Consider the following 57,671-nt stretch of genomic DNA (forward strand, 5'->3'; position numbering starts at 1 on the left):
CGTCGCGGTGGGCGGCGTGCGCTTAACACCAACTCTTCAAGAGTTGCGGCGATCTTGGGGCGCGACCAGGCACGGTCAGGCGCGACCGGACACGACCAGTCGCGACCGCGGACTGAAGAGCGACGGTGTCAGCCGGAGACCGTGAGGGAGCCGGCATGCGGGATGAGCAGGGATGGAGTGCCGGTGCCGTCGGCCGGGACCGACCACACCCCGCCGCCCCGGGCGTAGGCGACAGCGGTGTTGGAGAGCCAGAGGGCCTGGTCGTCGACGCTCGCGGTCTCGGCGAGCGCCGTCTCCCGCATCGTCGCGAGCTCCAGGACGTGCAGCCGCCACGTCGTCGGCGAGCTGCGCTTCTTGAAGGCGAGCCGGGTCCCGTCCGGCGAGAGTGACGGGCACTCCACGTCGGCCCGCAGTACCCGGGCCTCCCACCGCGCGTAATCGCCCTGGACGAGATAGGTACGCCCGCGGGTGGCGACGGTCGCGTAGAAGAGGTTGTCGTCGGCGCCGAAGGTGACGCCCCAGTAGTTGACATCCGCCGCGTGATAGCGCTTCCCGTCCAGGTAGAGCTGGATGTTCTCCATGTTGATGATCGGGTACCCGGTGCGGGTGTCCAGGATCCCGGTCCAGGTGGAGAAGCCGCCGACGTTGTAGGAGTCGCCGGTCACGAAGACCGTCCAGCTCACCATCCGGCCGCTCGCCGACACCCGGGCCCGGCTCGGGATGCCCGCGAGCTGGATCCGCCGGGTCTCGTGCAGATCATGGTCGAGGATGAGGGCGCTCGTCGCGGGCAGGCCCGACCGCACCTCGCTGATCAGGCAGACCGCTGTGCCGGCGGCGGCGTGAAAGCGCTGGCAGGAGGTGTCGCTGACCTGTCGCGGCCCGCCCGGATCGGTCGCCGCGACCGAGGCGACCCGGCCGGACTCGTCGCGGAACAGCAGCCGTCCCGGGCGGGCGGTGTCGAGCGCGGTGCCGGGCCCGGCCGGGTCGGCGGCGGCGGCGAGCACGGAGTAGGCGATCGCGATCGCGGCGAGGGTCACGGTCGCGGTGGCGAGGATCAGGGCACGTTTCATCGGGTGGTTCTCCAAGCGGTGAGCAGGGCGAGGACGAGGCCGCCGGCCATCGTGAGCAGTCCGGTCCGCGCGTCCCAGGCGGTCCAGAGCGCGCCGAAGGCGATGGACGAGCAGAGCCGGGCCGCCGCCTGCGCCGTCTGGAGCACGGCCATTCCGCTGGTACGCACACCGCCCGCCAGCATCGCCCCCGCCACGGACATGAGAACCCCGTCCGTGGCGGCGTAGAAACCGCCGTGCAGCACGAGGACGGCGACGAGGACGAGGGCGCCGGTGGGCGTACCCATCAGCAGGAGATAGGCGCCGAGCAGCGCGACGTGGCCGCCGAGGAAGACCACGACGCGACCTCGCCGATCGGCCAGGCGGCCGAGCGGGACGGCGAGCAGGAGGTAGGCGGCGGCCGTGCCGAGCGGCAGCAGCGGGAAGAGATGGGGAGCGATGTCGAGCCGCTTCTGCAGCAGCAGGTAGACGAAGAAGTCGCTGACCGTGACCAGCCCCAGCAGCGCGGCGGCACCGCAGAGCCGCCGGAACGCCCGATCCCGCAGGACCGACACGAGCGCGAGCGGCTCGGCGGCCACCGATTCGCGCCGATCGCGGACATAGAGCACGAGCAGCACCACGCCGAGCGCCGCGACGCAGAAGCTGACGAGGAAGACCGCGTCGTAGGCCCCGCCGGTCGCCGCGAGCACGCCGAACGCGGCGAGCGGCCCGAGCAGCGCGCCGAGGGTGTCCATGGTCCGGTGCACCCCGAACGCCTGCCCGAGCCGCTCCGGCGGAGTCGAGAGCGAGATGAGGGCGTCCCGGGGCGCCGTGCGCAAACCCTTGCCGGTGCGGTCGGCGGCGATCACCGCACCGAGCGCGCCGACCGAGGCACCTGCGGCGAGCAGGCCGAGCTTGGCGAATGCGGAGAGGGCGTAACCGGCGGCGGCGACGAGCTTGCGCCGCTGCCGCCGGTCGGCGACGTGGCCGCCGGCGAGCCGGACCAGCGTGGTGACCCCGGCATAGATGCCGTCGAGCACGCCGAGCTGCAGCGGATTGAGGCCGAGGACGAGGACCAGGTAGAGCGGCAGGACCGCCGTCACCATCTCCGAGGAGACATCGGTGACGAGGCTGACCAGGCCGAGCGCGAGGACGTTCGCCGGGACGGAGCGCAGCAGCGCCCGCCCCGGCAACCGGTGGGTGGAGACATACATCAGTGGCAGGTGTATGTCGGGCTGGTGTCCTTGACCGCGCTGTCGGTCCCGATCAGCTGCCAGCCGAACGTGGTGTTCGTGAAGGTCAGCTTGACCACGCCGTAGACGCCGGTGAGGCGCTTGAGGCTGTTGGGCTGCGGGTTGACGATCTCGTAGGGCGGCGCGCCGCCCATGCCGCCGAGCAGCTCCACCATGCCCGCCGGGTCGGCCGCCGCGGTGGGATTCTGCGGCCCGAAGCGCTCGTAGTGGTGGTCGTGTCCATTGAGGATCAGATCCGCGTGCGCGTCGTAGAGGATCTGCCAGACCGGCTTGCTGACCGGGTCGTTGCCGTGCTCCCCGGAGCTGAAGAGCGGGTGGTGCCAGTAGGCCGCGATGCAGCCCTTGGCGGTGGCGGCGAGGTCGCTGCGCAGCCAGGTGATCTGTGCCGCCTGGTCGAAGGTGTTGGAGTCGAGCACGATGAAGTGCCAGTTGCCCTGGTCGTAGCTGTAGTAGCTCTTGCCCTGCGGATAGGCGATCGCACCGAAGTAGGACCTGTAGCCCACCATCGACCCCGCCGGGTCGTAGGTCTCGTGGTTGCCCGGGGCCGGGTGCGTCTTCGCCTTGAAGGCACCCCAGCTCTTGTCGTAGTAGTTCTGGAAATCGGAGAGCCGGGCGTCGTCGTACTGGTTGTCGCCCATCGTGATCACGAACGCCGGGTTCATCGCGGTCACCAGCGCGGCGGTCTTCGGGTGCTGGCAGGAGCTGGAGCTCGCGGTGCACTGGTCGGCGATGTCACCGGCGGCGGCGACGACGAAGGTGCCGTTGCCGCTGCTGCTCGGTGATGGTGACGGCGTTCCTGCTCCGCCCAGGGTGAGCTTGTCGACGTTGGGGCCGCCGTTGGCGGTGGTGGCGGTGGCCCGGATCGTGTTGGCGCCCGCCGTCAACGTGGCGGTGATCGTCACATCGGCCCAGGTGTCCCAGGTGGCGGTGCTGGTGAAGGCGAGCCCGGTCGCGACCGCCGAGCCGTTGACCGTGATCGTCATCGGGCGCCCGACGGTGGTTCCGTTGGAGTAGCGCAGGGTGATCGAGCGCGGGCCCGCCGCCGAAGCGGTGACGCTCCACTCCACGTAGCCGCCGACCACGTTGGTGTAGTCGACGAAACCGGTCCCCGTGTAGCCGGTGTGGTTGGTGACGACGGCCGCCTGCGACAGCGTCGCGTTCTCGGCCTGGAACTCCGTGCCGCCCGGGTCCGGCGGCACGCTGCCCGGCCCGTAGACCTCCAGCTCCCAGAGCGAGTAGCCGTAGGCGGTGCCCCGGGCGGTGCCGTAGACGCGCAGATAGCGGCCGGTCGCGGTGAGGCCGGTGTGGTCGTCGGTGCCGCCGTTCTCGCCGGTCACGGTCTTCACCGTGGTCCAGCCGGTCCCGTCCGTCGAGGTTTCCAGTCGGTACGCCGACCCGTACGCCTCCTCCCAGACCAGCTTCACCCGGTTGACGGCGACGACGGCGCCGAGATCGACCCGGATCCACTGTGGATCGGATCCTTCGGCGCTGGCCCAGCGGGTCGTGCCGCTCCCGTCCACGGCCCGGTCCGGGCCGAAGGTGCTGATCTCGCTGGACGAGGCGGTGGCGGGCCTGCCGCGGGAGAGGAGCACGTCGGCGGCGTCGGCCCGCTCGACGATGACGATCAGGGCCCCGGCCAGCAGCAGGGTGCTGGCAGCGGCGAGAGTGGGCAGTTTTCTCTTCCAGTACACGGTGTCTCCTTGGGGCATGGGGAGTTACACCGGCCGGGGCAGTTGTTCACTGAGCACGTCACGTCCGCCGAGGGGTCGACGGAGCCGCGCCAAGCCGCTTGGCAAGAAGGGTCCAATCTCCGACGGTCGATGTCAAGAGATTAGGAAGACTGTTTTACTTTTGTTGGTGGACCTGATGTCTCAGCAGGGGAAGGGAACCTCGTGCGACCGGCTCGCCGACTCGACGACGCGTCCGTCGGCCATGGTGACCCGGGCGAACCAGGCGGCGTCGCCGTTGACGAAGTGCGCGGGCCGCGTCGGCAGCACTCGGGTATAGGTCGAGCCGTTGCCGCTCATCGGCTCGACACCCGACAGGGCCTCGTCGCCGTCCGACTCGTAGACCGCCTCGACCTTCGCGACACCGCGGCTCGTCGAGAGCATGACCTGCGCCTTGACCTCCCAGTGGCCCAGGCCCAGCGCGACGCACTTCGCGGCGCTGCGGACGGTCACCGTGGGCAGCGGCCCGGGTGCGGCGGATCTCGACGGTGACGGCTCGGGGCTGGTGAGAACGGCGATGGTGGTCGGGGTCGAGCTCGGTGTGGAGCGGGCCGACACCGAGGGCTTCACCGCACCGGTCGCCACCGAACCACCGGCCGGAGTGCTCGCCGAGGCGACCTGGTGCTCGCTGGGGTGACCAGCGACCAGCACCTCGACCCCGGTGAACCGGTCCTGCGGATCAGGGGCGGTCGCCCGCCCGGCCCACCAGCCGAGGCTGGCGACGACGACACACGTGGCGAGCGCGGCGATCACGAGATTCGTCGATGCGGTGCGGGGGCGCTCGGGTAGCGCGGGGACGGAATATTCCATAGTGGACCGGGCGACGCGCATCGTAGGCATCGATATCGGTATCAGGGCGCCGCAGCCTGGCCGGGGACAGTAGGTCGCGCTACCGACATCCGGCTCACCGCACACCGTGCAGATCACCCACTTGACAATAGGACAATGTAGATAGGTTGGGTATCCCTTGAGCCACCGCTTTAGCATCGATTTACGCACGGTCACGCCGCCATGTCATGCATCTCGCACCATGCATCCTGCACCACTGCGGCCCGACCCACCCGTGCCCCGGTGCGCGGTGAGCGCACCGCTCCGGGCCACCTCAAGATCGCCGCAACTCTTCAATAGTCGGTCCTATCCGTGCGGGGCCGGTGCGGCGGCGGGGATGGACTAGGCTGGAGCGATGTTGTCCGAGGTCACCGCTGTGCGCTACGTGACGCCGCTGCGCGAGGGCGGCTCCCTTCCCGGTGTCGTCGAGGCCGACAACCTCGGCACCTATGTCGCGAAGTTCCGGGGGGCCGGCCAGGGGCCGAAGGCGCTCATCGCCGACGTGATCGGCGGTGAGCTCGCCCGCCGGCTCGGCCTGCCCACGCCCGAGCTCGTCGTGCTCGTCATCGATCCGGTGATCGGCCGTGCCGAGCCCGATGAGGAGGTCCAGGACCTGCTGAAGGCGAGCGGCGGTGCCAACCTCGGCGTCGACTTCCTCTCCGGCGCGCTCGCCTTCGACCCGGCCGTGCACCCCGTCGACGAGCAGCTCGCCTCCCGGGTGCTCTGGCTCGACGCCTTCATCGAGAACGTCGACCGCAGCTGGCGCAACCCCAACCTGCTCATGTGGCGCGGGACGGTCTGGCTCATCGACCACGGTGCGTCGCTCTACTTCCACCACAACTGGCCCCGGGCCGCCGATCACGTGCTCCGGCCGTTCAAGGCCGACGATCATGTGCTGGCGAAGTTCGCGACCGCCGTCGGACAGGCCGATGCCGACCTGCGCCCGCTCGTCACCGACGAGCTGCTCCGCGATGTGCTCGCCCAGGTGCCCGACGAGTGGCTCGTCGACTCGGGCTTCGACGACGCCGAGGCGGGGCGGGAGGCGTACCGGTCGCATCTGCGCGACCGGGCAGCGCGCAGCGAGGCCTGGCTGCCGTGAGAATCCCCTTCGAGTACGCCGTCATCCGCATCATGCCCCGCATCGAACGCGGCGAGCTGCTCAACGTCGGCGTGATCCTGTACTGCCAGCAGCGCGACTACCTCTCGGTGCTGACCCGGCTCGACCCCGACCGGCTGCTCGCCCTCGACCCGGCCGCCGACCTCGGCGCGCTGCGGGTCGCGCTGCACGGCTGGGAGACGACCTGTGACGGCGACACCGACGCGGCGGTGGCGCGGATGAAGCACGGGGAACGTTTCCGCTGGATGGTCGCCCCGCGCAGCACCATCATCCAGCCCGGTGCGGTCCACATGGGACTGACCGAGGAGCCGGCTGCGGAGCACCGCCGCCTCCTCGCCGCCCTGGTCGCGTAGCCAAGCCGACTCCACTCCCACGATCCCCGCCTGTTCCCGCAGCCCTCGTCCCGCTCTGTCCCGCTCCGTCCCGTCGTGCTCTGCGCCCAGCTCGCGGGTGCCCGCGGTGATCGCGTTGTTTTCCGGAAGTAAGCCCTTCAGGCGCACGGTGAGGGGCTTACTTCCGGGAATTAGCGCGATCAAGGTGCGCTGAGGGGGTTACTTCCCGGAAGCAGCGTGATCATGGGTGAGGATGCGGCGGTGCGGGGCTGCTTTGCTCGGATCGGCCCGCCTTCGGCCCGCCTTCGGCGCGGGTTCGGAGCCCTTCGCGACGCTGGCCGCTCCGCCGTGGCGAGCGTTGGTTCCGTCACGCTCGCGTGATCGTGCCATTTCCCGGAAGTAGGCCGATCGGCGCGTGGTGATCGTGCTATTCCCCGGAAGTAAGCCCATTGGCGCGTGGTGATCGTGCTAGTTCCCGGAAGTTAGCCGATCGGCGTGTGGTGATCGTGCTAGTTCCCGGAAGTTAGCCCTTCGGCCCTCCGTGATCGCGCTATTTCCCGGAAGTAAGCCCTTCACCGTGCCTTGGTAGGGCATGTTTCCCGGAAATAGCACGATCACCGTGCGCCGATGGGCTGTTTCCCGAGGCAGCGCGATCATGAGTGGGATGCGGCGGGCTGAGGCTGCCTCGCTCGGATCGGTCCGCACGACCAGCCTCCCTGCCGAGCCCTTGATCGTGCAGCTTCCCGGAAATAAGCCCTTCACCGCGCCCCCGAGGGGACTCTTTCCCGGAAACTGCGTGATCATGGCGCCGAGCGTGGGGTTACTTGCCCGCCGCCCGCCGCCCGCCGCCCGCCGCCCGCCGCCCGCCGCCCGCGCTGCCCGCCCGCTTGGGCTGCCCGCCCGCCTGGTCTGCCCGCCCGCGCTGCCCGCCCACCTGCCTGAGCTGCCTGGGCTGCCCGCCCACCTGCCTGGGCTGCCCGCCCGCCTGCCGGCGTGCCAGCCAGCGTGCGTCTGCTGCCAGACTGCCTGCTTGCCTGTCTGCCAGCCTGACTGCACCTACCTGCGGGCGTTGGGCGGCGCGTGCGCTGGTTGGCGGTGCGTGCGCTGATGGGCGGTGCGTGCGCGGCGGGCCGGGTGCCAGGCTGGGCCGGGCGCGGGCTGTGCGCGGGCTGGGCTGGGCTGTGCGCGGGCTGGGCTGGGCTGTGCGCGCGCTGGGGTGGGCCGGGCTGAGATGTGCGCGGGCTGGGGTGGGATGTGCGCGGGTTGGGGTGGGGTGTGCGCGGGCTGGGGTGGGGTGTGTGACGGGTCAGGGGAGGTAGTAGGTGAGGATGTCCGCGCTCACCGGAGGGAAGAGCGTCGACATCAGCTCGGTCTGCGGTCCCGGGTAGGCATCCGGGTGGCGCCGGGCCAGTCCCGCCAGCCCGTCCGGCCCGAAGAGCAGCGCCGCGACCAGATCCGGCGCCACCGCCGCCCCGCCCTGTGACCCCGGCGCCTGCATCACTCCACCGTTGCGTACCGGCCCGACGACCCCGGCCCGATAGGGCAGCCGCACATGCGACCGGAAGAACGACACGATCGCCTCCCCCTCCGCATCCGCGAACGCCGACGCGGCGAGCCGGGCTCCGAGAACCGGCCGGAGCCGTTCCAGCAGCGCAATGGTGTCCGGTACCCGCAGGTAGTAGAGCTCCGGCCGCTGCGGCGGCGGTCCCAGGTAGTCGGCGAGCGCGGCTGCTGCGAAGGCGCGTGGGCTCGCCTCGACGGTGGATTCGCCCCCGGCCAGCACCGCGTACCGCAGCAGCGCCCGGGCGGCGGCCGGGTCCACGGCGGCGACCTGGCCCAGGTGCACGCCCTCGTCGGGCGGTGTGATCCGTCCCGTCGCCACGGCTGATCCGTTCCGCTCGACGAGCAGCTGGCTGCTGCCGTCGCGCTCGACGAGCCAGCGCCAGCAGGCGGCGGAGTGCGGCATCCGCAGGTCGGCGTCGGCCTGGGCGGCGTCCTGCAGGGCGGCCATCGCGGGGATGTCGGCGGCTCCGGCGACCCTGACGGTATGCGCGCCGTCGTCGTCGGGCAGGCCGGTGACGGGGCGGGTGGGGACGATGGGGACGGCGTACGCGTAGCCGAACTGTCGATAGAAGTAGGGAATTCCGATCATGATCTGGACCAGGTCACCCCGGGCGGCGGAGCGCTCGTGTGCCCAGTTCATCAGGGCTCGCACCAACCCGCGCCCCTCGTAGGCCCGGTCCGTCGCGACGAGGTCGACCTGTCCCGCCGGCAGCGCCACCTCGCCGAGGTGGAGCGTCTCGTCGAGGAGGGTGGCGGTGGAGACGACACGGTCACCATCGACGACGACGGCACAGGACTCCAGCCCGAGGTCGCGCAGCATGAGCCGGAAGTCGACCGCGTCGGCGGGTTCGCCGCGGTCGACGAGGAGTTCGGCGATCTGGGGGAGGTCGCCGGGGGTGGCGGTACGCAGGACGAGCCCGTGGGGGAGCGGGGTCATGGTTCGCAGTCTGCCGCCGCCCGTGCCGGACCACCACCGAGTTTCCTGGCGCGCCCTGCGGGGCTCCCTCGCTGCTCTCGGTCACTCCTCGTGCCAGCGCTGTTCCCGGCGCGCCCTGCGGGGCTCCCTCGCTGCGCTCGGTCACTCCTCGTGCCAGCGCTGTTCCCGGCGCGCCCTGCGGGGCTCCCTCGCTGCGCTCGGTCACTCCTCGTGCCAGCGCTGTTCCCGGCGCGCCCTGCGGGGCTCAGTCGCTCCGCTCCTTCACTCCTCGTGCAGCGCGGTTTTCCGGCGCAGGACGCGCCCAACAGCCGGACACACCCTAGGCTCAGGAGCATGGAGATCGCCGACCACATCGCCGCACTGCGCCGGGACGGGCTGCTCCTCGCCGACGCGGCAGCGATGCACACCCTCGACGAGGCCGTCCCCACGACTCCCGGCTGGACCGTCGGCGACCTGCTGCGCCACATCGGCGAGGTGCACCGCTGGGCGATGAGCCACGTCGCGCAGCAGCGCCTGACGAAGATGCCGACCGAGGAGGAGCAGGAGCTCACCCGCAACTGGCCCGAGGGAGACGACGAACTGCTGGAGTGGTTCTCGTCCGGTCACGAGGCGCTCGTCTTCAGCCTGGAGACCGCCGATCCGGGTCTGCGTTGCTGGACGTTCCTGCCCGCGCCGTCGCCGCTGGCGTTCTGGGCCCGCCGCCAGGCACACGAGACGGCGATCCACCGCGTCGACGCCGAGAGCGTCACCGGCGAGATCACGCCGATCGGTGCCGAGTTCGCCGCCGACGGGGTGGATGAGCTGCTCACCTGCTTCTTCGGGCGGCCGGGACGGTTGCGCGGCGATCCGGCGTACACCCTGGGATTGGTGGCGACCGACCTGCCGCGCGCGTGGCGCGTGAGCGTGGGGCCCACGGTCGTCGTCACCGACGGCGGTGAGGCCGCCGACTGCGTGGTGACCGGGACGGCCGAGGAGCTCTACCTGCTGCTGTGGAACCGGCGCGACCCGGCCGGGCTGGACGTCGTCGGCGACGAAGCGGTGCTCACCCGATGGCGGGACTCCGCGGTCGTGTCGTGGAGCTGATGGCGGTAAAGGTCGCGGCCCGCCCATGCGTTTGCCTGACGTGGACGATTTCAGCGATTTCTATGCGGCGCGCAAGGACACCGTCTTCCGCACCGTAGCGGTCGCCCTCGGCGATCGGGTCGCGGCCGAGGATGCGGTCTCGGAGGCGTTCACCCGAGCATGTGCGGGGTGGTCGCGAGTGAAGGAACATCCGAACCCCACCGCCTGGGTGCTGCGGGTGGCGCTCAACGCGCAACGGTCCTGGTGGCGGCGGGGTCGCCGGGAGGTTCCGGGTGAGGTACCGGAGACGCCGACGGCCGAGGCGGGTAGCGCCGCCCTGCCTGTCGATCTGCGCGCGGCGGTCGCCCGGCTGCCGCAGCGGCAGCGGGAGGTGGTGGCGCTGCGCGTGCTCGCCGACCTCTCGGCCGATGAGGCGGGCGCGCTGCTCGGCATCGCTCCCGCGACGGTCCATGTGCATCTGCACCGCGCGCTCGAAACCCTGCGGCGCGAGCTCAGCGCGAGCGATTACGCCGGGGACCGGTTCCAGGTCGCCGAGTCGGCGGTACGCCGCCAAGCCCGCACCCTCACCGTCCGCCGCCGGGCGATGGCGGCGGCTGCCGTGGTCCTCGTGCTCGCCGCGACGGTGTCGGGGCTGGCGCTGTGGCGCGGCGGTGGCCCGGGGCAGTCGGCGGACCGGCCGGGCCCGACACCGGAGTTCTCCTTCGGCAAGCCGCCCCGCCCGTCGACCTCGGCGACGACCGACGACGGGCGGTGCCGGGAGATCGCGATGCAGCTCGATCCGCAGCTGATGGAGCTGCCCCCGCTGCGGTTCGAACGGGTCGCGGGCCCGTTGCGGCTGCGGCTCTATGGCGGCCTGACCGCGACGGTGGTGTGCTGGGCGACGGATGAGCGGATCGACATCGGCGGCCCGGCGATGAACCTCGATCCCGCGACGCCGGACCTCGGCCTGACCTATGCGTCGATGGGGCAGGGGACGGGACCGGCGGCCGTCGCGTTCGGGCAGCTCCCGCCCGGTGCCACCCGAGTGGAGTTGTCCCGCGCCACGGGCGGCCCGCTCGTCGCGGAGCTGCACGACGGGTGGTGGATCTATTTCGTACCGGACGCGACGACCGGCATCGACCTCGCCGAGGTCACGCGGGTCACCGCCGCCACCCCCACCGGCGACCACGCCCTGACCATCACCCACGGCTGACCCAGGTCGCCACAGCAAGATCGTCGCAACTCTTCAAGAGTTGGTGCTTCAGGCCGCCAGGCCTTAACACCAACTCTTGAAGAGTTGCGACGATCTTGCGCGGGCTAGGCGCGGTGGCCGGCCAAACCCTTGAGGGTGGTGAGGCCCGGGACGGCGATGCGGCCCTGCTCGGCACCGGTCGCCGGGTCGTGCCAGCTCACCGCTCCGGTCTGTCCGACATAGACGCGCTTGGCGTCCGGGCTCAGGACGAGGCCGGTGATCTCCTCGTCGACCGGCCACTCGGCGGCCACCGCCCACCGGGTGAGGTCGACGACGCGGACCGACTTCCCGGCACCGAGCAGCAACCGGCTGCCGTCGGTGGCGGCGGCGCCGGTGCCGGTCGCCTTGCCGAGGGCGGCGGTCCGGCCCACGGTCTGGTTCTCGGTGTAGATCTCCGCGAGGCCGCCGGAGGCCGCGTCGGCGACGTAGAGCTTGGCGCCGTTGGGGGTGATCGCCATCGAGTGCCCGCTCGGCGCGCCCTCGCCGAACGGGTGCGGCAGGTCGATGCAGAACGCCCAGCGCGCGACGAGGTTCAGCGTGTGCACGAAGGCGTGCGCGTTACCCGGCCGACCGCTGAGCAGGTCCCGGGTGTGCGCGTGCCCCGGCTGGTGGGTGTAGAGCGTGTAGAGCGTCATCCGGTCGGGTGCCAGCACGGCCTGGCGGCCCTCGCCGCGCATCTCCTCCTCGGCGCCGGCCGGGACCGGGACCTTGTCCCGGGTGAGCAGCGGTCCCGGCTGCTTGCTGGCGAGGTCGACGAGGCGTACGCGGTAGTGGTCCGGCGCCGCGGCGGGCAGCCATTCGAGCACGAAGAGCCCGGTGAGGTCCTCGGTGAACGTCTCGGGTACGAAGTTGCCCCGCAGCTGCAACTCCGTCCGGACCCCGTCGAGGTCGGCGATGAGGACCGGCGTCGTCTCCCGGCCGGCCGGGAGCTTGCCCGTCACATCGACGGCGACCTGGGTGAGCGCGACCCGGGAACCCTCACCGGAGACCGCCTGCGGCACCCACCGGCCCGGTAGCTGGATCGGGGCGGAGGTCTTGCCGGTGGCGGTGTCGACCCGCCAGAAGGCGGTGTCGTCGCCCGCCGGGGAGGTGGCATAGATCGCGAGCCCGTCATGGGTGACCGCAGACCGGGGGATGACCTGCCGGTCGGCGCCGCGCAGGATGCCGGTTCCGTCCTCGACCTCGACGAGCAGCGCGTCCGGGAGGCTCGTCGCGCCGGCGGCCGGGTTGCCCGATGGATCGCAGCCGACCAGCGCGGCGGCGCCGGTGCCTGCCAGAAGCGTGAGCAGGGTACGCCGGGAGAGTGCCGGCGCGCCGGGAGTGTTTGCCATCATGTCCGGGTGACACCGCCCGGCCCGGGAAGGTTCCATCCGAGCGGAGTGGAACCTGATCGGCGCGAGCGGTGTCATGAGGGTGTTCTCAACGGAGGTTCCCCTGGACGACGACGAGATCGTCAACCGAGCACGGGCAGGTGACCTGGCAGCCTATGAGCTGCTGGTCGCCCGGCACACCGCGTCCGCGTACCGGACGGCGGTGCTGCTCGGCGCGGGCTCCGACGCGGAGGACGTCATCCAGGAGGCGTTTGTGAAGGCGTACCGCAAGCTCGCCAAATACCGCGGCGAGTCCACCTTCCGCTCCTGGCTGCTCGCGATCGTCGCCAACGAGACCCGCAATCTCCACCGTTCGCGGGGACGCCGGGACGGGCTCGTGCTCCGGGCCGCGGCGGCCGATCCGATGTCGGAGATCGCCGAGGACGCCGCGGTGGGCTCCGCGCTCGCCGGTGAGCGCCGATCCGCGCTGGTGGGGGCCCTGCGACTGCTGCCGGAGAAGGACCGAGAGGTGATCGTCTGCCGGTTCCTGCTCGATCTCAGCGAGGAGGAGACGGTGACGATGCTGGGCTGGCCGCGCGGCACGGTCAAGTCCCGCACGTCCCGCGCCCTGGTGAAGCTGCGCGGCCTGCTCGACAGCGGTCTCGCGGAGAGCGGGGAGGTGCGGCATGGATGACCTCGAGAAGGAGCTCCGCGACCTCTCCAGCTGGCTGACCACCCCCGACGCGCCCGATGTGACGGCTGCGGTGCGCAACCGGCTGACGGCGAAGCCGAAGCCGCGCCGCCGGTGGCGCTACTACCTCGCCGCCGTCGTGGTGGCGCTGCTCGTCGGGCTGCTGCCACCGGGGCGGGCCGCGCTCGCCGACGCGGTGACCAGCCTGCTGCGCTTCGCCGGAATCACCGTCGACACCTCGTCCGGACCGGTGCCGCACAGCGCCAGCCCGTCGCCGCTGCCCTCGCAGCGCTCGGCCGCGCTGGTCGAGGCCGAGCAGAAGGTACGCTTCCCGATCCGCGTCCCGGCGTTGCTCGGCCAGCCGGAGCAGGTGCTCATCGCCGACCCCGACGCCTCGGGCACGTACCGCGTCGTGACGCTGGTCTATCGCGGCGGGGCACTGCGGCTCGACGCCTTCGACGGCAGCCTGGACCCGATGTTCACCAAGCAGAGCGGTGGCCAGGACATCACCTGGACCCAGGTCGGCGGCGACTTCGCGCTGTGGATCGGCGGGCCGCACGATGTCGCCTATGTGGACCGCGCGGGCCAGGTGCGGATCGAGACCGCCCGGCTCGCCGCGTCGACCCTGATCTGGCAGGAAGCGGGTGTCAGCTATCGGCTGGAGGGCGACCTCAACCAGTTCCAGGCGCTGGAGATCGCGGAATCCCTGGGCTGACCTGCTACGCCGCGCGGGTGAATGTGATGGGATTGGTCACACCTGGGCACAGCTGGTCACGTTAGTGGGTGTATGGTTCGATGCAGCGCTCCGGGGACTCAGGTGATCATGTGGGCGCGCGATTCCGATGAGATGCCGCTACGAAAAAGCCGGCGCCGTCGCATCGTGGCGCTGAGCGCAGCCTGAATCCTTCCCCGGCCGTTTCAGCTTTCACCAATTCTGCTCAACCGTTTCTTAGTCAACTCCGGCCCCGCCGGTGGATGCTGCCCGCACGTGTGCGGCCACCCATCGCCGGCGCCGGTGGAGGAGTCTGCATGACCGTCACCCAGTCCGCACCGAACCGCCGCCCTCGTCGCCGCCCCGCGCAGTCCGTGGTTGCGCACCCCCTCGTCGAGCACGCCGTCCGCGTTGCTCCCGAGCGAGCGGTCACCGAGCCCGGGCAGCCCATCGCCGCCGCGCCAGTGACCGGCGGTTTCGCCAACCTCGGGCTGCCCGCACCGCTGCTGGCGGTGCTGGCGAAGCAGGGGCTCACCACGCCCTTCCCGATCCAGGCCGCGACGATCCCGGACGCACTGGCGGGCCGCGACGTGCTCGGGCGCGGTCAGACCGGATCGGGCAAGACGCTCGCCTTCGGCCTGCCGCTGCTCGCCCGCATCGCCGGTCGGCGCGCCCAGCCCGGCCGCCCGCTGGCGCTGGTGCTGGTGCCCACCCGTGAGCTCGCCGCGCAGGTCACCGCCTCGCTGGCACCCTATGCCGCCGCGATGCGCCTGAAGTCCGCCACCGTCGTCGGCGGCCTCTCGATCGGCGCGCAGGCCAACGCCCTGCGCAACGGCGTCGAGCTGCTCGTCGCCACGCCGGGCCGCCTCACCGACCTCGTCAACCGGGGCGACTGCCGCCTCGACCAGATCGCGATCGCGGTCGTCGACGAGGCCGACCAGATGGCCGACATCGGCTTCCTGCCGCAGGTCACCCGACTGCTGAAGGACGTGCCGGCCGGTGGCCAGCGCATGCTCTTCTCGGCCACCCTCGACCGGGGCGTGGATCGGCTGGTGCAGCGCTTCCTCGCCAACCCGGTGACCCACTCCGTCAACCCGCCCAAGGCGGCGACGGTTTCGACGATGACCCACCACCTGCTCCAGGTCGACCTCGCCGACAAGCAGCCCGCCGTCGCGGAGATCGCGGCCCGGGACGGTCGCGTGATCATGTTCGTCGATACCAAGCACGGTGCCGAGCGCCTCGCCAAGCACCTGCTCAGCAGGGGTGTGCACGCCGCGGCGCTGCACGGTGGCAAGTCGCAGGGGCAGCGTACGCGTGCCCTGGAAGGCTTCCGGACCGGTGCCGTGACGGCGCTGGTCGCGACGAACGTCGCAGCTCGCGGCATTCACATCGACGATCTCGACCTCGTCGTCAACGTCGACCCGCCCGCGGACGGCAAGGACTACCTGCACCGTGGGGGCAGGACCGCCCGGGCCGGGCAGTCGGGCACCGTGGTGACCCTGGTCCTGCCGCACCAGCGGCGCGAGGTCTCCCGGCTGATGTCGGCCGCGGGCATCCGGGCGGAGTGCGTCACCGTCCACGCCGGACACCCGGAGCTGGCCCGCGTCACCGGTGCCCGCACGCCCACCGACATCGCGGTCGCCCCGGTGACCGCGATCTCGCAGCGCCGCGTCGGCGAGTCCGGCGCCCGTCCGGCCTCCGCGACGCGGGCCCGCCGCCGAGGCCCCCGCCACGCCTGACCGACCGCCACCGGTCACGCTTTGCAGCAAAACGTGGCCTCCCAGCGCGAAATGACCACGCTTTGCTGCAAAACGTGACGCACGAAGCGCGACGCACGAAGCGCGACGCACGAAGCGTGACCGCGCGGACCGCGTGACGCACGCAAGATCGCCGCAACTCTTCAAGAGTTGCGGCGATCTTCACGTGCGGGGAGGTCCGCGGCCTACTCGTCCGTGGGGGACTGCTTGCGCAGCTCCTCCTCGCGGCGGCGCAGGTCGGCCTCCCACTTGCGCATCAACTCCCGATCAGCCTCGGTGCTCTCGCGCTGCCGATCCGCGATTGACTGCAGGAACGCGGGATCGTCGTCGGGCGCGAGCTGCCGGGGAGCGCTCTGCGGGGCCCGGCCCGGTCCGGGTCGGCGACGGATCCGTGGCTGCCTGCCGTAGGCGAACCACAGGATCGGTCCGAGCAGCGGCAGGAAGACGATGGCGAGCATCCAGATCAACTTGGGGAAGACGGCGAACTCTTCGTCCTCGGTGGTGCTGCACACGATGAGTGCCGCGATCGTCAGCACGAGATCCAGCAGGAAGAGGAGGAACCAGACGCGAATCACGTGTCGAGGGTAGCGTTCCGGAGGTGCCGCGGTGTGGCTCCGAACGGCTAGCATCGGGCCGCATCCACCCATCGGGGAGACCGGCATGAGCCTGCAGGACAGTCTGGCGCAGGCCGCGTCGTACCACCGGATCGAGGGAGCGGTCGCGGCGGTCACCCACGGCGGCCGCCGTCGAGCCGCGGCGACCGGCGCCTACGCCTCGCCGGATGCACTCGTCCGCACAGCCTCGGTGCAGAAGCCCATGGTGGCGATGGCCGCGCTGCTGGCGGTCGGCACAGACGGGCTCGACGCACCGGTCGTCGACGACCTGCCGGAGCTCGCCGACCGCTGGAGGATCGATCGCGGGATCACCCTGCGGCACCTGCTCAGCCACACCGCGGGCGTGCACTCGGACCTGACCAAGGAAGCCGCCTTCGGCCTCGGCGTCGGCGACGACGCGCTCGCCGCCGCCGTCGCGCACGTGGCCGAGCGGGGTCAGCGGTTCCCGCTCGGGGCGGCCTGGGAATACTGCAACGCCGGGTTCTACCTGGCCGCGCACGTGCTGGCGACCCGGGCGGGCACGAGCTTCGAGCAGTTCCTCGCCGACATGCTCTTCACCCCGCTCGGCATGGCGAGCACCACCTTCGAGCACGAGACGGAGTCCTATCCGCGCGCTCGCCGCGCCGCGGGCGGGCTCTGGTCGACCGGCCGCGACGTGCTCACCTTCGCCGAGTTCGCGCTCACCGATCCGCGTGGACGGGCAGCGCTCGACGTGATGAGCGAGCCGGTCGCGGAGACCTACCTCGGCACGCCCTATGGCCTGGGGCTGCAGGTCGGCGGGTCGGTGCTGTGGCAGAGCGGGTCGTTCGCGCCGTTCGGCACGCGGCTCACCCTCGTCCCCGAGCAGGGCTACGCAGCCTTCGTCGCCGCCCGAGGCGTCAAGCGTGATCCGGTCGTCGAGGAGGTGATGCGCGACGAACTGCGCGACCTCGGTGTCTCCGGTCCGGCCGCCGCACAGCGCGCCGCCGTCTCGGTCCGCGCCTGGGTCCGGCTGCGCCGCTCCCTCCTCAAGGAGTAGCCGCTCCCTCAAGGAGCAGCCGCTCCCTCATCAAGGAGTGAGGGCGGTCAGCCGAGGTCGGCGTCGGCGAGCGCCTTCTTGCGCTGCTTGGTGGTGAGGCGGTCGACGTAGACCTTGCCGTCGAGGTGGTCGCACTCGTGCTGCAGGCAGCGCGCCATCCGCCCGGTGCCGTCGACCCGGATCGGCTCGCCGGTCTTGTCGAACCCGGTGACATAGGCGAGCGCCGTCCGCGCCAGCTCCGCCTGGGCACCGGGGACGGAGAGGCAGCCCTCGCGGTCCTCGATGAGCTCGCGCGGCGGCGGGGGCAGGTGCAGCACCGGGTTGACGACGTGGCCGACCTGCCGGACCTGTTGCGCGTCGGGGCAGTCGTAGACGAAGATCCGCAGCCCGACACCGATCTGGTTGGCCGCGAGCCCGACGCCGCGAGCCTCGTACATGCTGGCGAACATGTCGTCGATGAGCGTGGACAGCTCCTCGTCGAAGGTCGTGACCTCCGCGCACGGCTGATGCAGGACGGGTGTGCCGTATTTCGTGATCGGACGAGCGGTCCCGGTCTCTGCTGGCATGGTGACTGATTCTAGACAGCGCCCCGAGGCGATGAAATCCGGCAAGCCCGACAGCCGGAAACCTCCTCTTTACATAGACAGAACCATGATGGAAACTTGCAGAACTTCCACCCCACTTGCGCAACCTCTTTCATAAGGGAGCAAGCTCGTGAGGTTCCGTCCCACTGCACGTCCCACTGCACGCAGACGTTGGGCCGTGGCGGTTCTCGCCGCCACAGCCCTGACGGCAGCCCTCCTGCCCGCGATCGCCAGTGCGGCGCAGACCGTCACCGTCTACTATCAACCGGCCGCAGGCTGGACCGCGACGAACATTCACTACCAGCCCAACGGCGGCTCCTGGACGACTCCGCCCGGCGTCGCCATGCAGGCCGCCTGCACCGGCTGGGTGGCCAAGACGATCGACCTGGGGTCGGCGAACGGCCTGCAAGTCGCTTTCAACAACGGCTCCGGCACCTGGGACAGCAGGAACGGCGCCAACTACACCCTCGGCACCGGCGAGGTGACCGTCTCCGGCGGCGTCATCGGCGCGGGCAACCCGTGCGTACCGCACCCGGTGACGGTCTTCTACAAGCCGCCGACCGGCTGGACCACGACCAACATCCACTACCAGCCCAACGGCGGTGCGTGGACCACCTCACCCGGGGTGCCGATGGCCGCCGCCTGCACCGGGTGGGTGAAGAAGACCATCGAGCTGGGTACGGCGACCGGGCTCACCGCCGTCTTCAACAACGGCGCCGGGACCTGGGACAACAAGGGGGGCGCCAACTACGCCCTCGGCACCGGCAACGTCACGGTCGCCAACGGGGTGATCGGATCCGGCGACCCCTGCGGCACCGGCCCGTCCCCGAGCCCGAGCACGTCCCCGAGCCCGAGCACGTCCCCGAGCCCGAGCACGTCCCCGAGCCCGAGCACGTCCCCGAGCCCCAGCCCGAGTCCGAGCTCCAGCCCGAGCACGCCGCCGACGAACAACGCCGAGGTCTACTACTACGTCAAGACCCGGGCGTGGACCGCTGCCAACGTGCACTACCAGCCCACGGGTGGTGCGTGGACCGCGGTTCCGGGCGTCGCGATGACCCTCGTCTGCACCGACTGGATGCGCCGCTCGATCGACCTGGGCACCGCGACCGGGCTCGCCGCCGCCTTCAACAACGGCACCGGGACCTGGGACAACAACAACGGCAACAACTACGCCCTCGGCCGGGGACGCACGACCGTCAAGGACGGCGTCGTCACCGCCAACGCCACCGATCCGTGCGGCACGGTCGTCCCCGACACGACGCCGCCGACGGTGCCGACCGGGGTCACCGCCTCGGCGAGCGGCCTGATCATCACGCTCGGCTGGACGGCGTCGACGGATGCCGTGGGGGTCACCGGATACGAGGTCACGCGCACTGGTGGCCTGCTCGGCACTGTCGTCCGCACGACGGGGAGCGTCGGGTTCGTCGACGGTCCGCTGACGGCTCGGACGGCGTACACCTATTCGGTGAAAGCCTTTGACCTGGCCGGGAACAAGAGTGCCGCGAGTGTCTCGGTGAGCGCGACCACCGGGGACGCGCCGCCGCCACCGGCGGGCGGCACGCCGCTGGGCGGCGATCCGCGCGAGGATTCGATCTATTTCGTGATGACGGCCCGCTTCGCCGACGGCGTCACCGCCAACAACCGGGGCGGCAGCCAGCACGTGAAGTCGGGCAACGCCGCCAACAACGACCCGATGTTCCGGGGCGACTTCCAGGGCCTGATCAACCGGCTCGACTACATCAAGGGCCTGGGCTTCTCCGCGATCTGGATCACGCCGGTGGTGCTCAACCGGTCGGACTACGACTTCCACGGCTACCACGGCTGGGACTTCTACCGCGTCGACCCGCGGTTGGAGACTCCCGGCGCGAGCTATCAAGATCTGATCAACACCGCGCACGGCAAGGGCATGAAGATCTACCAGGACGTGGTCTACAACCACAGCTCGCGCTGGGGGGCCAAGGGCCTCTACCAGACCACCACCTTCGGGGTACGCGACGCGCAGTGGTCCTGGTACTACGACCAGCCGGTCGCGGGCTTCGAGTACGACGGCCTGACGATCGACCCCAACACCGGCAAGAGCTGGTATAACGGTGATCTCTGGTCCAACACCGCACCGGCCGGCAACACCTGCATCGACTGGGGTAAACCCACGCAGTGGACGAGCCCCGAGGGCTACCGGATCTACACCTGCCAGTGGCCGAGCCCGACGGCGAAGATGTTCCCCGCCAACCTCTATCACCAGTGCTGGATCGGCAACTGGGAGGGCGAGGACGCGCGGAGCTGCTGGCTGCACGAGGACCTCGCCGACTTCAACACCGAGAACCCGATCGTCCAGCAATATCTGATCAACGCCTACAACCGCTACATCGACATGGGCGTCGACGGCTTCCGGATCGACACGGCCGTGCACATTCCGCGCGTCACCTGGAACAGGCGATTCCTGCCCGCGATCCAGCAGCACGCGGTGGAGAAGTTCGGCGCCAAGGGCAACGACTTCTACGTCTTCGGCGAGGTCGCGGCATTCGTCAACGACAAGTGGAACCGCGGCTCGGTCAACCACTCCGCCCAGTTCTTCACCTGGAAGGAGCGGGGCACCTTCAGCGCCGACGACGAGACCGCGGCGATAGAGCAGTTCAACTACGAGAACAATCTGGGTACGGGGAACCAGCCCACCAGCACCAACGCGTTCCTGTCGGGCAATGATTACCACACGCCGGACCACTCGAAGTTCTCCGGCATGAACATCATCGACATGCGCATGCACATGAACTTCGGCGACGCACCGAATGCCTTCTGGAACGGCAAGGACACCGACGACTCGACCAACGACGCCACCTATAACGTCGTCTATGTCGACTCGCACGACTTCGGCCCCAACAAGTCGAGCGTGCGATACAACGGCGGCACCGACGCGTGGGCCGAGAACATGAGTCTGATGTGGACGTTCCGGGGTGTCCCGACGCTCTACTACGGCTCGGAGATCGAATTCCAGGCGGGCAAGCCGATCGACTGCGGGCCGACCTGCCCGCTGGCGACGACGGGCCGGGCCTACTTCGGCGACCAGATCGAGGGCACGGTCGTCGCGCCCGACTTCGGCGTCGTCAGCAGCGCGACCGGTCCGGTGGCGACGACGCTGGCCAAGCCACTCGCCAAGCACCTGCAGCGGCTCAACCAGATCCGCCGAGCGGTGCCCGCGCTGCAGAAGGGGCAGTACTCGACGGCCGGGGTGAGCGGCGCGTCGATGGCGTTCAAGCGGCGGTTCACCCAGGGCTCGGTGGACAGCTTCGCGCTGGTCGCGATCTCCGGCGCGGCCACCTTCACCGGGATCCCCAACGGGGTCTACACCGATGTGATCACCGGTGACGTCAAGACGGTCGTCAACGGTACGCTCGCGACGGCGGCGATCGGCAAGGGCAACCTCCGCGTCTACGTGCTGAGCCTGCCCGGCAACCCCGCTCCCGGCAAGATCGGCTCCGACGGCCCCTACCTGCACGCCTAACCCGTCAGCAGACCCAAGATCGCTCAAGGTCGCTTAAGATCGCCAAGATCGCCGCAACTCTTGAAGAGTTGGTCCTAACGGGTTTATGGGACCAACTCTTCAAGAGTTGCGGCGATCTTGCACGACGCCCCCGGGATGCGGCGGAATCGGTTAGTCTCCGCTCCTAGCACGGCGAGGTCGGGACGGGGAGAAGGCATGGGTACGCAGATCGCACGATGGCTGGCCGGGCCGCGCAAATGGGTCGCGGCCGCAGTGGCGGTGGTCCTGATCGGGCTGGTCACCTGGCTGGTCTGGCCGTCGCCGGAGCCGCCGAGGGCCCGTAAGTTCCTGGAGATCACGGCCTGCCTGCTCACCGACGACAAGGGGATCACCGGGCCGCAGGCGGCGCAGATCTGGGCCGGCATGGGCGACGCCTCCGCCGAGAACCACGTGCAGACCGAGTACCTCGCCGTCACCGGTGACCAGACGGCGGAGAACGCCCTCGCCTACCTCAACGGCCTCGCCATGGGCCACTGTGACCTGCTCTTCGCCACCGGCGATGCCCAGGTGGCGGCCGTGCGCACCGGTGCTGCCCGATTCCCCGCGGTGCTCTTCCGGCCGGTCGGGCAGGTGCCGTCGGCGGCGAACGTCGAGTCCGTGCAGGGTGACGACCTGCGCTCGGCCGCTCGCGACATCGTCAAGGGAAGTCTCGCCACCGACTCCTGATCCGTCCAGAAAGGACGGTCGGGGCGAGGTTGATGGTTTGCCGTCAACCTGAGATCTTCCTGTTTCCTGGCAACTCCCTGAGGATTTCGGTCACCAGATCGATTTCTTCACGGGGAGCTCGGCGATGCTGGATAGGTCTGCTCTTGGCGTACCAACCGTTGGACGGCGCAAGCCGCGGCGCAGCGGGCGGCGGATAGCCTTCGTCACCACGGTGGCGATGCTCGTCGCCCTGGCCGCACCGGCCGGGACGGCGCCCGCGGCGGGTGAGTTCCCGCTGGCCGGGCTCTGGAGCTGGCTGCAGGTCCAGCGCGCCAGCGCTGCCCGGGTGCTCGGTGTGCTGCCGCCGCAGAAGACCGGCTCCGCCGACGGGCGCGCGCACTACAGCAACGCGACCGACGTGGGGCGCGGCGCCGGGCGCAAGCAGCTGCGGGCCAAGGGCGGCGTGCCGGCCGAGTCCGACCAGGCCGTCGGTAAGGGCGGCAAGAGCGGGCGGGTGCTCGGCGACTTCGACAAGAGCAAGGCCGTCAAGGAGAAGGCCGGCTCCAACGCCACCTCCGACGTCTACCGCAACCCGGACGGCACCTACACCCGGATCGCGACGAAGGAGCCCGTGAACTACCGGGCCAAGGACGGGTCGTGGCAGCCGATCGACCGCACGCTCGTCGCCGACAAGGCGAAGGGCGGCCGGCTGCGCCAGAAGGCCAACTCCACCGAGATCACCCTCGCCTCGAAGGGCGCCGACGAGAAGCTCGCCGAGCTCACCGTGGACCCCGACCGCTCCATCGGGTACGGCCTGATCGACGCCGCCGACGTGACGCCGGTCGTCGAGGGCAACACCGCCCGCTACCCCGAGATCCGGCCCGGTGTCGACCTCCTGCTGGAGGTGACGGGTGAGGAGATCAAGGAGTCGCTGATCCTCAAGTCGGCCGCGGCCGGATCGGTCTTCGACTTCCCGCTGCACCTCAAGGGCCTGACCGTGGCGCAGGAGAGCGACGGCACGATCATCGCCAAGGACGCCGACGGCAAGATCCACGCGCGGGTGCCGAGCGGCTTCATGTTCGACTCGCTCTTCGACCGCAACACCGGTGACTTCACCCGCTCCGACGACGTGCGCTATGAGCTGATCACCGTCGAGGGCGAGCAGCGGCTGCGGGTCGTCCTCGACCGGAAGTGGCTCAACGACCCGGCCCGGGTGTGGCCGGTGACGGCTGACCCGACGCTCTACGGCACGCTCAACACCAACAGCGACACCTACGTCTACTCCACCGACACCGCCGACCACTCCACCGAGAACAACCTGGCGGTGGGTACGTTCGACAGCGGCACCCACAAGGCCCGCGCGCTGCTCAACTTCTCCGGCCTCTCGGCCAACTACAACGGCAACACCATCTCCAAGGCGCGGCTGCACATCTTCCTCACCTGGACCTGGGACTGCACTCCGCGCCGGTTCGACGTCTACGCCTCGACCGCCGCGATCCACGTCACGACGGACGACTGGCCCGGTCCGACAGCCGGTGCGCTGATCGGCAACGCCACACCCGCACCGGGTAGCGCCTGCACCAACACCGGCGGCAACCGCAGCACCGGCACCTGGGTGGACGTGGACCTCAACCTCACGACCGTGCAGCAGTGGGTCCAGGGCGTCGGCAACTACGGCATCATCATCAAGGCGAACTCGGAGACGACGAGCAACCAGTGGAAGCGGTTCACCGCCGGCAACTACTCTAGCGGCGCCAAGCAGGCCCAGCTGCAGCTCTGGTACGCCGGTAACGTCAAGCCGCAGGTCGACTCGATGTACCCGGTCGCGGGCTACAACTCGCAGACGCTGACCCCGACCCTGATCGCGCACGCGCACGACCCGGACAACACGTCGGGCAAGTTCACCTACGAGTTCATCGTCAAGAAGAAGAACGGCGACGAAGAGACCCAGATCTGGACCTCCGGCAAGATCTCGGCCTCTCAGATCACCGTGCCGCCCAACCTGCTGAGCTGGGGGCAGAGCTACGTCTGGACGGTGAAGGCCAACGACAGCATCGCCGACAGCACGACGATCAACTACCCGCTCTCCACCCCGGTGCCGCAGCCGGTCGTCACCTCGACGCTGTCGCAGAACGGCGGCAAGGGCTTCGCCGCGAGCATCGGCAACTACACGACCGGCGCCACCGACGCCTCCGTCGCCACGGTCGGGCCGCCGCTGACGATCCAGCGCAGCTACAACAGCCTCGACAACCGGGCGGCGCTCGCCCTGGGCCAGGGCTGGTCCAGCCTGATCGACACCAAGCTCACCGAGTCGCTGGGCTCGCCGATCGCGCCGCCGACCGTGATCATCACCTACCCGGGCGGCAACGAACTCGCCTTCGGCAAGAACGCCGACGGCACCTTCTCGCCGCCCGCCGGCCGCTACGCGACGCTCACCACGGTCACCGGCGGATACCGCCTGGTCGACAAGGAGGGCACCACCTTCCTCTTCACGACGGGGTTCAGCGGCACTGCCGGAACCGACCGGATCTACGGCATCACGTCGATCACCGATGTCAACAGCCGCGCCGAGACCTTCACCTACGACGTCTCCAACCGGATCACCGACATCACGTCGGCGTCGGGACGCGCGCTGCACCTGGCCTGGGCCACTCCCGCCGGAGCCGCCTTCGCACACGTCTCCACCATCAAGACCGACCAGCTCACGCCCGGTGACGATGCCAGCCGCTCGGTCTGGACCTACAACTACACCGGCGACAAGCTCACCTCGGTCTGCACGCCCGCCGCGACGGGCTGCGCGAGCTACACCTACGCCGCGACGGCCGGTTCGCCCTACCGCAACACGATGATGAACCTCGGCCCGAGCGGATACTGGCGAGTCGGCAACGGCGGCACCGGCATCGTGGCCGACGAGGCGAGCACCGGCAACGCCAACCTGCTCAGCAGCGTCAGCAGCGTGAGCGGCCCGCTCGCGGCGTCAGGTGCGCAGGGCGGCGCCTTCAACGGCACCTCCACCGCGATCTCGCTGCCGTCGAACCTGCCCGCCGACGCCGCGCAGCGCTCGATCAGCATGTGGTTCCAGATGCCGAACAACGCGACCACCGGCGGCATCCTCGCCGGCCAGTCCCGCGAGGACATCAGCGCCGCGGCCACCACGAAGCTCGGCTACAACCCGACGCTCTACGTCGACGCTACCGGCTACCTGCACGGGCAGTTCCCGACCATCCCGACCGTGCCCAGCGGTCAGACCAGCGTCCAGATGCAGTCGCTGATGGGCGGCAAGTCGGGCATGTGCCTCGACATCCCCAGCGGCGCCTCCACGCCCGGTCTCGACGTGCAGCTCTCCAACTGCAACGACGGTGTCGCGCAGGAGTGGACGCTGACCAGCACCAACCAGATCAAGGCAGCTTCTCTCACCGGCGGGGCGCGGTGCCTCGAGGTCGACAGCGGGACTCTCACCAACGGTGCCCGGGTCCAGATCAACACCTGCACCTCGTCGCTCTCGCAGCAGTGGTACATGCTGGGCAACGGCACGATCATCGGTGCCGCTTCGGGCCGCTGCCTCAGCCCGGTCGCCGCCGGCGTCACCCTGGGCACGCTGATGGAGATCCGCGACTGCGTCAACCCGACGACCGCCAACCAGGTGTGGTCGTCGACGGCGCACAGCCCGATCAAGTTCGGCACCAAGGTCAACGACGGCAACTGGCACCACGCGGTTCTCAGCGCGGGCTGGTCGTCCAGCAGCCAGACGCTCGTCCAGACGCTCTACGTCGACGGCGTCGCGGCATCGACCACGCTCACCGCGAACCCGGCCGACGAGATGGACAAGCAGATCATCGGCGCGGGCTACCTGAATGCGAGCTGGCCCAACGACGCAACGGTCAACGCCACCAACAACACCGGCACGCTGAAGTACTTCACCGGGTCGATCGCCGAGGTGGCGTACTTCGGGCGTCCGCTGACCCAGGGCAACGTCAACGACCTGCAGTCGGCCCGCGCTGCGTCCGTGAAACCGCTGACGCAGGTCAACCGGCCGACGGGCGGCATCCAGGCGAAGGCGACCTACGACGCGATCTCCGGGCTGGTCACCTCGGTCACCGACGAGAACAACGGCGTCTGGGGCATCGGCAACGGCGCTCTGACCGGCTCCCACCTGGTGCACAGCAGCACGGTGCTGGGCGCCCGCCCGTCCGACTACTGGCGGATGGGCGAGCTCACCACGGTCAACGACGCCGTCAACGAGGTCGACGGCGGCAAGGCCGTCTACAACGACGTGTTCCTCGGCCTCGACGCCGGACCCTTCGACGATCCGCAGCTCACGGTCTACGACCCGGTCCACGTCAACTACTCGGCGCGCTTCGAGAAGCTGGAGCAGTCCTACGTCGCGCTCCCCGCTGACGATGCCGTCTCGACCGGACCCGCCTCGATCAGCCTGTGGTTCAAGACCGACGCCGGTGGCAGCGGCGTGCTCTACAGCTGGCAGAACCAGGCGATCGGCACGACGCCGACCACCTACGTGCCCGCTCTCTACATCGGCACGGACCACAAGCTGCACGGCAAGTGGTGCTGGTGCGGCGGCTCGGCGCCGATGGTGACGACGGAGAGCGTCGACGACGGCAAGTGGCACCACGTGGTGCTCACCACCTCGACCACCAATCAGATCCTCTACCTCGACGGCGTGCAGAAGAAGACCTACGCCCACTCGCCCAACGACTCCGCCACCTACGGCTACGTCAGTGTCGGCGCCGGCTACAACAACGCCGCCGGCTGGACCGGGCTGCCGGTGGGCGGGGTCACCTACTTCGACGGCAACATCGGCGAGGTCTCCTACTACAAGACGGAGCTCACCGCCAACCAGGTGGGTGCCGAGTGGGGCACCCGGGACGCGGCCACCGGCCCCGCCCTGGCCCGCAAGTACGTCGTCACGGACCCGTCCACGGGCAGCCTGACGAGCGAGACCTACGGCGTCGCCTCCGGGCAGCGGCTGGCGCAGACCGACGCGCTGGGCAAGCAGACGCAGTACGGCTACGACGAGAAGGGCTTCCTGCTCAGCACGGTCGATCCACTGGGCCACGCGACGATCACCTTCCACGACGCCCGGGGCAACACGATCCAGCGGATCACGTGCCAGGACCAGTCGGCGGAGCTGTGCTCATCGGCCTACTACGAGTTCTTCCCGGACAAGACGACCGCGATCCTGCAGCCGAACGGCTCGGGCGTCTTCGACCCGCGCAACGACAAGCTGGTCAAGGCATGGGGTCAGGGCACCAAGCCGGATGACCCGGTCAACAAGGACAAGTTCCTGACGACCTACACCTACAACCCGGCCACCGGCGACGAGGTCGCGGTGCTCGACCCGCTCGGCCGGGCCGCGACGATCACCTACACCGACGGCACGACGGTGCTCGCCTACAACAGCACCACGCAGTACCCGCCGGCCGGCCTGCCCTACGTGGTGACCACCTCGGACGCGACGACGAAGACGATCCTCTACTACCCCAACGGCGACCTGGCTCAGGAGATCGAGCCGACGGGGAAGACCACCACCTACACCTACGACCTGCTCGGCCGGGTCGCCACGCAGAAGGTCGTCACCGACTCCTTCCCGAGCGGCCTGACCACGACCTACACCTATGACAAGGCCTCGCGGGTCAAGACGCAGACCGACCCGGGCGTGCTCAACCGGGTGACCGGGTCCGGCGGCACCCACACCGCGAAGGTGACCTGGACCTACAACGACGACGGCCTGCGGACCACGCAGCTCGTCCAGGACCTCACCGGTGGCGACGCCTCGCGCACCCTCAGCTCGGAGTACAACGGCCTGGGGCAGCTGACCGCCTCGGTCGACGGCAAGGGCAAGCGCACCGAGTACACCTACGACGCCTTCGGTCACGTCGTGACGAAGAAGGACCCCAACCTCATCACCGAGCAGTACGACTACGACGCCGCCGGCCAGGTCCTCTACGCCAAGCTGCTCAACTACACCGGGGACCCCAACGCCCCGATCGCGCCGGTGACGAAGACGATCGAATCGCGGGCCTACGACGACGCGGCCCGGCTTACCTCGATCACCAATGCCGACGGCACGACGACGAACTACGAGTACACCAACGACGGGCTCACCGCGAAGGTGACCCGGCGGGACGCGGCCGGCCGCAACCCGTTCGTGCTGGAGGAGACGTTCTACGACGATTCCGGATTCGTGGTCAAGAAGATCACGAACAACGGCGCGACGACGCGTACCTTCGTCCCGGACGTCGTGGGTCGGGCGGTCACCTCGGTCCTGGACCCGCTCGGGCCGCTCAAGCAGACCACGAACGATGTGCTCAACCCGGACGACCAGCCGCTCACCTCGACGACGCTGGACGCGCTGGGCAACGTCGTCGCCTACACCGAGTCGCTCTATGACACGGTCGGCCGGCAGGTCTCCGCCGTCACCTACAACGGCGACCCGGCGACGACGCCGGTCGGCCGCTGGAAGCTCAACGAGACGACCGGCACGAAGGCCGCCGACTCGTCGGGCAACAGCCCCGGCAAGCTCACCAACGCCACCTGGACCAACGATGTGACGCGGGGTCCGGTCGCCACCTTCAACGGCACGTCCTCCAACATCGGCACCGGTGCGCCGGTCGTCGACACGACCCGCAGCTTCTCGGCGGCGGCCTGGCTGAAGCTCGCCAGCGAGAGCACCAACCAGTACGCCGTGACGATGTCGGGCGCGATCGGCAGCACGTCGTTCAAGATGGGCTACAAGAACTCGACCGACCAGTGGGTCGTCGACGTGGCGATGAAGAAGGACGACGGCACGATCGGCTGGATCAACGGCACCACGCCGGCGGGCCTGCCGGTGGCGGGCACCTGGGCGCACGTGGCGGCCACGATGGACATCGCGACCACGCCGGGCCCGACGACCGGAACGCTGAAGATCTACGTCAACGGCACCCTCCAGGGCACCTTCACCACCACGTTCCCCTTCAACAACAAGGCGACCACGCTGCACATCGGTTCGCAGTCGTCGTCCAACTGGTTCAACGGCTCGATCTCCGACGTGCAGGTCTACCAGCGGGCACTCACCGCCGCGCAGGTCGGCAACATCTACACCAACGCCGCCCCGGCGGCGGGCGCGCACGTCATCCGCACCTCCGCCCAGTACGACACCGGCAGCGTCATCACCGCGTCGACGGACTCCCGGGGCAACAAGACCGGCTACACGATCGACGAGGCGGGGCGGCAGGTCATCACGGCGACGCCGGAGGTGCTGACCGAGGTCGGCGGCGGCACGCCGGTGCTCGCCTACAACCTCTCCTACGTCGGCTACGACACCTTCGGCGAGGCGACGGAGACGAAGGACGCCACGGGCAACCGGGTGGTCACCGAGTTCGACGCCAACGGCCGCGTCACCAAGATCAACCTCCCGAGCTACACCCAGCCGGGTACGGGGACCGTCTTCACCCCGTACGCGACGCGTACCTATGACGACGGCGGTCGCCTCCTCACCGAGACGAACCCGCTGAACCAGACGACCTCATACACCTATGACCAGCTCGGTCGCGTGGTGAAGACGACCGCACCCGGCCCGAACAGCACCACGGCGGTCTCCAAGACGGAGTACGACATCGTCGGCAACGTCGTCAAGGTGACCGCGCCGGAAGGCGGCGTCAGCGGAGCGACCTACGACCACCTCGGCCGCCAGCTCACGACGAGCCAGATCGTGACCCAGGACTCCGGCTCGCCGACCTACACGACGACCAACGTCTACGGCGCCGCCGTGGCCGGTGACAGCGCGGCCGGCTACGACCTCAACGCCTCCAAGTACGGCGACGGCGGCTGGCTGGTCAAGTCCACCTCGCCGGGCGGTGTGGTGACGAAGGCGACCTACAACTCGGTCGGCCAGCCGTTGACCACGACGGACGGCGCCAACAAGGTCACCTCCTTCGAGTACGGCCCGACCGGACTGGTGACCAAGCAGACCCGGCCGGACGCCTCCTACTCGAAGACGCTCTACGACTTCGCCGGGCGGGCGATCGCCAGCGAGAACTACCACCCCTCCCACCCGGACAACACGACGCCGCTGCTGCCGGTCGCCAAGGTCAGCAACACGCTCGACTTCGCGGGCAACGTGACCTCGGCGACCGACGCCCGCAACCACACGACGACCTTCGCCTATGACGCGACGAACCTGCTCGTCAACATGACCGAGCCGATCGACGCGAGCAACACCATCACCAGCACCTTCGGCTATGACGCGGCCGGGCACCGGACCCGCTTCACCGACGGCCGCAACAACAGCTTCATCACCACCTACAACACCTGGGGCCTGCCGGAGTCGACGATCGAGCCGGTCACCACGGCGTTCCCGAACGCCGCGGACCGGACCTACACGGTCGCCTACGACGCGGGCGGCCGGGTCGTGAAGAGCATGTCGCCCGGCGGCGTGTCCGTCACCAACACCTACGACACCGGCGGCAACCTCGAGACCCAGACCGGCACGGGTGCGGAGGCGACGACCGCCAGCCGCAGCTTCACCTGGGACAAGAACGGCCGGTTGACCGCGTTCAGCGGTGCCGGTGCCCTGACGAACACCATCTCCTACGACGACCGCAACCTGCCGCGCTCGATCCTCGGCGGCACGGGCGGCACCGGTGACACGAGCTACACCTACTGGCCGGACGGGCAGATCAAGGACCGCACCGACGCGGCCGGGCAGACCTCGTTCACCTACGACACGGCCGGGCGCCCCAGCGTGGTCACCAACACCACGGCCGGGATCCAGGCCACCTACCACTACACGGACATCTCGACCGTCAACGACATCGTCTACGGCACGAACGGCAACAAGCGCACGTTCCTCTACGACCGTTACCACACGATGAAGAGCGACGTCCTGACCAACGGTTCCACGGTCATCTCGTCGATCGCCTACGGCTTCGACGCCAGTGGCAACGAGACGTCGAAGACCACGTCCGGCTTCGCCGGTGCCTCGGCCAACAGCTACAGCTACGACTGGGCCAACCGCCTCACGCAGTGGGACACGACCCCGTCCGGCGGCTCGCTGTCGAGCACGACCTACCAGTACGACAAGGCCGGCAACCGGACGAAGATCAACGGTCGCGACTTCGTCTACGACGAGCGCAACCGCCTGGTCAACTCCACGACCAGCACCTACACCTACTCGGCCCGCGGCGCGCTGCGGACCACCTATGACGGCACCAACACGATCCAGACCAAGGCCGACGCCTTCGATCAGATCATCGAGCAGGGGTACGCCGGCGGCACCCAGACCTACCAGTACGACGCGACCGGCCGGGCCATCAAGTCGGGGCACCTCTACAGCGGTGTCGGCAACGACCTCGCCGCCGACAGTTCGGCCACCTATGTCCGGGGTCTGCAGGGGGAGTTGCTCTCGTCGAAGACGAGCAGCCTGCCCTCGGCGTACGCGTGGACAGATCTGCACTCCGACGTGGTCGGACAGTTCTCCGCGACCGGGACCACCCTCTCGGCCTCGAAGACCTATGAGCCGCTCGGCAAGGTGACCGCGTCGGCCGGTTCGATGATCGGCAGCCTCGGTTACCAGTCGGAGTGGACCGAGGCGAGCACCGGCCGGGTCAACATGGCCGCGCGCTGGTACAACCCGGACACGGGCCAGTTCGACTCCCGCGACACCCAGAGCAACGACCCGAACCCGTCGTCGGCGAACGCCAACCGCTACGCCTACGCCAACGGCAGCCCGCTGGTCAACACCGACCCCACCGGTCACCAGATGATGAAGGGTGAGGGCGGCCAGTCGTTCGTCTACCCGTCGGACGACGAGCTGCTCAAGTGCGACCGGGCGCCCAACCGCCCGATCTGCAAGGACATCTACAACCGCGTGACCCACGCGCCGCCGCCGCCACCGCCGCCCACGAAGACCTGCCGCGACGACTGCGGCAAGCCCACCTTCGTCACCACCGCACCCGACGACTCGGCCACCATCGCGGCTGAGATCGACAAGACGAAGGCGGCGCTGGAGGAGGCCAACAAGGCCAAGAACAAGTCCTTCATGGACATCCTCATCGACGTCGGTGTGGGCTTCCTGCTGGACATGCTCGGGGTCAACGACATCATCGACTGCTTCACCAAGGGCAGCATCGCGGCGTGCGCCCAGATGGTCATCGGCTTCATCCCGTGGGGCAAGGTCTTCAAGATGGCCAAGACCATCTTCAAGGCCATCGATACGGCGTTCTCGGCCTACAAGGCGTGGCGGAAGCTGGTCAAGGCCGCCGAGGAGATCATCGAGATCGGCCGGAAGACCCTGGAGATGCTGGAGAAGGCCCAGACGGCCATCGACAACGTCAACATGGTCTCGGAGCTGGTCGGCGGCGGGCCCCTCCTCCCGGACCTGCCGACAGCTGGTCTGCCCGGACCGGGCAAGAAGAAGAACCCGTCCAAGGGCAACGGGCACGGCGGCGGCAGCAAGAACGCCAACCACGGTGACGGCACGTCGCCGTCACACGACAACAAGGCCCAGCCGGGTACGCAGAAGAACGCGGACGGCACCGGCACGGACGCCAGCTCGAACCCCGACCCGACTCCTGCCGAAAACCGGTCGGACTCGGACGACGGCGCAAGTTGCCCGATTCCGCATAGCTTCGATCCTGATACCCCGGTTTTGATGGCAGACGGGTCAGCCAAGCCGATCAAGGATGTCGAGGTCGGTGACAAGGTCACGGCAACCGATCCAGAGACCGGTGAGACAACTGACCGATCAGTGACCGCACTTCATCTCAACCAGGACACTGCCTTGGCTGACGTGAGCCTGGCTGTGGTGCAACCAGAGCCTAAGGACTCGGAAGGGGCCGGGAGAGACGAGGGCGCTGGCACTATCCGTGGGCCGACGTCGACGCTGCATACCACGCAGCATCACCCCTTCTGGGACGCGACGGAGCGTCAATGGGTCAACGCAGCCGAGCTAGAGATCGGCCATGAGCTCCGGGGTCCAGCGGGCGAGCGGCAAGTCGTAGTCGCAGTTCGAAACTTCGTCGCCAGTAAGGAAATGCGCGACCTCACGGTCGCCACGGTTCACACGTATTACGTCTTTGCCGGAGGTCTGCCTGCCCTTGTCCACAACTGTGGCGGCTCGATCTCCACTCATGCTGACAAATGCACATGTGCGACAACCGGCCGTGTCTCGCTTGCGGTACGGGAAGGTGAAGTCGGCTTCTTCGGAGACTTGGATGACCGGGCTCGCCAGGGCGACAACCTCACGCCGAACCACACCCCGCAAGCGGCCTTGGGTAGGCTCCCTTACCGGAGGCACATAGCTCATGTGATGTTTGATGGAGATCACAAACAGACGCGTACATATGGTGGAAGGGGTCAGAAGACCGCCCGTGACGACGCAGGCCTGACATTCAGGCAGGCTCTCGCCAATGATATGTGGGACCTGCGAAGAATTGGTTATGATGACTATGACGATCCGTCGTATTTCAATGCGCACATCAAGGGAGTCATCGCCGCTTACAAGCGTGAGTATCCAGCTTTGATGAAGAGGTGATCATGATGATTAGGCCTGAGGTGATCGAATTCTGCCGCCTGGGACCACTGCCCTCTGAGCTGGATAATTCAGAGGGCAGTGACGAGGCGCTGGAAGAAATTGAAGAGGCACTCCATGCCATCGGTAAGCCCGTAACCAATGAAGAAGCGCATGTGCTTCTGGCGTCCTTCGGCGAGGACAATTGCTTTGGTTTGGCATGGACGCTTCTGCACCTGGTCGAATCTTCTCCCGACTCGGCGGTAACCGAAGAGCCGCAACCTGGCGAAAATATGTGGATGTTCCGGCTCTGGAAGCGCTACCGCAATAGCTTGGACGGCTAGTCGGCGTCGCCGCGACCAACGCTCGAACGATGTTGAAGCTGGGCAGCTGGGTTCCATTTGTACATTGAGGGACGCTTCATTCTTGGAAACGTCCCTCAATGTCCGTCAACTGTGGTTGCAACGTCCCTGATACATCGGTTCGACTGAACGCAGTCGTCCTGTGCTGTCCCGTGCAACTGGCCGTGGCAGTGGGGGACCGGGACGGGCACAGTGCCCCGTCCGCACCGACCGGGACCAGCGTCCGCTTCGGCGCCGCCGAGTCCCGGTCGGCACTATTCCGAGCGGGGGACCCATGAACCGGCGCACTGCGATCTGGTCCAGACAGGCCTACCCGGCTCAGCTCCGCGCCATCCCGCCGAGCCACCGACGCGTCCTGTGCGGCCTGGACCTCCCCGACGACCACCGCTGCTACCGCCCGGTCGCCCACCCCGGACCGTGCCGCCTCAGTGATGATGCAGGCTCGCCGTCTCCCCGGGCCTGACCACGACGAACTGCCCCATCATCCCCTGATCCTCGTGGTACATCAGGTGGCAGTGGTACATGTAGGGCACGCTCGGATCCGCATAGTCCGTGAACCGCAGCACGATCCGCACCGTCTCCCCGGGCGTCGCGAAGACCGTGTCCTTCCACGCCACGACATCCGCCCCCAGCACCTGGAACTGCACGTCGTGCACGTGGAAGTTGTGCGGCGCGCCGTCCCGGTTGGTGATCTCCCAGATCTCCGTCGTCCCCAGCGTCGCGGTCACGTCGACCCGCTCCATCGACATCGCCGAGCCGTTGATCGTCTCGCTCGTCAGCGAAAACCCGCGCGTGGTCACGGCAGTCGACGGGTCCAGCCTCTCCATCTCAACCAACCTCGGGGGTACGCCGACCGAAGCCCTCAGCACAGCAGCGCCCCTCAGCTCCAGCACGTCGAACCGATCCTTCCCCCCGACGAACCGGTCCTGCACCAGGTTCCCGCCGAGGTCGACCTCCTCGCTGCGCAGCACGACCCGCTCGCCGGCCCGTACCCCGACCACGATCTCCGCTCGTTCCCCCGGTGAGAGCTGCACGTGCGAGGCCGAGACGGGTGCCGCGAGCAGCCCGCCGTCGGTGCCGATCCAATCGAAGGCCCGCCCGTCGGCGAAGCGGAAGTTGAAGGGCCGCGCGTTCGACGCGTTCAGCACCCGCAGCCGCACCAGGGACGTGGTCACGTCGAGGAAGGGTGCCACGGTTCCGTTGACCGCGATCGTGTCGCCGAGGATCCCGGTCCCGGCGAGCAGGGCCCGTCCTTCGTCCAGCGCAGCGCCGTCGAACGCCTTGTCCTGCACGATCACGGGGATGTCGTCCACGCCGTACTCATCGGGAAGGTCGACCGGCGCAGCCGGGTCGTCGAGGATGAACATGCCCGCGAGCCCGCGGTAGACGTGCCGGGCGGTCTCCCCGTGGGGGTGGGGGTGGTACCAGAGCGTCGCGGCCGGCTGCTTGATCGTCCAGGTCGGCGACCAGGTCGCCCCGGGTGCGACCGGCTGGTGCGGACCGCCGTCCATCGCGGCGGGCAGGTGCATTCCGTGCCAGTGCACCGTGGTCGCCTCGCCGAGGGAGTTGTGCATGTTGACCAGCACCTGCTCGCCCTTCGCCGCCCGCAGGGTGGGCCCGAGGTAGTCGCCGTCGAAGCCCCAGGTGTCGGCGGTGCGCCCGGAGCCGAAGTCATGCTTTCCGGCCTTCGCGGTGAGCTCGAAGACCCGGCGGCCCTGCCCGTCGAGGTGCGATGGCGCGAGCGGCGGGATGGCGAGCCGGTTGGTGAAGTCGACCTGGCCGACGGTGTCGATGACACTGCCCTGCCACCACCAGGTCGCGGCGCCGACACCGCCGCCGCAGCAGACGAGCACGACGGCGAGGAACACCAGGAAAACGCGGTTCTTCATATATGTAGCGTGGCTTGATATCAGCCGCGCCACCACCCTGAAGAACCCCCTACGGGGGAGGCCCCGACCCGGCGAGCGGGTCGGGGCCTCCGTGTGGAGCGGGCGTTCTCAGAGCGTCAGCGTCCAGGTGTCGATCTTGCCGGTGTCCGCGGAGGCGGCGTCCTGGACCCGGAGGTTCCAGGTGCCGTTGCGGACCTCGGTGGAGAGGTTGACCGTGTAGGTCTGGACGATGTTGTCGGCGGAGCCGCCGGCCCGGTTGTGCAGGACGTAGAGGCTGCCGTCCGGCGCGACCAGGGTGACGATGAGGTCGCCGATGTAGGTGTGGACGATGTTCACCGCGACCGTGGAGGTGGCCGAGGCGTTGCCGGTGCAGCCCGAGATGGTGATCGGGCTGTTCACGGTGGTGTTGTCGGGGATCGTGACGTCGGTGCCGTTCGTGCCGGAGCAGCCCGGCGGGACGACCGTGTTGAGGGTCAGCGTCCAGGTGTCGATCTTGCCGACGTCACCGCCCGCGTTGTCCTCGACCCGCAGGTTCCACGTGCCGTTGGCGACCTCGCTGGAGAGGTTGACGGTGTAGGTCTGGACGATGTTGTCGGCCGACCCGCCGGTGTGGTTGTGCAGGGTGTAGACCGAGCCGTCGGGGGCGACGAGGTCGACCTTGAGGTCACCGATGTAGGTGTGGACGATGTTCACCGCCACCGTCGAGCCGGCACTCGCGTTGCCGGAGCAGCCCGAGATCGTGACGGCGCTGTTGACGATCGTGTTGTCGCTGATCGTCACGTCGTTGGCGTTGGTCTGGGCACAGCCGGGCGGACCGTTGACCGTCAGGCTGTAGGTCGTCTGGCGGGTCGAGCCCGGACCCGTACCGGTGACGGTGATCGGGTAGGTGCCCGGCGCCGCCGAACCCGTGGTGACGATCGTCAGCGTCGAGGTGCCACCGGCCGAGTTGATCGAGGTCGGGGAGACCGTCGCGGTGACGCCCGCCGGAGCACCGGCGACGGTCAGGGCGACCGTCTGCGCCGCACCGTTGGTGACCGCCGCGGTGATGGTGGAGGTGAGCGTGCCGCCGGGGGCGGTCGCACCCGAGGCCGGGGACGGCGTCAGGGAGAAGTCGTTGCCGGCGGGGCAGGAGGCGTCGCTTCCGGCCACGTTGACGGCGGTCCAGGCGGCCTGAACCGCCTTGTACTCCGGGGAGCACAGGCCGTGCAGGTCGGTCGCCGCGCTGAGCGTGTAGGCCCGCGCGGTGTTCGACGGCGTCGTGGTGTTCACGTAGCTGGTGCTGGTCGTGAAGTAGACGTCGAGAGCGCGGTACCAGATCTTCTCGGCCTTGGCGCGACCGATGCCGACCACGGCCGGAGCCGAGCCGCAGACCGGGCTGGTGCCGTAGGAGGTGGCGCCGGTGCCCTCGGCCAGGTTGAAGAAGAAGTGGTTCGCCACACCGGACGAGTAGTGCACGTCGACGTTCTTGGTGCTGGTCGACCAGCAGCCGTGCGACGAGCCGTCCAGCGTCGGGTTGTACATGTAGCGCAGCGGCGTGCCGTTGCCGTTGATGTCGATCTTCTCGCCGACGTTGTAGTCGCCCGGGTCACCGGGGGAGTTGGCGTAGAACTCGACCATGTTGCCGAAGATGTCCGAGGTGCCCTCGTTGAGGCCGCCGGACTCACCGGAGTAGACGAGGCCGGCGAGGGCCTCGGTCACACCGTGCGACATCTCGTGGCCCGCGACGTCGATCGACGTGAGCGGCTTGTTGTTGCCCGCGCCGTCGCCGTAGGTCATCGAGGAGCCGTCCCAGAACGCGTTGATGTACGCGTTGCCGTAGTGCACCCGCGACGGCACGCCCGCGCCGTTGCCGAAGATGCCGTTGCGGCCGTGGACGAGCTTGAAGTAGTCGAAGGTCTGCGCCGCGCCGAAGTGGGCGTCGACACCGGCCGACTGGCGGTTGGACGGCAGGCCGTTGCCCCACACGTTGTCGGCGTCGGTGAAGTTGGTGCAGGTCGACGTGCCGCCGTTGAGGTCACACGTGTTCCCGTTGCCGTGCGACGGGTCGATCATCGTGTAGGTGCTGCCCGACAGCGTCGTGTCGATCGTGACGGTGCCGGTGTAAACGCCCTGGCCCGTGCCGTTGACGTGCTTGATGTCGTTGAACGAGCTGATCACGTTGCCGTTGACCGCGTCGGTGATGACGTGCAGGACAGAGGGGGTCTGCCCATCCGCCGCCCAACCCTTGACCACGGTCTCGTAGGCGAGCTTGCCGAAGCCGCTGACCGCGTCGACGAAGAGCTCGGGGGTGCCCACGGAGGTGACCTTGCCGGTGAAGGCCGCCTTCGCCGCCTTGGCCGCTGCGGTGGGGGTTACCTTCGCGGCCGTGCTGATGGTGAGCGGGGTGGCGAGGCCGACCGAGGAGCTCTTGAAGCTGCCGTCGGGCGCGGTGTGGATGATGAAGTCGCCACCCGAGACCCGCAGCCCGTTGTAGCTCCGGTTGTAGCGGACGTGCGCCGAACCGTTGGCGTCGCTCTCCGCGCGCTTGACGGTGTAGGTTTCGCCGTCCGCCGCGCGGATGTCCGACCTATGCTGTTGCAGTGCCTGGCCGGCGCCAGCAACCGCATCCGGCCCAGCCGGTGCGGCGCTGCTGCTCGGCGCCATGCTTACCAGGAGGCCACCGACAAGGATGGCGGCTCCGGCGATCCCGAGGGATCTTTTCATTTAGTCCTCCCCGACTAAATATTTGAATGTGACGGTAGTCACGGACATATGTATATATCGAAGGTTGGCGCTTGTGAAGACGTTGCTGGGGAACCGTGACCAGCCGTCGTGCGTCCGAGTGGGAATGAGAGGTTTCATGAGCTTCCGTGATGCACGTCGATGGGTAGCTGGACCGATGATCGTGGCGGCATTGTTACTGAGCGCCGCCTGCGCCAACGTCGGCTCGGCGCCGACACCCACCCCCGCACCGGCTGGGACGGAGTCGCTCGCGCCCGGCGCGAAGGCCGCGGTGCCGATCACCATGCTCCGGACGGGCGGGTTCGCCGGAGTGCACGACGAGCTCTTCATCGAGCCCGGCGGCTTCTGGACCAGCAAGGTGAAGTCCGGCGAGTCGAAGACCGGCCAGCTCACCGCGGTGCAGATCACCGAGCTGCAGGCGCTCGCCGCCGACTCGCACGTCTCGGTCGAGGCGACCGCCAGTCAGGCGCCGCCCACCTGTGCCGACGGCTTCAACTACACCGTCACCGTGGACACGCAGGTGATCCGGTTCAACGACTGCCCCCGCGCGATCGAGCCCCGCATCGCCAAGGCGATCGTCGGCTTCGTCCAGGGCGCGGTTCCCGGCTGGTGATTGCTGAACGCTCGGCCCTCCTCGGAAGCGGATCTACCGGATAAGATCCGCGACCATGGAGATCGCTGAGCGGCAGACGCTCACCCGGGGCACCCGGGCCGGCTATGCCATGGGGTCGCTCGCGACGGGCGCCTTCGGCACCGTGCCCGGGTTGCTGCTGCTGCCCTACCTCACGGACACGATGGGGATCACGGCGTTCCTCGCCGGGCTGCTCGTGCTCGTGCCGAAGGCGTGGGACGTGCTGATCAACCCGGTCGCCGGGCGGATCTCCGATCGGACCCAGTCCCGCTGGGGAGCCCGGCGCCCCTACCTGCTCTTCGGCGGGCTCGCGATGGCGGCCTGCTTCGCCGCGATCTTCATCGCGCCGTTCGGCACCGGTGGCGGTGGCGGCCTCTACGTCGCGGTGGCGTTCCTCGTCACCGCGACGGCCTTCGCGTTCTTCCAGGTCCCCTACGTCGCGATGCCGGCCGAGATGACCGACGGCTACGCGGAGCGTACCCGGCTGATGACCTGGCGGATCGCGCTGCTCGCGGTGGCGATCCTGGTCTCCGGCGCGGTCTCGCCCATCGTCGTGAAAGCCGGCGGCGACGGCATCAGCGGGCACCGCTGGATGGGTCTTTTCGTCGCGACGGTGATCGCGGTCGGCGCGGTCGGCGCGTTCATCGGCACCCGCCGGGCACCGCTCGGCACGGTGACCGAGAGCGAGCCGTCGCTGCGCGCGCAGCTCGCCGTGGCCCGGCGCAACCGGCCCTTCGTCATCCTGCTCATCACCTTCGTGATCCAGTCGATCGGCATCGCGACGATGCTCGCCGGCGTGAAGTACGTCGCCGAGCACGTGCTCGAACGCCCGGACGACGGGCCGACGCTGCTCTTCGTCTGCTTCGTCGCACCCGCGCTGCTCGTCATGCCGCTCTGGACCCGGCTCGGGACCCGCATCGGCAAGAAGAGCTCCCTCATCCTCGCCTCGGTCATCTTCACCGCGGGCGCGCTGGGCCTGCTCAGCGCCGGTGTGGCGCCGCCGTGGGTCGCCTACCTCGTCACCGCCGTCATCGGCTGCGGCTACGCGGGGCAGCAGGTCTTCGCCCTCTCGATGCTGCCCGACTGCATCGCCTACGACGCGATGCGTACGGGCAAGCGGCAGGCGGGTGTCTTCACCGGACTCTGGACGGCGGGGGAGACCCTGGGGCTCGCGCTCGGCCCGGGCATCTATGCCGCAGTCCTCGCGATCAGCGGCTACGTCTCCTCCAGCACCGGAATCGCCGCCGCGCAGTCGAGCGGGGCCCGCCTCGGCGTGCTCCTCGGCTTCACCGCGATCCCCGCGCTCCTGGTGGGACCGATCATCGTGCTGCTCCGCCGCTACGACCTGACGGAGCAGCAACTCCACACCGTGGAGTAGCGTTGCGGCGGTGATCGACGCATTGCCGACCCACGGCATCCCCGCTGACCAGGTCCTCGCCGAGCTGCGAGGGTTGCGCCAGGCAGACCTGCCCACCCACGGTGGAAAGCTCTTCGCCTATGTCTACGATCCGGCCGTGCCGGGGCTGGACGAGCTGGCGCACTCGGCCTACGCGCTCTCCGCGCACGTCAACGGGCTCGACCCGACCGCTTTCCCGTCGCTGCTCGCCACGGAGAACGCCCTGGTCGCCGCAGCCGGACGGGTGCTCGGCGCGGGCCCGGACACGGCTGCTCCCGACGTCGTCGGCTCCGTCACCAGCGGCGGCACCGAGTCGCTGATCCTCGCGGTGAAAGCGGCTCGCGACGCGCACCCGGAGATCACCTCCCCGCGCCTGGTCATCCCGGTCACCGCGCACGCGGCGTTCGCGAAGGCGGCGCACTACCTGGGCGTCGAGCTCGACCTCGTCGAGGTGGACCCGGTCACCTTCCGGCCTAGCCCAGCCGCGATGGCCGCCGCGATCACGATCGACACCGTGCTGATCGCCTGCTCCGCGCCGTCCTACGCGCACGGCGTCATCGATCCCGTCGAGGAGATCGCGGCGATCGCGCTGGAGGAGGGGATCCGCTGCCACGTCGATGCCTGCTTCGGCGGGTGGGTCCTGCCCTACCTGCGGCGGATCGGCGTCGAGGTGCCCGCGTTCGACTTCTCCGTGCCCGGGGTCACCAGCATCTCCGTGGACCTCCACAAGTACGCCTACTGCCCCAAGGGCGTCTCGGTCCTGCTGCACCGCGACGCGAGCCTGCGCGCTCCGCAGTATTTCGCCTACGCCGACTGGCCCGGCTACACGATGGTCAATCCGGTCATCTCCTCCACCCGCTCCGGCGGGCCCATCGCCGCGGCCTTCGCCACCCTGCGCCACATCGGCGACGACGGCTACCTGAGCCTCGCCGCGCAAACCCAGTCGGCGGTACGCGGACTCGCCGCCGCCGTCACCGCCACGCCGGGTCTGCGGCTGCTCGCTCCCGCCGACTACAGCGTCGTCTGCCTCACCTCCGACGACCCGGAACTCGACCTCTTCGTCCTCGCCGACGAGCTCGGCGCGCGAGGCTGGCACACGCAGCCGCAGCTGCCCTTCGGCGACATCCCGGCGAGCATCCACCTCACCGTGACCGCATCCGTCGCACCGCAGGTCGAGGCTTTCGGCCCGGCCCTGGCGGACGCGGCGAAGACGGCGCGGGCACTGGGACCGGTGCAGCTGCCGGAGGGCATGGTCTCGATGATCGGGGCGATGACCCCGGACCTGCTGACGCCGGACATGATCGCGGGCCTGGCCGAGCAGTTCGGCCTGGGCGACGGTGCGGGCGCGCCCCGCATGGCGATGGTCAACACTGTCCTGTCCGTCGCACCCCGCCGCCTGCGCGAGCGCCTCCTGGCCGAGTTCGTCAGCTTCCTCCAGCGCCCCTCCTGGTAGCCGGTCAAGATCGCCGCAACTCTTCAAGAGTTGGTGCTATCCGTGCGCGTCGTGCTGTCTTGCTGCCTCGCGGCGTGGGGAGAGCTGGCTGTGCCTCACCTGATGCGCGCGGCTGCCCGCGTGGTGCGACCTTGATCGCGTTGTTTCCCGGAAGTAGTCCCCTCAGCGGGGCTGCGAGGGGCTTGCTTCCGGGAACAACGCGATCATGCCTGGATGGGGCGTGCTTGCGTGACAATGCGGCACGGATAGCACCAACTCTTGAAGAGTTGTGGCGATCTTGGCGGGTGGGCTGCGCGAGGCGCAAGGGAGCTGCAAGGGGTGGGGAGGGTTCCGCTGGGTGGGACGGTTCGCGCACTCTTATCTCACCAGGGTCACGGCTGTGGGCGGGGGCATCCGCTAGCGCCGTGAGGGTCGCAGCATCTGTGGCACGCGACCGAGGACGGCGGATGGCCGGGTGTGGGTCATCCGCCGTCGTCGCCCTGGGCGAGCCGTCTCGTTCTGTGAGGGGCCGAGGCGAGTGGGTGGGGCAGCCACGGACGGAGCGGAGCGAGGCGAGTCGAAATCGCCCGGACACTACGGTGTTCCGGGCGATTTTCGTTTTTCCGGGTTGTGTTTGTGCCGGTTTACCTCGAACTTTTGTCGAGCGAAGCAAAAGTTGGTAACGAATCACGCTGAAGGTATGGACTCCATCGCAGGAAGCTAGTTAATGTGTCGGACACCACGCTGCAACACAGAGGTGTCTAATGCATACGGTCGTCCCGCTTCATCAACGCCTCCTCCGACTGCTCCGCGACCTCGGCCCGCTCTCTCGCGCCGAGCTCGCCGATACGCTGGAGGTGCCTCGCCCGCGCCTGCTGGCCGAGCTCGAGCGCCTCGTCGCCACCGGGCTCGTGACCGAGGCCGGGCTCGCCGCCTCGCGTGGTGGTCGCCGGTCGACGCTGGTGGAGCTGCACCCCGATCTGCGTTTCGCCGGGGTCGACCTGGGCGCCAGCTCGATCGATGTCGAGGTCACCAATGGACGCCTGGAGCCGGTCGCCGCTTACACCGAGGTCGCCGACATCCGCCAGGGACCCAAGGTCATCCTGAACCGGGTCGCCGAGCTGCTGGCGAAGGCGCGGGTCGACGGAGCCTTCGACCGGCTCGCCGGCGTGGGCATCGGTGTGCCGGGTCCGGTCAGCTTCCGTGACGGCGTGCCGGTCTCCCCGCCGATCATGCCGGGCTGGGACCGCTTCCCGGTGCGCGACTTCCTCAGCCGGGAGTACGGCTGCCCCGCGGTCGTCGACAACGACGTGAACATCATGGCGATCGGCGAGCGGCACGGCGGTGTCGCCCACTCGGTCAACGACTACCTCTTCGTGAAGATCGGGACCGGCATCGGCTGCGGCATCTACCTCACCGGCGATGTCTACCGGGGGACCGACGGCTGCGCCGGGGACATCGGCCACATCATGGTCGACAGCCACGGACCGGTCTGCTCCTGCGGCAACGTCGGCTGCCTCGAAGCGGTCTTCAGCGGGGTCGCCCTCGCCCGCGAAGCCACCGCCGTCGCCCGGGCCGGCAACTCGTCGATCCTCGCCGAGAAGCTCGCCGAGGCGGGCTTCCTCACCGCTCGCGACGTGGCGCTCGGCGCGGCCGAGGGCGACATCAGCTGCATCAAGCTGATCCGCGACGGCGGCCGTCAGATCGGCATCGTCCTCGCCGGGCTGGTGAGCTTCGCCAACCCGACGATGATCGTCATCGGTGGCGGGCTCTCGCAGCTCGGCCACATCCTGCTCGCCGAGATCCGCAGCGTCGTCTACCGGCGGTCACTGCCGCTCGCCACCGGCAACCTGCCCGTCGTCCTGTCCGAGCTCGGCCCGCGCGCCGGTGTCACCGGCGCCGCCGTCCTCGCCAGCGATGTTGCCTTCGAGGAGGCGTCATGACCGACGCGAACCCCGCCGCCGACCAGGCCGCCGCAGACCAGCCCGTCGAGCCGACGATCCCGGCGCAGGCGGCAGCCCCGGCAGACCAGGTGGAAGCGGTCGCGCACGAGGAAGCGCAGATCGTGCTGCGCCTCGCCGACATCGTCAAGACCTTCCCCGGCGTCCGTGCGCTCGACGGCGTCGCGCTCACCGTCCGGGTCGGCGAGGTGCACTGCCTGCTCGGCCAGAACGGCGCCGGCAAGTCGACCCTGATCAAGGTGCTCGCCGGGGTGCACCGGCCGGACTCGGGCCACCTGGAGTGGCTCGGCCAGCCCGCCTCCTTCAGCAATCCGCAGGAGGCGATGAAGGCCGGGATCGCCACGATCTACCAGGAGCTCGACCTCGTCGAGGACCTCTCGGTCGCGGAGAACATCTTCCTCGGCCACGAGCCCCGGACCTTCGGTTTCGTCCGGCGCGGCGTGCTCGCGAAGCGGACGACCGAGCTGCTGGCGCGGCTGGGCCACACGGAGCTCTCGCCGTGGCGCCCGGTCCGCAGCCTCACCCCCGCGGGCAAGCAGGTCGTCAGCATGGCGCGGGCGCTGTCGCACGACGCCCGGCTCATCATCATGGACGAGCCGAGCGCGGTGCTCGCGCACGACGAGGTCGACAACCTGATGCGCATCGTGCAGGAGCTGACGGCGCAGGGGATCGCGGTCGTCTACATCACGCACCGCCTCGACGAGATCCGCCGGATCGGCGACCGGGTGACCGTTCTCAAGGACGGCCGCACCACCGCCGCCGACCTGCCCGCCGATACGCCGACCCGCGAGCTGGTGAGCCGGATGACGGGTCGTTCCCTGGAGTATGTCTTCCCGCCCCGGCCGGAGGTGCCCGCCGAGCGTGGCCCTGAGCTGCTCAAGGTCGAGTCGCTGAGCCGGGCCGGCGAGTTCGCCGACGTCTCGCTGAGCGTGCACGGCGGCGAGATCGTCGGGATCACCGGGCTGGTCGGATCGGGTCGCTCGGAGGTGCTGGAGACGATCTTCGGTGCCCGGCGGGCCGAGAGCGGCACGGTCACGATGGACGGCCGGAGGTTGCGCGGCGGCGTACCCACTGCGGTCAGGGCTGGTCTCGGGCTTGCACCCGAGGAGCGCAAGAGCCAGGCGCTGCTGCTGGAGGAGCCGATCTACCGCAACATGACGCTCGCGACCTTCACCCGTTTCGCCACCGCCGGGATCACCGGCATCGGCAAGGAGAAGGCGGCGGCGAACGACATCGCCGACCAGCTGGAGCTGCGGCCGCGCGACACGAACCGGGCCGTGCGCACGCTCTCGGGCGGCAACCAGCAGAAGGTCGTGCTGGGCCGCTGGCTGCTCGGCGGTACGCGGCTCCTCCTGCTCGACGAGCCGACCCGAGGTGTGGACGTCGGCGCCCGAGCCGAGCTTTACCAGGTGATTCGCAGCCTGGCCGACAGCGGTGTCGGCGTGCTGCTCGTCTCCAGCGAGGTGCCCGAGTGCCTGGGTCTCGCAGACCGCGTGCTGGTGATGCGCGAGGGCCGTCTCGTCCATGAGGCGCCCGCCGACGAACTTGATGAAGACAAGGTTCTCGACCTCGTCATGGGAGGGATGTAAAGGTGACCGACTCCATCCGCCGCAACCTGGGCCTCGCCGTAGTGCTCGTCGCACTGCTGGGAATCGGTGTGCTGACCAAGCCCGACCTCTACGGCGACATGTCGTGGCTGAGCAACAACGTCCTGACGATCCTGCAGCAGGCGTCGGCGATCGGCGTGATCACGGTAGGCATGACCTTCGTGATCATCGGCGGCGGCATCGACCTCTCGGTCGGCGCGATCGTCGCCGTCGCCGGGGTGTGGTCGACCACGCTGTCGACGCAGACCTACGGCGCGGGCGGCATGATCTTCACCGCGATCGCGGTGGCGGTGGTGGTCGGCGTGATCAACGGTGTCCTCATCGCCTACGGCAGGCTGGTGCCCTTCATCGCGACGCTGGCGATGATGGTCGCCGCCCGAGGGCTCGCCGCGCAGATCTCCGGCAAGCAGACCCAGATCTCGGCCGACGCGACGATCAACGCGATCGCCACGGCCCGGCCCTTCGGCATCCCGGTCCTCATCCTCATCTTCGCCGCGGTGGCGCTCGCCGGATGGGTGCTGCTCAACCGGACCACGTTCGGTCGGCGTACGGTCGCGGTCGGCGGCAACCCCGAGGCGGCCCGGCTCGCCGGCATCAACGTCAAGCTGCACACCCTGCTGCTCTACGCGCTCTCCGGCCTCTGCTGCGGCATCGGCGCGATCATGCTGACGGCGCAGGCCACCTCCGCCCAGGCCGCCATGGCCAACCTCTACGAACTCGACGCGATCGCTGCGGCGATCATCGGCGGCACGCTGCTCAGCGGCGGCCGCGGCACCATCGCCGGGGCGCTCTTCGGCGTGCTGGTCTTCTCCACCATCACCAACCTCTTCGCGGTCAACAACCTGACCACCGAGGTGCAGAACATGGTGAAGGGCGCGATCATCGTGACCGCCGTCCTGATCCAGCAGGTCCAGTTCAAGTCGCTGACCACCTTCATGGCGCGGCAGCGACTGCGGACCAACACTCCCACCCCCACACCCACCACCACCTAAAACGCTCTACAGAAATTGGCGACCGTCGACATACTGGCGGCCGCTGGGCACTCCGCACCCTCTTACAGCCCATCCACAGGAGGTCACCATGACCCAGCGCAACTTCGTTGACCGTCGCAAGCTGCTGCTCGGTTCCGTCGGCATCGGTGCCGCCGCGGCACTCGCCGCCTGCACCAGCAACGAGCCCGCGACGACGGCCCAGACCAAGGGCCCCGCCGCCGGCACCGGCAACGACGCGCCCGGCAAGAAGGTCGTCATCGGTTTCTCGGCTCCGGCCGCGGACCACGGCTGGATCGCCGCCATCACCAACAACGCCAAGGCGCAGGCCGCGGCGTACTCCGACGTCGAGTTCAAGCCGGTCGCGGCCGGCGCGGACGCGGCGGCCCAGCGTGCTGCCCTCGCCACCCTGATCTCCCAGAAGCCCGACGTGATCGTGCTGCTCCCGCACGACGGCAAGGAGCTCAACTCCTTCGGCCTCGAGGCGATGAAGGCCGGTATCCCGGTCGTCAACCTCGACCGCGCCTTCCCCGACGCGCTCGCCTACCGCCTGCAGATCAAGGGCGACAACTACGGCATGGGTGTCGCGGCCGGTCACTACATCGGCGGCAAGCTCAAGGCCGCCGGTGCGACCGCTCCGATCATCGGTGAGATCGCGGGTCTGGACTTCCTGGAGCTCACCCAGGAGCGCAGCGCGGGCTTCAAGGCCGCCCTGGCGACCTACGGCTTCAAGGTGGCCAACCGCCGTGCCGCCGAGTTCACGGCCGACTCCGGCCAGCGCGAGGCGACGAACCTGCTGCAGGCGCTGCCGAAGATCGACGCGATCTGGAACCACGATGACGACCAGGGCATCGGCGTGCTGGCGGCGATCAACTCCGCCAACCGCAAGGAGTTCTTCATGGTCGGCGGCGCCGGCTCGAAGGCCGCCATGGACGCGATCATCGCCGACAATTCGGTCCTGAAGGCAACGGTCACCTACAGCCCCTCGATGGCCTCGTCGGCGATCTCGCTGGCCCGGCTCATCGGTCAGGGCCGCGGCCTGTCCGACCTGGTCGAGCTGCAGGTGCCCAAGGAGATCGTGCTCGCCTCCGAGACCATCACCAAGGAGAACGCGAGCAAGTACCTCCCCCTCGGGTTCTGATCGATCACGCGCACAAGGAGCTCCACAGTGTCCACTGCAGAAAGCCCACAGCTACGCGTCGGCATGATCGGCCACGCGTTCATGGGTGCCGCGCACTCACAGGCGTGGCGTACCGTGAACCGGGCATTTGACCTGCCCATCCGCGCGAGCATGGTGGCGGTCTGTGGCCGTGACCCGGGTCGGACGGCCGCTGCGGCCGCCCGGCTCGGGTGGGCGGAACACGTCACCGACTGGCGGGAACTGATCGCCCGCGACGATATCGACCTCGTGGACATCTGCACCCCCGGTGACAGCCACGCGGAGATAGCGCTCGCCGCGCTCGCCGCCGGAAAGCACGTGCTTTGCGAGAAGCCCTTGGCCAATTCGGTGGCCGAGGCCACGGAGATGGTCCAGGCCGCCGAGAGCGCTCGCGCGCTGGGGGTACGCACCATGTGCGGCTTCAACTACCGCCGGGTGCCCGCAGTGGCGTTCATGCGAAAGCTGATCCTCGACGGCCGGATCGGCGTCGTGCGGCACGTTCGCGCGGTCTACCTCCAGGACTGGATCACCGATCCGCAGTTCCCGCTCGTGTGGCGGCTGCAGTCGGATCGGGCCGGTTCGGGTGCCCTCGGTGACATCGGCTCGCACATCGTCGACATGACGCAGTATGTGACCGGGCAACTCGTCACCGGTGTCAGCGCGATGACCGAGACGTTCGTCCGCGAGCGTCCGCTGCCGAGCGAGTCGAGCGGGCTCTCGGCCACGGGGGAGGGATCGTCGACCGGCCTGGTGACCGTCGACGATGCCGCGATCTTCCTGGCGAGGCTCGACGGCGGAGCGATCGCCACCTATGAGGCGACCCGCTTCGCGACCGGCCACAAGAACGGTCTCCGCGTGGAGATCAACGGGTCGCTGGGCTCCATCTCCTTCGACCTGCAGCGCCTCAACGAACTGGAGTTCTACGACGCCACCAAGCCGGCGGCGGAGCAGGGCTTCACCCGCATCCTGATCACCGAGGCCGAGCACCCCTACCTCGCGGCGTGGTGGCCACCCGGCCACATCATCGGCTACGAGCACTCCTTCACGCACCAGATGCGTGACCTGCTGGAGGCGATCGCGTCGGGTCAGGACCCGACACCGTCGTTCGCCGACGCCCTGCAGGTGCAGTTCGTGCTCGATGCCGTGCAGCGCTCCGCGGAGACCGGGTCCGGCTGGACCGAGGTGATCAACGCTCCACAGTGGGTTCCGGTCTGACCGGACACCGCTGGGCCCCCGGCGAACGTCCCGGCCGGGGGCACCCAACCCCTCCCACACCACACAGCTATACCCGGCACTCGGCGCGGCGGCGCGCGCCCTGGCCTGGCTACCCCCAGTCAGGAAAGGGAACAGAAAGCCATGTCCAGACCCAGATTCATCGCGGCGGTCCTGCTTGCCGTCGCGGCGACCGTGCCCGCGGTCGCGGCCGGTACGCCGGTCCAGGCAGCAATCGTGATCAACCCTGCCGACTTCCAGCAGGTCGAGCTGGCGCGCGGCGTCGCCGAGATGGGCGAGCCCATGTCGCTCGCCGTCCTGCCCGACCTGTCGGTGCTGCACACCGCCCGTGACGGCAAGCTGCGGCGCACCACCGCCGCGGGCACGACGACCGTCATCGGCACCATCCCGGTCTACACGCACGACGAGGAGGGGCTGCAGGGCGTCGGTGTCGACCCCGGCTTCGCCACCAACCGGGCGATCTTCCTCTACTACGCCCCGCCCCTGTCGACCCCGGCCGGTGACGCGCCGGCGACGGGTACCGACTGGTCCGCGTGGCAGGGCGTCAACCGGCTCTCCCGGTTCACGCTCAACACCGACTACACGCTCAACCTCGCGAGCGAGAAGATCGTGCTCACCACCGCCACGGACCGGGGCATCTGCTGCCACGTCGGCGGTGACATCGACTTCGACGCCGCGGGCAACCTCTACCTCTCCACCGGCGACGACTCGAACCCCTTCGACTCGGCCGGTTACTCGCCGATCGACGAGCGGACCAACCGCAACCCCGCCTACGACGCCCAGCGCACCGCCGCCAACAGCAACGACCTGCGTGGCAAGCTGCTGCGGATCAAGGTCGCGGCGGACGGGACCTACACGATCCCGTCGGGGAACCTGTTCGCTCCCGGCACGGCGAAGACCCGTCCGGAGATCTACGCGATGGGCTTCCGCAACCCGTTCCGGATCAGCGTCGACAAGCCCACCGGTGTCGTCTACGTCGGTGACTACGGTCCCGACGCGGGCTCGACCGATGCCAACCGGGGCCCCGGCGGCCAGGTCGAGTTCGCCCGGGTCACCTCGGCGGGCAACTACGGCTGGCCCTACTGCACCGGCACGAACACGACGGCCGAGACCTACAACGAGTGGAACTTCGCCACCGGCACGACCGGCCCGAAGTTCAACTGCGCGGGCGGGCCGACCAACAACTCCTTCCGCAACACCGGCGTCACCACGCTGCCGGCGGCTCGCGCGGCCTGGATCCGCTACGGCGGCGACGCCGGAACGCCGTCGCAGTTCGGCGGCGGCTCGGAGTCGCCGATGGCGGGCCCCGTCTACCGCTACAACTCCTCGTCGACCTCGACGGTGAAGTTCCCGCAGTCCTTCGAGGGCTACTTCATGGCGACCGAGTTCGGCCGCAACTGGATCAAGCCGGTGCAGGTCAACGCGGACGGTTCCGTCGGTGAGATCATCACCCTGCCGTGGACCGGCCACCAGGTGATGGACTCGGCGTTCGGCCCCGACGGCGCGCTCTACGTCCTCGCCTACGGCACGGGCTACTTCAACGGCGACGCCAACTCGGCGCTCTACCGCATCGAGTATGTCGCCGGGGTCAACCGGGCCCCGATCGCGAAGGCCTCCTCCAACAAGGTCGGCGGCACCGCGCCGCTGACGGTGGCGTTCTCCTCGGCCGGCTCGTCCGACCCGGAGGGCGGCGCGCTGACCTACGCGTGGAACTTCGGCGACGGCACCACCTCCACCGCCGCGAACCCGTCGAAGACCTACACGGCCAATGGCCAGTACAACGCGACGCTGACGGTCCGCGATCCGCAGGGTGCGACCGCCAGCTCCAGCGTGATCATCACGGTCGGCAACAACGCCCCGGTCGTCACGGTGCAGCTGCCGGTCAACGGCTCGCTGTTCAGCTTCGGCGACACCGTGCCCTACCAGATCACGGTGACCGACGCCGAGGACGGCACGATCGACTGCACTCGGGTCAAGATGACCTACGTGCTCGGCCACGACCAGCACGGACACCAGATCACCTCGAAGAACGGCTGCACCGGCACTATCTCGGTGCCGGTCGACGGCGAGCACGACGACGCCGCGAACATCTTCGGGATCTGGGACGCCGAATACACCGACAACGGTGCCAACGGCCAGCCGGCGATCACCACGCACACCCAGAACACCACCCAGCCGCGGCACCGCCAGGCCGAGCACTACAAGAACTCGTCGGGCATCAACAAGTTCGACAAGACCACGGCCGAGGGCGGCAAGACGGTCGGCGACATCAACAACGGCGACTGGATCTCGTTCGACCCCTACGCGATCGGCAACGCCACGTCGTTCACGGCCCGGGTCTCCTCCAACGGCACCGGCGGCACGCTGCAGGTCCGCGCGGGCTCGGCGACCGGCACCGTGCTGGGCACGGCGACCGTACCGGTGACGGGCAGCTGGGAGACCTTCACCACCGTCTCGGGCGCGCTGAGCGGGGCACCGGCGGGCACGACGACCCTCTACCTGACCTTCGCGGGTACGGGCACCGCGGCCCTCTACGACCTGGACTCCTTCACCTTCAACACCACCGGTGGCGGCGGACCCGGACCGATCGTGGGCCTGGCGGGCAAGTGCCTCGACATCGCCGGAGCGGGGACCGCCGACGGCACGAAGATCCAGCTCTACACCTGCAACAACACCATCGCGCAGTCCTGGACCCGCAACGGCCAGACCTGGCGGGCGCTGGGCAAGTGCCTGGACGTCAGTGCCGGTGCCACCACCGACAACGCCAAGGTCCAGCTGTGGACCTGCAACGGTTCCGGTGCCCAGAACTGGACCGCAGGAGCCAACAACTCCCTGATCAACCCGCAATCCGGTAAGTGCCTGGACGTCTCGGGAAGCGCCACCGCCGACGGTACGCAGATCGTCATCTACACCTGCAGCGGCGGCAACAACCAGAAGTGGACCCTGCCATGAACCGACTCGTCAGGAGCGCGCTCGGCGTCACCGCCGCAGCCCTCACCGTTCTCGCGATGACACCGTCCGGTGCCACCGCCGCCGACAGCCCCTATGACGTGCTGGTCTTCAGCAAGACCGCCGGATTCCGGCACGACTCGATCGCCGTGGGCACCCAGGCCATCCGGGACCTGGGCGCGGCGAACAGCTTCACCGTGACCGCGACCGAGGACGCCGCCGCCTTCACCACGGCCAACCTGGCGCAGTACGAAGCGGTCGTCTTCCTCAACACCACGGGTGACGTGCTCAACGACACCCAGCAGACCGCGTTCGAGTCCTACATCCGTGGCGGCGGCGGCTACGTCGGCGTGCACGCGGCGGCGGACACGGAGTATTCGTGGCCCTTCTACGGCCAGCTCGTCGGTGCCTGGTTCGCCTCGCACCCGGCGATCCAGCAGGCCACCACGCGGTTCGAGTCCCGGGCCCACGCGGCCACGGCGACCGCGCCGCAGACGGCCGCCCGCACCGACGAGTGGTACAACTACCAGACCAACGTGCGCTCGACCGCCAAGGTGCTCGCCAACCTGGACGAGGGCTCCTACACCGGCGGCGGCATGGGCGCCGACCACCCGCACGTCTGGTGCAAGACGCTCGACAGCGGACGGTCCTTCTACACCGGTGCCGGGCACACCCAGGCGTCGTACGCCGAACCCCTGCTGCGGGCACAGCTCCTCGGCGGCATCCGCTACGCGGCCGGCCGGACCAAGGCCGACTGCCGCCCGGAGACCGGCTACACGCAGATCTTCAACGGCTCGACGACCGGCTGGTCCCAGGCGGGTCCGGGCAGCTTCACCAACACCGACGCCACCCTCGCCACCACCGGTGGCATGGGCATGCTGTGGTACAGCGCGAAGGAGTACCGCTCCTACTCGCTGAAGCTGGACTGGCGCCTGCTCGGCGACGACAACTCGGGTGTCTTCATCGGCTTCCCGGCGAGCACCGACCCGTGGTCCGCGGTGAACAACGGCTACGAGATCCAGATCGACGCGACGGACGCCGCCGACCGCACCACCGGGTCGGTCTACACCTTCAAGTCGGCCGACATCGCGGCCCGCGACGCGGCGCTCAACCCGCCGGGGGAGTGGAACACCTACGAGCTGCTCGTCGAGGGTGAGCGGCTGCAGATCTTCCTGAACGGCCGGAAGATCAACGACTTCACCAACACCGACCCGGTCCGCTCGCTCCAACAGGGCTACATCGGCCTGCAGAACCACGGCACCGGCGACGACGCCCAGTTCCGCAACATCCGGATCAAGGAGCTCGGCACCACGCCGACCGACGTCACCACGCAGGCCGAGCTCTTCAGCACGGTCAGCGGTGCCAGCGCATACACCAAGGCGGGCGCCAACGGCGGTCAGACGCTGGGCTACATCGACCCGGGTGACTGGTCGTCCTACAACGGGCTCTCGCTCACCGGAGTGACCAGCTTCCGGGCGCGCGTCGTCTCGGGCGGTCCGGGTGGATCGATCCAGGTCCGCACGGGTTCGCAGACGGGCACGGTCCTGGGCACGATCGCCGTCCCCAACACGGGCAGCTGGGACACGTACGCCAACGTCACCGGCGCGCTCACGGGTGTCCCCACGGGCAACCAGAACGTGTTCCTGACCTACACCGGCACCGGCACCGGGCTCTTCGACCTCGATGACTTCACCCTGGTCAAGGGCACGCCGCCGACCGGCGGGACGGGACCGATCGTGGGCCTGGCGAGCAAGTGCGTCGATGTCGCCGCCTCCGGGACGGCCGACGGCACCAAGATCCAGCTCTACACCTGCAACGGCACCGGCGCGCAGACCTGGACCCGTAACGGCCAGACCTGGCGGGCGCTGGGGAAGTGCCTCGACGTCAACGGCGGCGGCACGACCGACGGCACCAAGGTGCAGCTGTGGACCTGCAACGGTTCGGCCGCGCAGAACTGGACCGCCGGAGCCAACAACTCCCTCGTCAACCCGCAGTCCGGCAAGTGCCTGGATGTCGCCGGCGCCAACAGCGCCAACGGCACCCAGATCCAGATCTGGACCTGCTCCGGCAACGACGCCCAGAGGTGGACGCTGCCGTAACCAGACCGCCCGCGCCTCACCAGCGCGGGTCAGCTGAGGCTGGGCGCCGAACCAGCATCAGCTAGCGGTCTCGCCTGTCCGGTGCACCTTGCCGGACAGGCGAGACTTCGCACGTTGCACGTGCCGCAACTCTTCAAGAGTTGGTCCTCCGGTGCCAGGGCGCCGTAGGACCAACTCTTGAAGAGTTGCGACGATCATGTAGTCACTAGAAGGAGGCAACGATGCCACGACCGATCACCCTGTTCACGGGACAATGGGCCGACCTGCCGTTCGAGGAGGTGTGCCGGCTGGCGTCGGGCTGGGGTTATGACGGGCTCGAGATCGCCTGCTGGGGCGACCACTTCGAGGTCGACCGGGCGCTCGCGGACGACTCCTACATCCCGGCCAAGAAGGCGATGCTCGACAAGTACGGTCTGAGCGTCTACGCGATCTCCAACCACCTCGTCGGCCAGGCGGTCTGCGACCATCCGATCGACATCCGGCACAAGGGCATCCTCCCGTCGCGCCTGTGGGGCGACGGCGAGCCCGAGGGGGTACGCCAGCGGGCCGCCGACGAGATGAAGGACACCGCACGGGCCGCCCGCGCTCTCGGGGTGGATGTCGTCGTCGGGTTCACCGGCTCGTCGATCTGGCACACGCTGGCGATGTTCCCACCCGTACCCACCTCGATGCTGGATGACGGCTACCGCGACTTCGCCGACCGCTGGAACCCCATCCTGGATGTCTTCGACGAGGTGGGCGTGCGCTTCGCGCACGAGGTCCACCCGAGCGAGATCGCCTACGACTACTACACGACGAAGCGGACGCTGGAGGCGATCGGCCACCGCACGGCCTTCGGCCTCAACTGGGACCCGTCGCACATGGTGTGGCAGGGAATCGACCCGGCCAACTTCATCCTCGACTTCGCCGACCGGATCTACCACGTGGACTGCAAGGACACCAAGGTACGCATGGGCGACGGCCGCCGCGGCATCGTCTCCTCGCACCTGGGCTGGGCCGACCCGCACCGCGGCTGGGACTTCGTCTCCACCGGCCACGGCGACGTGCCGTGGGAGGACTGCTTCCGCGCGCTCAACGCGATCGGCTACGACGGCCCGATCTCGGTCGAGTGGGAGGACGCCGGGATGGACCGGCTCATCGGCGCGGCCGAGGCGATCGGCTTCGTCCGGCGGCTCGCCTTCGACAAGCCGTCGGCCTCGTTCGACGCGGCATTCTCCAGCGAGTGACCTGATTTATCAACCGGCAAAGGCGCTGCTCCGCACCCCGGAGTGGCGCCTTTGTGCGCTTGTGGGGTATTGACGCATCACCGAGGCGGTGGTTTCCTCGCGGGGTGAGCCGAACCAGAGTGATGCGTTGGGTGATGGTCCTGCTGGTGCTCGTCTTCGCGACCGTTCTCGTCTGGGAGATGATCGCCGCGCGGCAGGCCGGAGGCTTCGGTCCGTAGATCTGTCTACTCGTTGAAGTACGGACAGTGCCGGCAGCCGCGCGTGCAGCAGAACCCGCGCTTGGCGAGGTAACCCGCGGTCAACGCGAAGAGGCCGCTCGCCGGGTCCCGATAACCCGGGGAGCCGGTCCGCAGCGCCTCGGCGTGGCGGGAGAGGATCTCCTCGCGGTGCGGGTGGTCCGGGTCGAGCCGATGGGGGTGCGGCTCGGTCAGCTCACGCGGCGCGAGGGGCCAACGCTCGGTCATCCGCAGAGCTTAGATCGTCGATGTCAGGCAGCGCCTCGGGCGGCCGGGCAGTGCTGCCCGAGACGCTGATGGAACCTGTGATGTTCACCCGAACTACCAGCCAGGTAAGATCGTTCGAGGCTTAGTTCATATCATAAACTCTTCGAGTGGTTCATGCTATGGCGTGACGTCAACGGCGTGACGTTCGGCGGGTCGGGGTGGAGAGTGCAACACATGGTGACGAGACGAGCGACCGTGCGCGACATGCGTCGCGCCAACCGGGCTGTGCTCCTGTCGAAGATCTATCTCGACGGACCGCTCAGCCGGCAGGAGTTGACGCAGCTCACGGCCCTGTCGCAGGCGAGCGTCAGCACCCTGGTCGCCGAGTTCATCGAGGAGGGCCTCGTCGAGGAGGCGGGCTTCGTCGAGTCCGACGGCGGCCGCCCGCGCGTGCTGCTCCAGGTCCGCCCGACCTTCGGTTACGTCATCGGGGTCGACGTCGGCGAGACCCGGGTCCAGGTCGAGCTCTTCGACCTCGCCATGCAGGCACTCGCCAAGGCTGATTACCCCATCGCCCGGGCCGAGATCGGTCCCGACGTCATCGTCGACGACATCATCGCCGGCATCGGCGCGGTCACGGCACAGGCCTCCGTCGACCCGGCCACGGTGCTCGGCATCGGCATCGGCGTACCGGGGGTGGTGGACCAGGGCGAGGCCGGGCTGGTGCACGCGCAGACGTTGGGCTGGGATGGCGTACCGCTGCGGGCCATGCTCAAAGCCGGGACCAGCATCCCCATCCACATCGACAACGGCGCCAAGACCCTCGGCCAGGCCGAGATGTGGTTCGGTGCCGGTCGAGGCGCGCAGCATGCCGTGATCGCGCTGGTCGGGTCCGGTGTCGGTGCCGCCGTCGTCGCCGACGGTGGCAGCTACCGGGGCTCGCACAGCAGCGCCGGGGAGTGGGGACACACCACGATCGTCTACGGCGGGCGGCTGTGCCGGTGCGGCTCGCGGGGGTGCCTGGAGGCGTACGTCGGTGCCGAAGGGGTGCTCGATCGCTACCGCGAGGCGAATCGGGGCCAGGCCGCGCACGGCAGCGACGAGGAGTCGGCGATCGGTGCGATGATCGCGGCCGCCGAGACCTCGAAGATCGCGCAGACGGTGCTCACCGAGACCGTCGGCTACCTCGGCGCGGGCATCGCCACCCTGGTCAACCTCTTCAACCCCGAGCGCATCGTGCTCGGCGGCTGGGCCGGGCTCGCCCTGGGCGAGCGCTGGCTCCCCGAGATCCGTGCCGCGGCGGGGGAGCACGCGCTGCGCCGGCCGTTCTCCCAGACCACGATCGAGATGTGCCGCCTCGGCCCGGACGCGGTGGCCCTGGGCGCGGCGACCCTGCCGGTGGCTCAGCTGCTGGCGGAGGGCGGCAAGCTGCCGGTCCCGCAGCCCCGCCGCGAGTCCGCGGTGGCCGGGTTGCGTCCCGCCGCCCGCTAACCCCTGAACTTTAATGCTGGACACGCCGCGAAAAGTGCAACCAAAGTCAGGATCAACTCGGCCTGAGTATCTGAGTAGTGGTGCGTGATGCAGGCGCGCCAAGATCGCCGCAACTCTTCAAGAGTTGGTCCTATGGGTGCTCGCTGGGCCTCGATGATCACGTCTGGTTCGGGGATGTAGACGTCATCACGCGGCATGATCACGGCTGGTTCCCTGAACCAGACGCGATCATTCGGGTGCGGGCGTCCGTTTGAAGCGCGACGACCCCGCACGGCGAGCGGATGGCGGGCCGGGGCCCGCGAATAACACCAACTCTTCAAGAGTTGCGACGATCTTGGCGCGAGCGCGGGCGCGGGCGGGCTGAGCGGTGCGACCTCCGCAGGCCGCGCGCTGATCATGGAGTGACGTGGAGACGCGGCGCGCGGTCAGGAGTGGGCGCGCGCCGCGTCGTTTCCCCCTACGCGGGAACGTTCCACTTCTGGTTGGCGGCGCCGGTGCAGTCCCAGATCTGCAGCTGGGTGCCGTCGGCGCTGCTCGGTCCGGCGGCGTCGAGGCAGCGGTTGGAGACCGGGTTCACCAGGTCGTTGC

At 69.1% G+C, this 57,671-nt stretch carries 37 protein-coding genes (1 of these 37 only partly in view); 24 read left to right on the top strand and 13 right to left on the bottom strand.

The features are described 5' to 3' along the window. Window positions 1–128 precede the first annotated feature (128 nt). The 4 genes from F4553_RS29290 to F4553_RS29305 form a co-directional block, all read right to left on the bottom strand. Window positions 129–1,070: a hypothetical protein gene (locus F4553_RS29290; RefSeq protein WP_184842280.1), complete on the bottom strand. Its 942-nt coding sequence runs from the start codon at window positions 1,068–1,070 to the stop codon at window positions 129–131. Next, a complete protein-coding gene (locus F4553_RS29295) occupies window positions 1,067–2,260 on the bottom strand; it encodes an MFS transporter (RefSeq protein WP_184842283.1) in 1,194 nt (397 codons plus the stop codon). Before F4553_RS29295 ends, F4553_RS29290 begins: the two co-directional genes overlap by 4 nt. Beyond that, on the bottom strand, window positions 2,260–3,990 hold the full coding sequence (locus F4553_RS29300) for a discoidin domain-containing protein (RefSeq protein WP_312875429.1): 1,731 nt from the start codon (window positions 3,988–3,990) through the stop codon (window positions 2,260–2,262). Before F4553_RS29300 ends, F4553_RS29295 begins: the two co-directional genes overlap by 1 nt. A 180-nt stretch (window positions 3,991–4,170) precedes the next feature. Beyond that, a complete protein-coding gene (locus F4553_RS29305) occupies window positions 4,171–4,836 on the bottom strand; it encodes a hypothetical protein (RefSeq protein WP_184842289.1) in 666 nt (221 codons plus the stop codon). A 373-nt stretch (window positions 4,837–5,209) separates the two neighbouring features. Between F4553_RS29305 and F4553_RS29310 the strand changes: the two genes are divergently transcribed. Both F4553_RS29310 and F4553_RS29315 read left to right on the top strand, forming a co-directional pair. Beyond that, on the top strand, window positions 5,210–5,953 hold the full coding sequence (locus F4553_RS29310) for a HipA family kinase (protein WP_184842292.1): 744 nt from the start codon (window positions 5,210–5,212) through the stop codon (window positions 5,951–5,953). Then, window positions 5,950–6,324: a DUF3037 domain-containing protein gene (locus tag F4553_RS29315; RefSeq protein WP_184842295.1), complete on the top strand. Its 375-nt coding sequence runs from the start codon at window positions 5,950–5,952 to the stop codon at window positions 6,322–6,324. The genes F4553_RS29310 and F4553_RS29315 overlap by 4 nt, the downstream gene beginning before the upstream one ends. 799 nt (window positions 6,325–7,123) lie before the next feature. Here the strand turns inward: F4553_RS29315 and F4553_RS40265 are convergent. Continuing rightward, entirely contained in the window at window positions 7,124–7,267 is a 144-nt protein-coding gene (locus F4553_RS40265) for a hypothetical protein (RefSeq protein WP_221470528.1), read from the bottom strand. A 342-nt stretch (window positions 7,268–7,609) separates the two neighbouring features. After that, on the bottom strand, window positions 7,610–8,803 hold the full coding sequence (locus F4553_RS29320) for a GNAT family N-acetyltransferase (protein ID WP_184842297.1): 1,194 nt from the start codon (window positions 8,801–8,803) through the stop codon (window positions 7,610–7,612). Window positions 8,804–9,136: 333 nt separating this feature from the next. Between F4553_RS29320 and F4553_RS29325 the strand changes: the two genes are divergently transcribed. Together F4553_RS29325 and F4553_RS29330 are read left to right on the top strand one after the other, a co-directional pair. Then, window positions 9,137–9,886: a maleylpyruvate isomerase family mycothiol-dependent enzyme gene (locus F4553_RS29325; protein WP_184842300.1), complete on the top strand. Its 750-nt coding sequence runs from the start codon at window positions 9,137–9,139 to the stop codon at window positions 9,884–9,886. A gap of 25 nt (window positions 9,887–9,911) precedes the next feature. After that, a complete protein-coding gene (locus F4553_RS29330; RefSeq protein WP_184842303.1) occupies window positions 9,912–11,078 on the top strand; it encodes an RNA polymerase sigma factor in 1,167 nt (388 codons plus the stop codon). Window positions 11,079–11,182: 104 nt separating this feature from the next. On the opposite strand, the gene F4553_RS29335 is transcribed toward F4553_RS29330, so the two are convergent. Beyond that, a complete protein-coding gene (locus F4553_RS29335; protein ID WP_246467511.1) occupies window positions 11,183–12,448 on the bottom strand; it encodes a YncE family protein in 1,266 nt (421 codons plus the stop codon). 76 nt (window positions 12,449–12,524) lie between these two features. Between F4553_RS29335 and F4553_RS29340 the strand changes: the two genes are divergently transcribed. From F4553_RS29340 to F4553_RS29350, 3 genes are all read left to right on the top strand, one after another. Further along, window positions 12,525–13,121: an RNA polymerase sigma factor gene (locus F4553_RS29340; RefSeq protein WP_184842309.1), complete on the top strand. Its 597-nt coding sequence runs from the start codon at window positions 12,525–12,527 to the stop codon at window positions 13,119–13,121. Beyond that, the gene (locus tag F4553_RS29345; RefSeq protein WP_184842311.1) at window positions 13,114–13,833 is read left to right on the top strand and encodes a hypothetical protein; all 720 of its coding nucleotides are present in this window, start codon (window positions 13,114–13,116) and stop codon (window positions 13,831–13,833) included. The genes F4553_RS29340 and F4553_RS29345 overlap by 8 nt, the downstream gene beginning before the upstream one ends. A 314-nt stretch (window positions 13,834–14,147) precedes the next feature. Further along, on the top strand, window positions 14,148–15,569 hold the full coding sequence (locus F4553_RS29350) for a DEAD/DEAH box helicase (protein ID WP_184842314.1): 1,422 nt from the start codon (window positions 14,148–14,150) through the stop codon (window positions 15,567–15,569). Window positions 15,570–15,772: 203 nt separating this feature from the next. Here the strand turns inward: F4553_RS29350 and F4553_RS29355 are convergent, their stop codons facing one another. Further along, window positions 15,773–16,162 (bottom strand): PLD nuclease N-terminal domain-containing protein, encoded by a 390-nt coding sequence (locus tag F4553_RS29355; protein WP_184842317.1) that lies wholly within the window; start codon window positions 16,160–16,162, stop codon window positions 15,773–15,775. A gap of 85 nt (window positions 16,163–16,247) precedes the next feature. Between F4553_RS29355 and F4553_RS29360 the strand changes: the two genes are divergently transcribed. Next, on the top strand, window positions 16,248–17,219 hold the full coding sequence (locus tag F4553_RS29360; RefSeq protein WP_184842320.1) for a serine hydrolase domain-containing protein: 972 nt from the start codon (window positions 16,248–16,250) through the stop codon (window positions 17,217–17,219). Between the two features lie 47 nt (window positions 17,220–17,266). Here the strand turns inward: F4553_RS29360 and def are convergent, their stop codons facing one another. After that, a complete protein-coding gene (gene def / locus F4553_RS29365) occupies window positions 17,267–17,785 on the bottom strand; it encodes a peptide deformylase (RefSeq protein ID WP_184842323.1) in 519 nt (172 codons plus the stop codon). A 196-nt stretch (window positions 17,786–17,981) separates the two neighbouring features. Here def and F4553_RS29370 point away from each other — a divergent pair, with 196 nt between their 5' ends. The 4 genes from F4553_RS29370 to F4553_RS29385 all read left to right on the top strand — a co-directional run bounded on the left by F4553_RS29370 (window position 17,982) and on the right by F4553_RS29385 (window position 33,839). Next, complete coding sequence (locus F4553_RS29370; protein ID WP_312875430.1) at window positions 17,982–21,302, top strand: carbohydrate binding domain-containing protein; 3,321 nt, start codon at window positions 17,982–17,984, stop codon at window positions 21,300–21,302. Window positions 21,303–21,497: 195 nt separating this feature from the next. Then, window positions 21,498–22,007: a BMP family ABC transporter substrate-binding protein gene (locus F4553_RS29375; RefSeq protein ID WP_184842329.1), complete on the top strand. Its 510-nt coding sequence runs from the start codon at window positions 21,498–21,500 to the stop codon at window positions 22,005–22,007. A 124-nt stretch (window positions 22,008–22,131) separates the two neighbouring features. Next, window positions 22,132–33,519, top strand: coding sequence for a LamG-like jellyroll fold domain-containing protein (locus F4553_RS29380; RefSeq protein WP_184842332.1), 11,388 nt, complete (start codon window positions 22,132–22,134; stop codon window positions 33,517–33,519). Further along, on the top strand, window positions 33,516–33,839 hold the full coding sequence (locus F4553_RS29385) for a hypothetical protein (RefSeq protein ID WP_221470529.1): 324 nt from the start codon (window positions 33,516–33,518) through the stop codon (window positions 33,837–33,839). Before F4553_RS29380 ends, F4553_RS29385 begins: the two co-directional genes overlap by 4 nt. A gap of 443 nt (window positions 33,840–34,282) precedes the next feature. Here the strand turns inward: F4553_RS29385 and F4553_RS29390 are convergent, their stop codons facing one another. Together F4553_RS29390 and F4553_RS29395 are read right to left on the bottom strand one after the other, a co-directional pair. Beyond that, window positions 34,283–35,746 (bottom strand): multicopper oxidase family protein, encoded by a 1,464-nt coding sequence (locus F4553_RS29390; protein WP_184842335.1) that lies wholly within the window; start codon window positions 35,744–35,746, stop codon window positions 34,283–34,285. Window positions 35,747–35,854: 108 nt separating this feature from the next. After that, complete coding sequence (locus F4553_RS29395) at window positions 35,855–38,449, bottom strand: proprotein convertase P-domain-containing protein (RefSeq protein ID WP_184842338.1); 2,595 nt, start codon at window positions 38,447–38,449, stop codon at window positions 35,855–35,857. A 136-nt stretch (window positions 38,450–38,585) separates the two neighbouring features. On the opposite strand from F4553_RS29395, the gene F4553_RS29400 reads away from it, so the two are divergent. The 11 genes from F4553_RS29400 (at window position 38,586) to F4553_RS29450 (ending at window position 55,149) form a co-directional block, all read left to right on the top strand. Then, the gene (locus F4553_RS29400; RefSeq protein ID WP_184842341.1) at window positions 38,586–39,080 is read left to right on the top strand and encodes a hypothetical protein; all 495 of its coding nucleotides are present in this window, start codon (window positions 38,586–38,588) and stop codon (window positions 39,078–39,080) included. A gap of 55 nt (window positions 39,081–39,135) precedes the next feature. Continuing rightward, entirely contained in the window at window positions 39,136–40,476 is a 1,341-nt protein-coding gene (locus tag F4553_RS29405) for an MFS transporter (protein WP_184842344.1), read from the top strand. Between the two features lie 10 nt (window positions 40,477–40,486). Next, window positions 40,487–41,947 (top strand): pyridoxal phosphate-dependent decarboxylase family protein, encoded by a 1,461-nt coding sequence (locus F4553_RS29410; protein WP_184842347.1) that lies wholly within the window; start codon window positions 40,487–40,489, stop codon window positions 41,945–41,947. 743 nt (window positions 41,948–42,690) lie between these two features. Then, window positions 42,691–43,869, top strand: coding sequence for an ROK family protein (locus tag F4553_RS29415; protein ID WP_184842349.1), 1,179 nt, complete (start codon window positions 42,691–42,693; stop codon window positions 43,867–43,869). Continuing rightward, the gene (locus F4553_RS29420; RefSeq protein WP_184842352.1) at window positions 43,866–45,476 is read left to right on the top strand and encodes a sugar ABC transporter ATP-binding protein; all 1,611 of its coding nucleotides are present in this window, start codon (window positions 43,866–43,868) and stop codon (window positions 45,474–45,476) included. The genes F4553_RS29415 and F4553_RS29420 overlap by 4 nt, the downstream gene beginning before the upstream one ends. 2 nt (window positions 45,477–45,478) lie before the next feature. After that, the gene (locus tag F4553_RS29425) at window positions 45,479–46,486 is read left to right on the top strand and encodes an ABC transporter permease (RefSeq protein WP_312875431.1); all 1,008 of its coding nucleotides are present in this window, start codon (window positions 45,479–45,481) and stop codon (window positions 46,484–46,486) included. A gap of 88 nt (window positions 46,487–46,574) precedes the next feature. Then, the gene (locus tag F4553_RS29430) at window positions 46,575–47,624 is read left to right on the top strand and encodes a substrate-binding domain-containing protein (RefSeq protein WP_184842355.1); all 1,050 of its coding nucleotides are present in this window, start codon (window positions 46,575–46,577) and stop codon (window positions 47,622–47,624) included. 63 nt (window positions 47,625–47,687) lie between these two features. Beyond that, the gene (locus tag F4553_RS29435; RefSeq protein ID WP_184847073.1) at window positions 47,688–48,857 is read left to right on the top strand and encodes a Gfo/Idh/MocA family protein; all 1,170 of its coding nucleotides are present in this window, start codon (window positions 47,688–47,690) and stop codon (window positions 48,855–48,857) included. Window positions 48,858–48,998: 141 nt separating this feature from the next. Next, window positions 48,999–51,827, top strand: coding sequence for a PQQ-dependent sugar dehydrogenase (locus F4553_RS29440; RefSeq protein WP_184842358.1), 2,829 nt, complete (start codon window positions 48,999–49,001; stop codon window positions 51,825–51,827). Further along, window positions 51,824–53,923: a ThuA domain-containing protein gene (locus F4553_RS29445; RefSeq protein WP_184842361.1), complete on the top strand. Its 2,100-nt coding sequence runs from the start codon at window positions 51,824–51,826 to the stop codon at window positions 53,921–53,923. Before F4553_RS29440 ends, F4553_RS29445 begins: the two co-directional genes overlap by 4 nt. A 221-nt stretch (window positions 53,924–54,144) precedes the next feature. After that, window positions 54,145–55,149, top strand: a complete 1,005-nt coding sequence (locus F4553_RS29450; RefSeq protein WP_184842363.1) for a sugar phosphate isomerase/epimerase family protein — start codon at window positions 54,145–54,147, stop codon at window positions 55,147–55,149. Between the two features lie 224 nt (window positions 55,150–55,373). On the opposite strand, the gene F4553_RS29455 is transcribed toward F4553_RS29450, so the two are convergent. After that, window positions 55,374–55,613 carry a DUF5522 domain-containing protein gene (locus tag F4553_RS29455; protein WP_184842366.1) on the bottom strand — a complete coding sequence of 80 codons (240 nt, stop codon included), beginning with the start codon at window positions 55,611–55,613 and terminating at the stop codon, window positions 55,374–55,376. A 213-nt stretch (window positions 55,614–55,826) separates the two neighbouring features. Here F4553_RS29455 and F4553_RS29460 point away from each other — a divergent pair, with 213 nt between their 5' ends. After that, on the top strand, window positions 55,827–57,083 hold the full coding sequence (locus F4553_RS29460) for an ROK family transcriptional regulator (protein ID WP_184842370.1): 1,257 nt from the start codon (window positions 55,827–55,829) through the stop codon (window positions 57,081–57,083). 457 nt (window positions 57,084–57,540) lie between these two features. Here the strand turns inward: F4553_RS29460 and F4553_RS29465 are convergent, their stop codons facing one another. Beyond that, window positions 57,541–57,671, bottom strand: the final stretch of a protein-coding gene (locus F4553_RS29465) for a ricin-type beta-trefoil lectin domain protein (RefSeq protein WP_184842373.1). It continues 1,738 nt past the right edge of the window; the window shows 131 of its 1,869 coding nt (coding positions 1,739–1,869); the start codon falls outside the window, past its right edge — the gene reads right to left on this strand; the stop codon is at window positions 57,541–57,543.

It is taken from the genome of Allocatelliglobosispora scoriae (genome assembly GCF_014204945.1).
Taxonomy (GTDB): Bacteria; Actinomycetota; Actinomycetes; order Mycobacteriales; family Micromonosporaceae; genus Allocatelliglobosispora; species Allocatelliglobosispora scoriae.

Coding starts and splice junctions, on each gene's coding strand:
- F4553_RS29290 (WP_184842280.1), bottom strand. CDS start 1,070: ATGAAACGTGCCCTGATCCTCGCCACCGCGACCGTGACCCTCGCCGCG.
- F4553_RS29295 (WP_184842283.1), bottom strand. CDS start 2,260: ATGTATGTCTCCACCCACCGGTTGCCGGGGCGGGCGCTGCTGCGCTCC.
- F4553_RS29305 (WP_184842289.1), bottom strand. CDS start 4,836: ATGGAATATTCCGTCCCCGCGCTACCCGAGCGCCCCCGCACCGCATCG.
- F4553_RS29310 (WP_184842292.1), top strand. CDS start 5,210: ATGTTGTCCGAGGTCACCGCTGTGCGCTACGTGACGCCGCTGCGCGAG.
- F4553_RS29320 (WP_184842297.1), bottom strand. CDS start 8,803: ATGACCCCGCTCCCCCACGGGCTCGTCCTGCGTACCGCCACCCCCGGC.
- F4553_RS29325 (WP_184842300.1), top strand. CDS start 9,137: ATGGAGATCGCCGACCACATCGCCGCACTGCGCCGGGACGGGCTGCTC.
- F4553_RS29330 (WP_184842303.1), top strand. CDS start 9,912: ATGCGTTTGCCTGACGTGGACGATTTCAGCGATTTCTATGCGGCGCGC.
- F4553_RS29335 (WP_246467511.1), bottom strand. CDS start 12,448: ATGGCAAACACTCCCGGCGCGCCGGCACTCTCCCGGCGTACCCTGCTC.
- F4553_RS29340 (WP_184842309.1), top strand. CDS start 12,525: ATGAGGGTGTTCTCAACGGAGGTTCCCCTGGACGACGACGAGATCGTC.
- F4553_RS29345 (WP_184842311.1), top strand. CDS start 13,114: ATGGATGACCTCGAGAAGGAGCTCCGCGACCTCTCCAGCTGGCTGACC.
- F4553_RS29350 (WP_184842314.1), top strand. CDS start 14,148: ATGACCGTCACCCAGTCCGCACCGAACCGCCGCCCTCGTCGCCGCCCC.
- F4553_RS29360 (WP_184842320.1), top strand. CDS start 16,248: ATGAGCCTGCAGGACAGTCTGGCGCAGGCCGCGTCGTACCACCGGATC.
- def (WP_184842323.1), bottom strand. CDS start 17,785: ATGCCAGCAGAGACCGGGACCGCTCGTCCGATCACGAAATACGGCACA.
- F4553_RS29375 (WP_184842329.1), top strand. CDS start 21,498: ATGGGTACGCAGATCGCACGATGGCTGGCCGGGCCGCGCAAATGGGTC.
- F4553_RS29380 (WP_184842332.1), top strand. CDS start 22,132: ATGCTGGATAGGTCTGCTCTTGGCGTACCAACCGTTGGACGGCGCAAG.
- F4553_RS29390 (WP_184842335.1), bottom strand. CDS start 35,746: ATGAAGAACCGCGTTTTCCTGGTGTTCCTCGCCGTCGTGCTCGTCTGC.
- F4553_RS29395 (WP_184842338.1), bottom strand. CDS start 38,449: ATGAAAAGATCCCTCGGGATCGCCGGAGCCGCCATCCTTGTCGGTGGC.
- F4553_RS29400 (WP_184842341.1), top strand. CDS start 38,586: ATGAGCTTCCGTGATGCACGTCGATGGGTAGCTGGACCGATGATCGTG.
- F4553_RS29405 (WP_184842344.1), top strand. CDS start 39,136: ATGGAGATCGCTGAGCGGCAGACGCTCACCCGGGGCACCCGGGCCGGC.
- F4553_RS29415 (WP_184842349.1), top strand. CDS start 42,691: ATGCATACGGTCGTCCCGCTTCATCAACGCCTCCTCCGACTGCTCCGC.
- F4553_RS29420 (WP_184842352.1), top strand. CDS start 43,866: ATGACCGACGCGAACCCCGCCGCCGACCAGGCCGCCGCAGACCAGCCC.
- F4553_RS29430 (WP_184842355.1), top strand. CDS start 46,575: ATGACCCAGCGCAACTTCGTTGACCGTCGCAAGCTGCTGCTCGGTTCC.
- F4553_RS29435 (WP_184847073.1), top strand. CDS start 47,688: ATGATCGGCCACGCGTTCATGGGTGCCGCGCACTCACAGGCGTGGCGT.
- F4553_RS29440 (WP_184842358.1), top strand. CDS start 48,999: ATGTCCAGACCCAGATTCATCGCGGCGGTCCTGCTTGCCGTCGCGGCG.
- F4553_RS29445 (WP_184842361.1), top strand. CDS start 51,824: ATGAACCGACTCGTCAGGAGCGCGCTCGGCGTCACCGCCGCAGCCCTC.
- F4553_RS29450 (WP_184842363.1), top strand. CDS start 54,145: ATGCCACGACCGATCACCCTGTTCACGGGACAATGGGCCGACCTGCCG.
- F4553_RS29455 (WP_184842366.1), bottom strand. CDS start 55,613: ATGACCGAGCGTTGGCCCCTCGCGCCGCGTGAGCTGACCGAGCCGCAC.
- F4553_RS29460 (WP_184842370.1), top strand. CDS start 55,827: ATGGTGACGAGACGAGCGACCGTGCGCGACATGCGTCGCGCCAACCGG.